63 protein-coding genes and 1 tRNA gene (2 of these 64 cut by a window edge) are annotated in these 57,671 nt (G+C 46.8%); 4 read left to right on the top strand and 60 right to left on the bottom strand.

What is annotated here, in order from left to right:
• The 33 genes from HUG20_RS07985 to HUG20_RS07825 form a co-directional block, all read right to left on the bottom strand.
• Positions 1-522: the 5' end (the start) of a FecCD family ABC transporter permease gene (locus tag HUG20_RS07985; protein WP_425504114.1), read on the bottom strand. Its footprint begins 561 nt before the window's first position; the window shows 522 of its 1,083 coding nt (coding positions 1-522); its start codon is at positions 520-522; its stop codon lies off the left edge, out of view.
• Positions 523-541: 19 nt separating this feature from the next.
• The gene (locus HUG20_RS07980; RefSeq protein WP_246476682.1) at positions 542-1,501 is read right to left on the bottom strand and encodes an ABC transporter substrate-binding protein; all 960 of its coding nucleotides are present in this window, start codon (positions 1,499-1,501) and stop codon (positions 542-544) included.
• A gap of 21 nt (positions 1,502-1,522) precedes the next feature.
• A complete protein-coding gene (locus HUG20_RS07975) occupies positions 1,523-3,295 on the bottom strand; it encodes an ATP-binding protein (RefSeq protein ID WP_200089903.1) in 1,773 nt (590 codons plus the stop codon).
• Positions 3,292-4,014, bottom strand: coding sequence for a response regulator transcription factor (locus HUG20_RS07970; RefSeq protein ID WP_200089901.1), 723 nt, complete (start codon positions 4,012-4,014; stop codon positions 3,292-3,294). Before HUG20_RS07970 ends, HUG20_RS07975 begins: the two co-directional genes overlap by 4 nt.
• 67 nt (positions 4,015-4,081) lie before the next feature.
• The gene (gene ccsB, locus HUG20_RS07965) at positions 4,082-5,275 is read right to left on the bottom strand and encodes a c-type cytochrome biogenesis protein CcsB (RefSeq protein WP_200089899.1); all 1,194 of its coding nucleotides are present in this window, start codon (positions 5,273-5,275) and stop codon (positions 4,082-4,084) included.
• A 48-nt stretch (positions 5,276-5,323) separates the two neighbouring features.
• The gene (gene resB, locus HUG20_RS07960) at positions 5,324-6,964 is read right to left on the bottom strand and encodes a cytochrome c biogenesis protein ResB (protein WP_200089897.1); all 1,641 of its coding nucleotides are present in this window, start codon (positions 6,962-6,964) and stop codon (positions 5,324-5,326) included.
• A gap of 98 nt (positions 6,965-7,062) precedes the next feature.
• The gene (locus HUG20_RS07955; RefSeq protein ID WP_200089892.1) at positions 7,063-7,782 is read right to left on the bottom strand and encodes a pseudouridine synthase; all 720 of its coding nucleotides are present in this window, start codon (positions 7,780-7,782) and stop codon (positions 7,063-7,065) included.
• Between the two features lie 674 nt (positions 7,783-8,456).
• The gene (locus tag HUG20_RS07950; protein ID WP_200089891.1) at positions 8,457-8,993 is read right to left on the bottom strand and encodes a spore maturation protein; all 537 of its coding nucleotides are present in this window, start codon (positions 8,991-8,993) and stop codon (positions 8,457-8,459) included.
• Positions 8,994-9,590, bottom strand: coding sequence for a nucleoside recognition domain-containing protein (locus tag HUG20_RS07945; protein ID WP_200089890.1), 597 nt, complete (start codon positions 9,588-9,590; stop codon positions 8,994-8,996).
• Between the two features lie 6 nt (positions 9,591-9,596).
• On the bottom strand, positions 9,597-10,703 hold the full coding sequence (locus tag HUG20_RS07940; protein WP_246476576.1) for a D-alanyl-D-alanine carboxypeptidase family protein: 1,107 nt from the start codon (positions 10,701-10,703) through the stop codon (positions 9,597-9,599).
• Positions 10,704-10,956: 253 nt separating this feature from the next.
• Positions 10,957-11,307 (bottom strand): stage V sporulation protein AE, encoded by a 351-nt coding sequence (gene spoVAE, locus HUG20_RS07935; RefSeq protein WP_200089889.1) that lies wholly within the window; start codon positions 11,305-11,307, stop codon positions 10,957-10,959.
• Positions 11,304-12,317 carry a stage V sporulation protein AD gene (gene spoVAD, locus HUG20_RS07930; protein WP_200089887.1) on the bottom strand — a complete coding sequence of 338 codons (1,014 nt, stop codon included), beginning with the start codon at positions 12,315-12,317 and terminating at the stop codon, positions 11,304-11,306. The genes spoVAE and spoVAD overlap by 4 nt, the downstream gene beginning before the upstream one ends.
• Positions 12,317-12,790: a stage V sporulation protein AC gene (spoVAC, locus tag HUG20_RS07925; RefSeq protein ID WP_200089885.1), complete on the bottom strand. Its 474-nt coding sequence runs from the start codon at positions 12,788-12,790 to the stop codon at positions 12,317-12,319. Before spoVAC ends, spoVAD begins: the two co-directional genes overlap by 1 nt.
• Before the next feature lie 15 nt (positions 12,791-12,805).
• On the bottom strand, positions 12,806-13,324 hold the full coding sequence (locus HUG20_RS07920; RefSeq protein WP_200089884.1) for a YhcN/YlaJ family sporulation lipoprotein: 519 nt from the start codon (positions 13,322-13,324) through the stop codon (positions 12,806-12,808).
• A 337-nt stretch (positions 13,325-13,661) separates the two neighbouring features.
• The gene (locus tag HUG20_RS07915; protein ID WP_425504113.1) at positions 13,662-14,522 is read right to left on the bottom strand and encodes a superoxide dismutase; all 861 of its coding nucleotides are present in this window, start codon (positions 14,520-14,522) and stop codon (positions 13,662-13,664) included.
• Positions 14,523-14,597: 75 nt separating this feature from the next.
• On the bottom strand, positions 14,598-15,179 hold the full coding sequence (gene scpB / locus HUG20_RS07910) for an SMC-Scp complex subunit ScpB (protein WP_200089882.1): 582 nt from the start codon (positions 15,177-15,179) through the stop codon (positions 14,598-14,600).
• Positions 15,172-15,942: a segregation/condensation protein A gene (locus tag HUG20_RS07905; RefSeq protein WP_200089879.1), complete on the bottom strand. Its 771-nt coding sequence runs from the start codon at positions 15,940-15,942 to the stop codon at positions 15,172-15,174. Before HUG20_RS07905 ends, scpB begins: the two co-directional genes overlap by 8 nt.
• Before the next feature lie 269 nt (positions 15,943-16,211).
• The gene (locus tag HUG20_RS07900) at positions 16,212-16,559 is read right to left on the bottom strand and encodes a GNAT family N-acetyltransferase (RefSeq protein ID WP_200089878.1); all 348 of its coding nucleotides are present in this window, start codon (positions 16,557-16,559) and stop codon (positions 16,212-16,214) included.
• Between the two features lie 178 nt (positions 16,560-16,737).
• Positions 16,738-18,042 (bottom strand): diaminopimelate decarboxylase, encoded by a 1,305-nt coding sequence (gene lysA / locus HUG20_RS07895; RefSeq protein WP_425504112.1) that lies wholly within the window; start codon positions 18,040-18,042, stop codon positions 16,738-16,740.
• Positions 18,043-18,134: 92 nt separating this feature from the next.
• The gene (locus tag HUG20_RS07890) at positions 18,135-19,607 is read right to left on the bottom strand and encodes a spore germination protein (RefSeq protein WP_200089874.1); all 1,473 of its coding nucleotides are present in this window, start codon (positions 19,605-19,607) and stop codon (positions 18,135-18,137) included.
• A gap of 5 nt (positions 19,608-19,612) precedes the next feature.
• The gene (gene spoVAEA / locus HUG20_RS07885; protein WP_200089873.1) at positions 19,613-20,167 is read right to left on the bottom strand and encodes a stage V sporulation protein SpoVABEA; all 555 of its coding nucleotides are present in this window, start codon (positions 20,165-20,167) and stop codon (positions 19,613-19,615) included.
• 84 nt (positions 20,168-20,251) lie between these two features.
• On the bottom strand, positions 20,252-21,001 hold the full coding sequence (gene sigF, locus HUG20_RS07880; protein WP_200089871.1) for an RNA polymerase sporulation sigma factor SigF: 750 nt from the start codon (positions 20,999-21,001) through the stop codon (positions 20,252-20,254).
• Between the two features lie 11 nt (positions 21,002-21,012).
• Entirely contained in the window at positions 21,013-21,453 is a 441-nt protein-coding gene (gene spoIIAB / locus HUG20_RS07875; protein ID WP_200089869.1) for an anti-sigma F factor, read from the bottom strand.
• A complete protein-coding gene (gene spoIIAA / locus HUG20_RS07870; protein ID WP_200089868.1) occupies positions 21,454-21,807 on the bottom strand; it encodes an anti-sigma F factor antagonist in 354 nt (117 codons plus the stop codon).
• 106 nt (positions 21,808-21,913) lie between these two features.
• On the bottom strand, positions 21,914-23,107 hold the full coding sequence (locus HUG20_RS07865) for a D-alanyl-D-alanine carboxypeptidase family protein (RefSeq protein WP_200089866.1): 1,194 nt from the start codon (positions 23,105-23,107) through the stop codon (positions 21,914-21,916).
• A gap of 392 nt (positions 23,108-23,499) precedes the next feature.
• Positions 23,500-24,318 carry a purine-nucleoside phosphorylase gene (locus tag HUG20_RS07860; protein ID WP_200090431.1) on the bottom strand — a complete coding sequence of 273 codons (819 nt, stop codon included), beginning with the start codon at positions 24,316-24,318 and terminating at the stop codon, positions 23,500-23,502.
• A gap of 11 nt (positions 24,319-24,329) precedes the next feature.
• Positions 24,330-25,157 carry a purine-nucleoside phosphorylase gene (locus tag HUG20_RS07855; protein WP_200089860.1) on the bottom strand — a complete coding sequence of 276 codons (828 nt, stop codon included), beginning with the start codon at positions 25,155-25,157 and terminating at the stop codon, positions 24,330-24,332.
• A complete protein-coding gene (deoB, locus tag HUG20_RS07850; RefSeq protein ID WP_200089858.1) occupies positions 25,129-26,355 on the bottom strand; it encodes a phosphopentomutase in 1,227 nt (408 codons plus the stop codon). The genes HUG20_RS07855 and deoB overlap by 29 nt, the downstream gene beginning before the upstream one ends.
• 127 nt (positions 26,356-26,482) lie before the next feature.
• Positions 26,483-27,376: a site-specific tyrosine recombinase XerD gene (xerD, locus tag HUG20_RS07845; RefSeq protein ID WP_200090430.1), complete on the bottom strand. Its 894-nt coding sequence runs from the start codon at positions 27,374-27,376 to the stop codon at positions 26,483-26,485.
• 15 nt (positions 27,377-27,391) lie between these two features.
• Positions 27,392-27,619 carry a DUF4227 family protein gene (locus HUG20_RS07840; protein WP_200089856.1) on the bottom strand — a complete coding sequence of 76 codons (228 nt, stop codon included), beginning with the start codon at positions 27,617-27,619 and terminating at the stop codon, positions 27,392-27,394.
• 123 nt (positions 27,620-27,742) lie between these two features.
• Positions 27,743-28,225, bottom strand: coding sequence for a ferric iron uptake transcriptional regulator (gene fur, locus HUG20_RS07835; RefSeq protein ID WP_200089854.1), 483 nt, complete (start codon positions 28,223-28,225; stop codon positions 27,743-27,745).
• 105 nt (positions 28,226-28,330) lie between these two features.
• Positions 28,331-28,984, bottom strand: a complete 654-nt coding sequence (gene spoIIM / locus HUG20_RS07830; protein ID WP_200089852.1) for a stage II sporulation protein M — start codon at positions 28,982-28,984, stop codon at positions 28,331-28,333.
• Between the two features lie 113 nt (positions 28,985-29,097).
• Positions 29,098-29,628 (bottom strand): NUDIX hydrolase, encoded by a 531-nt coding sequence (locus tag HUG20_RS07825; RefSeq protein ID WP_200089848.1) that lies wholly within the window; start codon positions 29,626-29,628, stop codon positions 29,098-29,100.
• 80 nt (positions 29,629-29,708) lie between these two features.
• On the opposite strand from HUG20_RS07825, the gene mciZ reads away from it, so the two are divergent.
• Positions 29,709-29,831: a Z-ring formation inhibitor MciZ gene (gene mciZ / locus HUG20_RS07820; RefSeq protein ID WP_200089847.1), complete on the top strand. Its 123-nt coding sequence runs from the start codon at positions 29,709-29,711 to the stop codon at positions 29,829-29,831.
• A gap of 21 nt (positions 29,832-29,852) precedes the next feature.
• On the opposite strand, the gene HUG20_RS07815 is transcribed toward mciZ, so the two are convergent.
• Positions 29,853-30,374 (bottom strand): TlpA family protein disulfide reductase, encoded by a 522-nt coding sequence (locus HUG20_RS07815; protein ID WP_200089846.1) that lies wholly within the window; start codon positions 30,372-30,374, stop codon positions 29,853-29,855.
• A 48-nt stretch (positions 30,375-30,422) separates the two neighbouring features.
• Here HUG20_RS07815 and uppP point away from each other — a divergent pair, with 48 nt between their 5' ends.
• A complete protein-coding gene (uppP, locus tag HUG20_RS07810) occupies positions 30,423-31,244 on the top strand; it encodes an undecaprenyl-diphosphatase UppP (protein ID WP_200089835.1) in 822 nt (273 codons plus the stop codon).
• 91 nt (positions 31,245-31,335) lie between these two features.
• Here the strand turns inward: uppP and HUG20_RS07805 are convergent, their stop codons facing one another.
• The 3 genes from HUG20_RS07805 to HUG20_RS07795 are packed head-to-tail and all read right to left on the bottom strand — an operon-like array spanning position 31,336 to position 33,105.
• Complete coding sequence (locus HUG20_RS07805) at positions 31,336-32,184, bottom strand: fructosamine kinase family protein (protein ID WP_200089827.1); 849 nt, start codon at positions 32,182-32,184, stop codon at positions 31,336-31,338.
• A complete protein-coding gene (locus HUG20_RS07800) occupies positions 32,175-32,639 on the bottom strand; it encodes a low molecular weight protein-tyrosine-phosphatase (RefSeq protein ID WP_200089825.1) in 465 nt (154 codons plus the stop codon). Before HUG20_RS07800 ends, HUG20_RS07805 begins: the two co-directional genes overlap by 10 nt.
• A gap of 13 nt (positions 32,640-32,652) precedes the next feature.
• Positions 32,653-33,105: a YaaR family protein gene (locus tag HUG20_RS07795; protein WP_200089823.1), complete on the bottom strand. Its 453-nt coding sequence runs from the start codon at positions 33,103-33,105 to the stop codon at positions 32,653-32,655.
• 322 nt (positions 33,106-33,427) lie between these two features.
• On the opposite strand from HUG20_RS07795, the gene prli42 reads away from it, so the two are divergent.
• On the top strand, positions 33,428-33,520 hold the full coding sequence (gene prli42, locus HUG20_RS19965; RefSeq protein WP_200089821.1) for a stressosome-associated protein Prli42: 93 nt from the start codon (positions 33,428-33,430) through the stop codon (positions 33,518-33,520).
• 114 nt (positions 33,521-33,634) lie between these two features.
• Here the strand turns inward: prli42 and HUG20_RS07785 are convergent, their stop codons facing one another.
• The 10 genes from HUG20_RS07785 to HUG20_RS07740 all read right to left on the bottom strand — a co-directional run bounded on the left by HUG20_RS07785 (position 33,635) and on the right by HUG20_RS07740 (position 44,187).
• Entirely contained in the window at positions 33,635-34,150 is a 516-nt protein-coding gene (locus HUG20_RS07785) for a L,D-transpeptidase (RefSeq protein WP_200089814.1), read from the bottom strand.
• A gap of 126 nt (positions 34,151-34,276) precedes the next feature.
• Positions 34,277-34,351, bottom strand: a tRNA-Arg gene (locus HUG20_RS07780).
• Between the two features lie 90 nt (positions 34,352-34,441).
• On the bottom strand, positions 34,442-34,801 hold the full coding sequence (locus HUG20_RS07775; RefSeq protein ID WP_200089812.1) for a hypothetical protein: 360 nt from the start codon (positions 34,799-34,801) through the stop codon (positions 34,442-34,444).
• A 281-nt stretch (positions 34,802-35,082) separates the two neighbouring features.
• Complete coding sequence (locus tag HUG20_RS07770) at positions 35,083-35,547, bottom strand: BrxA/BrxB family bacilliredoxin (RefSeq protein WP_200089811.1); 465 nt, start codon at positions 35,545-35,547, stop codon at positions 35,083-35,085.
• A gap of 286 nt (positions 35,548-35,833) precedes the next feature.
• Complete coding sequence (locus tag HUG20_RS07765; protein ID WP_200089807.1) at positions 35,834-37,063, bottom strand: dihydrolipoamide acetyltransferase family protein; 1,230 nt, start codon at positions 37,061-37,063, stop codon at positions 35,834-35,836.
• Positions 37,064-37,076: 13 nt separating this feature from the next.
• Positions 37,077-38,060 carry an alpha-ketoacid dehydrogenase subunit beta gene (locus HUG20_RS07760; protein WP_200089805.1) on the bottom strand — a complete coding sequence of 328 codons (984 nt, stop codon included), beginning with the start codon at positions 38,058-38,060 and terminating at the stop codon, positions 37,077-37,079.
• Between the two features lie 16 nt (positions 38,061-38,076).
• Complete coding sequence (locus HUG20_RS07755) at positions 38,077-39,069, bottom strand: thiamine pyrophosphate-dependent dehydrogenase E1 component subunit alpha (protein ID WP_200089803.1); 993 nt, start codon at positions 39,067-39,069, stop codon at positions 38,077-38,079.
• A 12-nt stretch (positions 39,070-39,081) separates the two neighbouring features.
• Positions 39,082-40,506, bottom strand: a complete 1,425-nt coding sequence (gene lpdA / locus HUG20_RS07750) for a dihydrolipoyl dehydrogenase (protein ID WP_200089801.1) — start codon at positions 40,504-40,506, stop codon at positions 39,082-39,084.
• A 44-nt stretch (positions 40,507-40,550) separates the two neighbouring features.
• Positions 40,551-41,624 carry a Glu/Leu/Phe/Val dehydrogenase gene (locus HUG20_RS07745; protein WP_200090429.1) on the bottom strand — a complete coding sequence of 358 codons (1,074 nt, stop codon included), beginning with the start codon at positions 41,622-41,624 and terminating at the stop codon, positions 40,551-40,553.
• Between the two features lie 499 nt (positions 41,625-42,123).
• On the bottom strand, positions 42,124-44,187 hold the full coding sequence (locus HUG20_RS07740) for a sigma-54 interaction domain-containing protein (RefSeq protein WP_200089799.1): 2,064 nt from the start codon (positions 44,185-44,187) through the stop codon (positions 42,124-42,126).
• Between the two features lie 146 nt (positions 44,188-44,333).
• Between HUG20_RS07740 and HUG20_RS07735 the strand changes: the two genes are divergently transcribed.
• Complete coding sequence (locus tag HUG20_RS07735; RefSeq protein WP_200089791.1) at positions 44,334-44,561, top strand: DUF2627 domain-containing protein; 228 nt, start codon at positions 44,334-44,336, stop codon at positions 44,559-44,561.
• An 850-nt stretch (positions 44,562-45,411) separates the two neighbouring features.
• On the opposite strand, the gene spo0A is transcribed toward HUG20_RS07735, so the two are convergent.
• The 13 genes from spo0A to HUG20_RS07670 form a co-directional block, all read right to left on the bottom strand.
• The gene (gene spo0A / locus HUG20_RS07730) at positions 45,412-46,206 is read right to left on the bottom strand and encodes a sporulation transcription factor Spo0A (protein WP_200089788.1); all 795 of its coding nucleotides are present in this window, start codon (positions 46,204-46,206) and stop codon (positions 45,412-45,414) included.
• A gap of 195 nt (positions 46,207-46,401) precedes the next feature.
• Positions 46,402-47,637 (bottom strand): SpoIVB peptidase, encoded by a 1,236-nt coding sequence (spoIVB, locus tag HUG20_RS07725; protein WP_246476575.1) that lies wholly within the window; start codon positions 47,635-47,637, stop codon positions 46,402-46,404.
• Positions 47,638-47,790: 153 nt separating this feature from the next.
• Positions 47,791-49,503 carry a DNA repair protein RecN gene (gene recN / locus HUG20_RS07720; RefSeq protein ID WP_200089786.1) on the bottom strand — a complete coding sequence of 571 codons (1,713 nt, stop codon included), beginning with the start codon at positions 49,501-49,503 and terminating at the stop codon, positions 47,791-47,793.
• A 55-nt stretch (positions 49,504-49,558) separates the two neighbouring features.
• Positions 49,559-50,008 carry a transcriptional regulator AhrC/ArgR gene (gene ahrC, locus HUG20_RS07715; protein WP_200089784.1) on the bottom strand — a complete coding sequence of 150 codons (450 nt, stop codon included), beginning with the start codon at positions 50,006-50,008 and terminating at the stop codon, positions 49,559-49,561.
• 59 nt (positions 50,009-50,067) lie between these two features.
• Positions 50,068-50,865: a TlyA family RNA methyltransferase gene (locus tag HUG20_RS07710; RefSeq protein WP_200089782.1), complete on the bottom strand. Its 798-nt coding sequence runs from the start codon at positions 50,863-50,865 to the stop codon at positions 50,068-50,070.
• Positions 50,862-52,751: a 1-deoxy-D-xylulose-5-phosphate synthase gene (gene dxs, locus HUG20_RS07705; protein ID WP_200089780.1), complete on the bottom strand. Its 1,890-nt coding sequence runs from the start codon at positions 52,749-52,751 to the stop codon at positions 50,862-50,864. The genes HUG20_RS07710 and dxs overlap by 4 nt, the downstream gene beginning before the upstream one ends.
• A gap of 434 nt (positions 52,752-53,185) precedes the next feature.
• Entirely contained in the window at positions 53,186-54,079 is an 894-nt protein-coding gene (locus HUG20_RS07700) for a polyprenyl synthetase family protein (protein ID WP_425504111.1), read from the bottom strand.
• A 153-nt stretch (positions 54,080-54,232) separates the two neighbouring features.
• Positions 54,233-54,490, bottom strand: a complete 258-nt coding sequence (gene xseB / locus HUG20_RS07695) for an exodeoxyribonuclease VII small subunit (protein WP_281392534.1) — start codon at positions 54,488-54,490, stop codon at positions 54,233-54,235.
• Positions 54,480-55,859, bottom strand: a complete 1,380-nt coding sequence (xseA, locus tag HUG20_RS07690; RefSeq protein ID WP_246476573.1) for an exodeoxyribonuclease VII large subunit — start codon at positions 55,857-55,859, stop codon at positions 54,480-54,482. Before xseA ends, xseB begins: the two co-directional genes overlap by 11 nt.
• The gene (gene folD, locus HUG20_RS07685; protein WP_200089774.1) at positions 55,849-56,706 is read right to left on the bottom strand and encodes a bifunctional methylenetetrahydrofolate dehydrogenase/methenyltetrahydrofolate cyclohydrolase FolD; all 858 of its coding nucleotides are present in this window, start codon (positions 56,704-56,706) and stop codon (positions 55,849-55,851) included. Before folD ends, xseA begins: the two co-directional genes overlap by 11 nt.
• Positions 56,687-57,115 carry a transcription antitermination factor NusB gene (gene nusB / locus HUG20_RS07680; protein WP_200089772.1) on the bottom strand — a complete coding sequence of 143 codons (429 nt, stop codon included), beginning with the start codon at positions 57,113-57,115 and terminating at the stop codon, positions 56,687-56,689. Before nusB ends, folD begins: the two co-directional genes overlap by 20 nt.
• A 31-nt stretch (positions 57,116-57,146) precedes the next feature.
• Entirely contained in the window at positions 57,147-57,560 is a 414-nt protein-coding gene (locus tag HUG20_RS07675) for an Asp23/Gls24 family envelope stress response protein (protein WP_200089770.1), read from the bottom strand.
• A gap of 14 nt (positions 57,561-57,574) precedes the next feature.
• On the bottom strand, positions 57,575-57,671 hold the final stretch of the coding sequence (locus HUG20_RS07670) for a hypothetical protein (protein ID WP_246476572.1). It continues 332 nt past the right edge of the window; 97 of the gene's 429 nt are visible here — the last part of the coding sequence; its start codon lies off the right edge, out of view; its stop codon occupies positions 57,575-57,577.

Below are 57,671 nucleotides of genomic sequence, written 5' to 3'. Positions count from 1 at the left end.
GGCAAGCGCGATCAATAACGACAAAAATGCGCCAAAGAAGGCGCTAATAATAATGCCGATTAAAATAATTGTCTCCGCCGATAATGAACGGCGCATGGTCCTCGCAAAAGCCAACAAAATCAAAAGCGTCACGAGCGCGCTGCCGATGCTCACCACAGGTAAGGTGAAATTCCCTAGAAACGGAATCGTCAGTTGAAAAAAAATGACGAGGACTGCTCCGAGAGCAGCCCCTGAAGAGACGCCGAGTGTGTACGGGTCGGCAAGGGGATTGCGCAAAAACCCTTGAAATGCCGCACCTGCAACAGACAAAGCTGCTCCAACGAGAAAGGCGAGGAGCGTTCGCGGTAGCCGAATATCCATCACAATTTGCGATTCGATTGCATCAACGGCTGCCGATTCCGTTCCGAACAAAGAAGCACCCAAAATCATGAGCACTTCCTGCGGGGCGATGGACTGACTTCCGGCCGATATGCCGAGAACAATCATAACTGCCGGGAAGAGAATTGCCACGGCATACAGCATGCGTGGGGCTTGCTTGCGATCAGTTTGTCCACTCGTCTTCATAAATGTGCTCGGCAAGTGTGCGAAGTCCTTCTGTGAGCCTCGGACCGGGCCTGGATAAGAGATCCTCGTCCAATCTATGGACAGCCTCGTCCTGAATCGCAGTCACTTCTTGCCAGCCCTCTCTTTCCATAATCGTTTCTTCGTCTCCATAAGTCGTAATGATTACATCCGGATCCAACGCAACTGCGTCTTCCTCCGTATACGCAACCCATCCCTCGCTATCCTCTGCGGCATTTTTGGCGCCAACGGTTGTCAACATGTCATCCATAAACGTATCGCTCCCCGTCGTATAAAGATCCGGGTCTTCGGATACTTCGATCCATACCCGCTTTTGCTCCTCTTCCGGGATTTCGTTTGTGACCTGTTGGATGTCTTCGATTTCACTTTCAATACCTTGGATAATGTCTTCGGCTTCCGCTTCACGATTAACGACAGTGCCCACATCTTCAATAACGCCATAAGCCTCCTGTAACGAGTGGGGATCGGCGACCGTCAACACATCGATTCCTGCGTTCTCCAACTGTTCTAGCCCTTCGTCCGCAGCATCACCGCTTGATGCATGATCCAAGACAAGATCAGGCTCAAGGGCAAGGACACGTTCCACGTCGAATTCCATTCCCGATCCAACGGATTCAATAGATGCTGCCTCCTCGGGATAATCATCGAAATCCGTTACACCCACGAGCGCATCGCCCTCATCCAATGCAAAAACGATTTCGGTATTGCTTGGCATCAAGCTGACGATGCGTTCCGGTTCCCTCGTTATTTGCGCAACGTTTCCATCGGCATCTTCAACCTCTATCGGGTAATGACTGCTGCCCGTGTCTTCCGAGTCCTCCGATATCTGTTCGTTTTCCGTTTCTTGGGACCCACAAGCCGTTAGGATCAGCAACAATAACAACATAAACGAACGGTAGGCGTACATGCTTCTTATCATTGGCACAAAAGACCTCTCCCTTTATCGGTACAATAAGACCGTAAACGTTGAACCTTTATCGATCTTGCTTTGCACAGATAACTTGCCACCGTGGTTGTCAATGATATTTTTGACAATGGCAAGCCCCAGTCCGGTTCCGCCGTTGTTTTTGTCTCTTGTCCGCGCTTTGTCCCCTTTATAGAAACGCTCGAACACAAACGGTATATCTTTTTCCGGAATGCCTGCGCCTGTATCCGTCACTTCAATCTGTATACTTTCTTCCCAGGTGATGACATTTAACATCACGCTGCCTTCATGGCTCGTATGCCGAATCGCATTGTGGAGCAAGTTGGTCATCACCTGCTCAATACGATCCGCATCTGCATCTACCCACGGATCCGTTCCATGCGTCTCATAATAGAGTTTGACATTCGCGTCTTCCGCCATCGGTTTGAATTTGCGAAACACTTTCCCGGAAAGGGCAAACAAGTCGACCCGATCCATTAGCATCGTCAATTGCCCGGATTCCATTCGTGCCATATCCAACAATTCATTGACCAACCTACCCATACGAAGGGATTCGTCGTAGATGATTTGAGACATCTCTTTTTCTTCTTCGCGACTTTGGGCAACATCATCGATCATTGCCTCACTATACCCCTGTAACATTGCGATGGGTGTGCGCAGCTCATGGGATACATTGGCGATAAAGTCTTTTCGTAATTTATCGTTTTGCCGCTCTTCCGTCATATCACGAATGACAGCCACGACCCCACGGACGAACTTGTCGTGATACAACGGGCTCATCAAAACCCCAAACGTTCTTCCCTGCACATATACTTCCGTTGTTTGTTCCTCTTCGGTACTCACAACCGTCCGGAACAATGCCTCTATTTCTTCGGGGATCCGTTCCCCGATCGTTTCGCCATCTTGTTCATAGCGATAGCTTTGTAAAAATTGATCAGCCGGCGGATTGCTCACCAATAAGTTGCCATGGCGGTTCAACGTAATAACACCGTCGACCATGCTGCTTAATATTCTGGACAGTTGTTCTTTTTCCCGGTTCAGTGCTTCGTAATTGTTGTTTAGCTGTCGGCGCATACGGTTAAAGGCGATGGCCAAAAGGCCGATTTCATCTCTTGTCATCATCGGGACAGGAGTATCGAAGTTCCCTTTTGCAACTTCGAGGGCGGACTGCCGCATTTTGCGCAATGGAGCGGTTACTCTTGATGACAGAAAAAAAGCAAAAAATGTTGTCAATGTAAAGCCTATGCCGCCCGCCAAAAAAATCAGCCTTCTTGTTTCTTGCGTCGTTTCTTCCATTACACCGAGCGATTGGTATAACATCAGGGAATAGTCTTCTCCATCTGTCATTTGAAAAGGAGCCGCCACGACGATAAAATCCGTTTCTTCTTCATCCGCGTCTTCATAAATCAGTTGGGTTGTGACAGCCTCTCCCTCATCCAATGCCGAGGCTATTTCCTCGATTTCAGCCAGTTGCACAGGGGGGATCACCACCTCATCCTCGGCTCCCTGAAACGAATTCCAATAGGGCATTTCATTACGGAAAATAATCGCTTGCGTTCCGGAAGTCTCGGTCAGTTGTTGCACGGTGTTCATGTCATCGAGCGTCTCCTCGTCTTCTTCCATGAGTGTGATGATGAAAGAAGTATGGCTCCTTAATTCATCTTCGATTTGATTCAGATGCATGTTCTCGAAAAACTGATCCAATAATACCATTAAAATGATCAGCACAGCCGTTACCAAGAGTAAAATGGTAAACCAAAGCTTCCCAACCACACTTCTCCAAATCATTTTGCGTTCGTGCTATTCTCAAATTTATAGCCAATTCCCCACACGGTGGTGATCATTTCGCCCGCTTCCGTCGAAATATTATTCAATTTTTCACGCAAACGCTTCACATGGGTATCGACCGTGCGAAGATCCCCAAAAAACTCGTATTCCCATACGTCTTTTAACAGCTGTTCACGGGAAAAAACTTTATCGGGGCTGCCGGCAAGATAATGCAACAACTCATACTCTTTCGGAGTCAGCAGTACTTCTTCATCGTCTACGGTCACACGATGGGCATCATGATCAATGGTGATATGATCGAAAGCCAAAATGTTTTTTGCTTGCGTGTCGGTGTGTAAATAGGCGGTTGTCGACGCGCGGCGCAGCAATGCCTTTACGCGCAAAATAACTTCTCTCGGACTAAAAGGTTTTACAATGTACTCATCGGTGCCTTCTTCAAATCCTTGCACGCGTTCGGCTTCCTCGCCTTTTGCCGTTAAAATGGCAACCGGCGTCGCCTTTATTTTCCGAAGTTCTTGAAGCACTTCAATCCCGTCCATCCCGGGCATCATTAAATCAAGCAAAATAAGGTCATAATCTGTTTCTTTTGCCATTTCAAGGGCAAGTTCTCCGTTTTCCGCTTCCTCGACTTGATAGTTTTCACGCTCCAGATACATGCGCAGCAAACGGCGAATGCGAGCTTCATCATCGACGACAAGGATTCTTTCGGTTTTTTCCATTGGCCAGTGCCCCTTTCCGTTATGTTACATGCAGAGAGGCCATCCATCGAAGGCCCCTCCGTTCTCTTTAAGCATACGAATGTAGACCCGCAATGACAAGATTTACGAAAATCAGGTTAAATATGATAATCGCAAACCCAATAACCGCCAGCCACGCGGAAGGTTCTCCGTGCCAATTCCGGTTCAATCGCAAATGGAGATAGGCGGCATAGAAAAGAAACGTAACGAGTGCCCATACTTCCTTCGGATCCCAGCCCCAAAACCTTGTCCAGGCAATTTGGGCATAGATCATCGCAAACACGAGTCCTCCGAGCGCAAAAACGGGAAATCCGATCGCGATGGCACGGTAACTGATTTCATCAGCCGTTTGCGGTTTGACACTCTTAAATAGCGGCTGCAATAACGCCCCGACACGTCTGCGGGTTAGCACACGTACGAGCGCGTACAAAATCAGGCCGGCCCCAAATGTCCATACGACCGTGTTAAGATCATCGCTTACGATCCAATCCGGCATTTCGAGCCACGGTTGCATCCGATCTTCGGTGAGCAGCTCCCCTTCATTCGGTCCAAAAATAGGAGGAAGTTCATAAAGCTTTTCCGCCGGTTCGCCATTCTCATCAATGTAAGCAAAATTTGCTTCGTAATCCATTGCCCCAAAGACGTTGGTGACGATGATGAACGCCAATACGCTCATTAGCGTATACATAATAAATTCCATTCCGAACGTTCGTTTCGTCATCCCTTTTCGCTTCAAATCAATGGTTCGGAGGAGATAAATCAACCCCGCCCCGAAGCTTACCGCGAGAATCCCTTGGCCCAATGCCGTCGTGATGACGTGAATCTCCAACCAATGGGATTGCAAAGAAGGCTGCAATGGCTGCACTTCCGTTGCAAATACAGATGCATAGGCGATCAAAAGCATCACGATTGGCATCGTAATCAAGCCGAGCACATTTACTCTGTAAATGCCGTATAGAATCACAAATGCAAGGCTGAGGGTAATGGCAAAAAACGCCGTATACTCAAACATATTGCTGACCGGAGCATGTCCGGCAACTGCCCAACGGGTGAAGAAATATCCCAAGGCAGCCGCGACGCCTAAGATCGACGAAATATAGCCGAATTTCCCCCAGTTGTTGCCGGTCATCCGTCCTTCTTTATCTCGCCATTTTCTTCCCGTAACAGACACAGTATAGAAAATGGTAGCAGCAAGATATAGGAAGAATGCTGCACCGAGCAGATTCATGCTCAATTGCTCCATCTTTATTTACCTCCTAAGTAACGATCCCGTATCATACTCGGATTAGAATTAAATGTTTTCGTCTTTTTCATGTGTGGGCTGTTCCTCGTCTTCATCCGTTTGATCTTTCGGTGTCGTCACTTCCGTCTCTTCCGTCACGGCATGTATATCTTTCTTCAATGCTTCCCAATTTTTATTCGTGTGGCCGGCAAGCCATACTTCACCATCTTTGCGCTGCAACCAAATGCGCCGGTGCGGCCAATAAGATCCTTGCACAAGCCCGATCATGAAAATCGAGCCACCGACAATGAGAAACGGCAATGTCTCATCTTTTCGCACCGTTAAACCGGTTACGTGATTGGTGTCCATACCGGCAAATTCGAATACGTAGCGATTCTCTTCTTGGTTTGGACTCACATTGTAATTGGCTTGCACCCCAACAAACGTATGCTCCATATCGCCCGTATCCGGATTCGCCATTTCGAAAATAAACCCGGGGTTGTCCGGCACGTCATTTTCCGTTGTCGGAACCCCATCTTCATTGATAAAGAAGTTTGGAAAATAGCTATGAATACGGACGTTTTCATTATTTTCAAGCTCGTAACCATCGTCCGGTTCATTTAAATCGACCGTAAACGAACCAACGGTTTCACCCGTCTGTGTATCTTCCACATCAAAGGTCATTTCCATTAATTCATCTAATTTATAATCTACTTGATAGAGGGAATAATCGTCAAAATGAAAGGCATCATTAACTTCGATGGGCTGCTGGTCTATTTCTTCCAGTTCCTGGTCTACCCCTACTGTTCCGCCTTCTTGCGGGGCATACACGACAGCGTCGGTACGGAACGTATCTTCTAACGGCGCGCCCTCGTCTTCCTCACCGTCCTCTTGCTCATGGTACTCGACTGTAAATGCTTCGTTTTCTACGTAGTATTCGCCGGATGTGCCGGGAATTACTTCGGTTTGCCCTTCCCGCACCCAAAGATCTTCATCGATATACATGTCCGGAAAAAAACGTAAAGAGGCACCGATCAAGAAGACAATCAGCCCGATGTGATTCACATAAGGCCCCCAACGTGCCCAACGGTTTTTTTCTGCAAGGAGGTTTCCGTTTTCGGTTCGTATATTATACCGCTTATTTTTTAATATTTTTTGGGCTTCGGCCATTGTGTCATCTACATTGTCGACATGGCTCGTCCCGAATATTCGTTGGCGCCTCATGAATCCTTTATGACGAGTCACCCGCTGGGATTTCAACGCTTTATAAAGCGGGAAGAAGCGGTCGATGCTCGCGATAATAATCGAGGTCCCGAGCGCGGCGACCAGTAACATATACCACCAGGATCCATACAAGTTATGCAATCCCAAACTGTAATACAGTTGCCCAATCGCTCCATGTTCCTCTGCATAAAATTGCGCAGGGTCTTCACCGGGCGGGATAAACATTTCTTGGGGAAAAATCGTCCCGACCGACGATGCAATCAACGTAATGACGATAATCGCGATTCCGACTTTCACCGATGAAAAAAAGTTCCATATTTTGTCAATGATCGTCTTGTTATACGTTTGCGAACGCCGGGCGGCCCCTTCGTAACGCATATTGAGCAAACGATCGGAATCTACATCGGCAAGCGGTTTTCCGCATGATCCACATACTTCTGTGCCGTAAGGGTTTATATGTCCGCAACTACACTTTATTTCTTGCAAAAAATCACCCCGATACCACCCACTTATGGTATTCTCTAAAATCATTATAACGATCATCGGGTGTGTTGACTGCCGTCGAAACTTATTTTTTATGACTCTTATGTGACAGCCATTTCCCGCAATCTCGCGACTTCTACCGGCTTTAAGGCGCGAAAATCTCCGGGATTTAGACCGTCCAGCGCCAAAAAGGCATACCTTTCCCTTTTCAGTTTTAAAACAGGGTGGCCAACGGTTTCCAACATCCGTTTGATTTGATGGTTTCTCCCTTCGGAGATAACAAGCTCGATAATGGACGTATCGTTCTTTTTATTGCCGGATTTAAAAGAGACTTTCGCAGGGGCTGTTTTTCCGTCTTCCAGTTCAATGCCGCGGGAAAGTCTCTGCAATGTGTCTTTTGATGGTTTGCCCTTTACCTTTGCAATGTATGTTTTTTTGATATTGCCCCGGGGGTGCATCATTACATTCGCAAAATCCCCATCGTTTGTTAACAATAGCAAGCCGGATGTATCATAATCCAACCTTCCAATCGGATAAATTCGCGCTTCGGGTTCGTCAATATAATCAGTAACCACGGCCCGATTTTTATCATCCTGTACAGCCGATATCACCTTTTTCGGTTTATACAACAGGTAAAAAACGGGCACTTCCCGTTGAATCGGGATGCCGTCCACTTCAATCGTTGCTTTCTCGGGTACTTTCGTTCCCAATTCCGTTACGGTTTTTCCATTCACGCTGACGCGCCCGGCGACGATGTAATCCTCTGCTTTGCGACGAGACGTTACACCTGCGTGCGCGATCACTTTCTGCAATCGCTCCATCTACTTTCACCTCAGCCCCCATCATACCCTTCCCTTTAGCTTTTCTCAAGCGCTTGCTTTTTAACCGCAGGAGCGCGTGATTCTTGAGCAAAAAGAAAAGCCTATACAGCCGAAATGGCGATATAGGCTAGAGGTCTGGCTCAAGGATTCTTTCCAAAACTCCTATTCACATATCTCCCGTTCCTTTGAAGACTACTCGAGGTTAAAAACTGCATGTTGAGTCCTCAGGGGCCATGGCAGATCATCGTTTGGCTGGATTTTTTGTGCAGGAAAATACTATTAAAACGTTGCTCTGGTGTTGAGTCGTTGAATTACTCGGTCACCCAGCATCGGGCACCCCCCGTGTCAATCGACCGCAAGCATCCGCCCATCGTTCTGTTTTCAGCGGTCACCCAGATTTGGGATCGATAGAAGCCACCCATCGTTCTGTTTTCGGCGGTCACCTTGATTTTAGATCGATACCAGCCTGTGCAAAGAAGGGCAACCCAAATCAAACCCGTACCTCAGTGGCCTTTGCAGGTGTGACCTTTTATTTCAGCTAGTGCAATGTTTCAAAAGTTCCTATGGTGTAGCCCCCGATTTTATAAAATCCGATTGACTGTATAAAAGCTAGATATATATGCTAACATTTATCGCCCCCGGCGGCGTGAGCAGGACTGGACGTTTATCATCGATCACATGGAACCAAAAACGAGTGTAACGAAAAAAATCGCCGCAGCAAGCCCGCATATATCCGCGAGCAGTCCGACTTTCAGAGAATCACCGATCTTTTTAATGCCTACGGCGCCAAAATAGACTGTGAGTACGTAAAAGGTTGTATCCGTACTCCCTTGCATCGTGGATGCCAACCGGCCGATAAATGAATCCGGCCCGTGCACAGCCAATAAATCACTCATTACGCCAAGCGCGCCTGTGCCGGAAAGGGGGCGCATCACAGCCAACGGCACGATTTCCGTCGGCACGCCGATCAATGCGAGGACCGGGCGAATGCCTTCGAGTAGAAAATCCAGCGCACCGGATGCGCGAAAAACAGAGATGGCGACCAGCATGGCAACGAGATAAGGGATGATGGAAATCGCCATTTGAAAACCATCTTTTGCTCCTTCAACAAACGTTTCGTATGCCGGTACTTGCTTGATGATGGCACTTACAAGAATGACAAACAACAACAGGGGAATGATATACATGGATATGGTCGTAAATATAGCCATTTATTTTGCCCTCGCCCGTTGCACTCGACGCCAGTGAAAAAAGCGGTCGATTGCTATTGCACTAATGACGGCGACTGCCGTTGCCGCGATCGTCGTGCCGATAATTTCACCGGGGTTTTCAGAATCATACGTCATCCGAATCGCAATGACCGTTGTCGGAATTAATGTCAAACTGGCGGTATTAATCGCAAGAAACGTAATCATGGAGCGGCTGGCTTCATCTTTTCCCCCGTTTAATTCTTTTAACTGTTCCATCGCTTTTATTCCCATCGGTGTCGCGGCATTTCCAAGCCCGAACATGTTCGCGGTCATGTTGGACAAAATATACCCCATGGCAGGATGATCTTTTGGCACTTCCGGAAATAGCCGCCGGACGAGGGGAGACATGACTTTGGAAAGTAGCGTAAGGAGCCCTCCTTCTTGTGCAATTCTCATCATCCCCAACCAAAAAACGAGAATGCTGATCAGACCGAAACAGAGAACAACCGCTTCTTCCGCGCCTTCAAATATCGCTTCATTTACTTCCTCCATATTGCCGGTAAACATTGCAAAAACCAGGCCTGTAACAAGCATCGTCATCCAGATCCAATTAATCATTCTCGATCACTCCATCATCTGTTGGAAACGGTTTTTTAATCGCTCCCAAAAAGAAAGCTCCTCCGTTGTATCTTCAACTTCTTCCCGAAAAATCGGTTGTTCGGAAATGACCTCGTTATCCAATTGAAACTGAAGGTATCCGGCGAAAGGCAAATGTTCATCGGTTGTCCATGCGATTTTTGGCAAAACACGAGCGGATTCATCTTCGCTTAATGGATATGTGACAGATCGATGTACTTCATAATCTTCGTAACGTTCATCTTGTCCCCTTTCAAGTTCACCTGCATCAATCAATCGATGCATTTCATAAGTGTCAAATCCATATTCAAACATGCGCACATGGTCATCCCAATCCGAGGGTGCATTCAATGTAACGGCAATTAATTCCATGTCATCTTTTTTTGCAGACGTCACAAGCGTTCGTTTCGCACGATCCGTATAGCCGGTCTTGCCTCCGGTGGCGTACTCATATCGCTCGGTCAATAAGCGATTTTTATTCTTCCAGACTCGTTCCCAATCTTCGTTTTCATTGGGGGCACGATGCACTTTTGTTCCTGAAATAGTATTAAATTCATCAAATTCCATCGCTCCCTGCATAATCATTGCCATGTCATAAGCGCTGGAATAATGGTTCTCATGATCATCCAGTCCGTGTGGATTGGCAAAGATAGTATTTTCCAGTCCTAATTCATTCGCTTTTTCATTCATTAAGAAAACAAAACCATCCACACTTCCGCCTACGTGTTCGGCAATCGCAATCGCACTGTCATTGCCTGACCGAAGCATCAGCCCATACAACAAATCTTCCAATTTCACTTCTTCGCCTGCTTGCAGATAGAGCGATGAACCTTCCGTGCCCGCCGCTTGCTCTGAAATCTCCACGGAATCATCCAAGTCTCCTTGTTCAATGGCAACGATCGCAGTCATAATTTTAGTGATACTGGCGATGCGCTTCTCGCTATAAGCATCCTTTTCCCATAACACTCGTCCGCTTTCAGCTTCGATTACGATTGCTGATTCGGCCGACACGGCAAAGGATTCTTCGGCACTCGCTTGCAGAGGCGTTATAAAAACGAGAAGGCATGCCATCACCATGATCAGCCAGGGTCTCATTTCTCACCTCCTCATCCCATACTGGATGTCTCTGACATCCTGGCATCCGACATCTGATATCCGGAAAGGGTTTTCGATGACTCCCGGAAAAACGCCCGGAACGAGCTAGTGTTGGCATTGTCACAGGATGTGACGGTTTTAGCCGCCTTCCTTATTCAGAGGAAAAATCCCTCTGATGGAAGTTTCACTTTATGAAAATGTATGCGTAAACAGACAAGCTTATGTATGTGAAAAAAGGGGGCAAGAACCCCCATCAACTTTTTGGTTTAAAAATTAACGCTGCAATAAAAGAGAAAATAATCGCAGCAGAGATTCCGCCACTGGTTATTTGAAAAATCCCTGTCAAAACGCCGATAAGACCGGAGTTGTCGGCTTCCGTCATTGCCCCGTGCACAAGCTGGTTGCCAAAACTGGTGATTGGAACGGTCGCTCCCGCACCTGCAAAATCGATTAAACGTTCATAGATGCCAAGTCCGTCCAATATTGCCCCGCTTACAACGAGTGTAGCCAACGTATGGGCGGGGGTTAGCTTTAAACCATCCATCAGCAATTGACCGATCACACATATAAGACCTCCGACAACAAACGCCCAAAAGAAAATCATGCGGATCCCCCCTTCGCTTCCAAGGTTACTGCATGGGCAATCCCAGGAATCGACTCCTTTTGTTGGCTTGTAACAGGGGAAAGAAGCGCTCCCGTTGCTACAGCTAACACACGTTTCAATCGGCCATTTGTAATGTCATCCAAAATTTTTCCAAATATAACCGCTGCAGAACAACCGGTTCCGCTTGCGCCTGCCATCGCCTCCGGAGCATTATCATAAATAAGCAAACCGCAATCTTGAAATTTCGCTTCCGGCATCGGGTGTTCTTTCTGTCTAAACCATTCTAAAGCGAGTGATCGTCCTACATTACCCAAATCCCCGGTAATAATCAGATCATAGTCATTTTCATCCACTTGGAAATCCTCAAAGTGAGCAAGAATGGTATCAACGGCCGCAGGAGCCATCGCACCGCCCATATTAAACGGGTCCTTTAATCCGTGATCGACAACTTTTCCAATCGTCGATTTTGTCACGACAATATTCGAGCCATTTGGACCAAGCAATGCAGCTCCCCCCGCGGTTACGGTACGCTGCGCAGTTGGAGGGCGTTGTGCGCCATATTCGATCGGATAACGAAATTGCTTTTCAATCGCAGCGTAATGGCTAGCCGTTCCCGCCAGTACAAGAGGCGCTCCCAATTCCACCGCTTGTGCCGCAAGCGACAACGCTTCCATCGATGTTGAACAAGCGCCGAACAACCCATAATAAGGGATGTTTAATGTCCGCATTGCAAAGCTTGTGCCTGTATCTTGATTAATAAGGTCTCCGCCATAAATAAATGCAACATCTTGCATCGTTTTGCCGGCTTTATGCACGGCTTGTTGGCAAGCTTCTTCCATGAGCACCACTTGGGCTTTTTCAAACGTATTTTCTCCCATGCGATGGTCATCATATATATAATCAAATGTATCTTTCAACGGGCTTTGTGCTTCGAACGGCCCGGCGACAACCCCGGAAGAAAGAATGCTGGGATATGTCGGGAACGACCAACTTTGTTTGCCGGTGAACATTACATAACCCCCCACTGTTGTGTGACGATGGCATAGATAATTCCAATGATAAATGCGGCAACCGTACCGAAGACGATGACGGAACCTGCCAATTTAAACATGTTGCCCCCGACACCGAGCACATATCCCTCGCTTCGGTATTCAATCGCAGTTGATGCCATGGCATTCGCAAACCCGGTGACAGGTACGATTGTGCCACCACCGGAAAACTGGGAAAACTTATCATAGACGCCAAAGCCGGTCAACACCACTGCGATGAAGATCAATGTAGCCACCGTTGGACTACCGACGGTTGCTTCGTTGAAATTAAAAAATGCCATATAAAACGTTTGAATGCATTGGCCTATGAGACAAATCAACCCGCCGACGAGAAAAGCTTTTACACATCTCATCGCCAGTGGACGAGGGGGCTCCATACGTTTCGCTACTTGTTTATATGTTTCGGTTTCCATGTTTGATTTTGAATTTGCCATAAACACTCGTTCCTTTCATACGTCTGTTTTCATAAATTCTTGAATGCTTTCCAAACGTCGATCGAGCTCTTCCCCGCTTACCGTACCGTTTTGAATGTCTTCGGTGAGCCGTTTCAATTCCATGTTTGCTTTTTGATCCGTTGATAAGTGAATAACGGTATCCCCGGGCAACGTGTCTTTTAAATGCTCACGCCCTTCTTCCCGAAAGGCTTCCAAATTCCAACGGGTGCTGTGCGTCACTTCCGGTACAATGTAGAGGTGGTTGTCCAACGAAACGGCTTGGACATTCGTCACTTGTTCCATCTCCTCTGTCGATGCCTTCGCTTGTTGGGCTAAAGACTGTTCTTCTTGAGCATCTGCATTTTCATACATCGATGTTTCCTGTGGCGGGTTGACAGACTCACGTGAATGATGAGCAATAATATCAGATTCCCTTTTCGGTGGCTCTTCACCGGCGGCTGAGCCGCAAGCGGATAACAAAACCATCGTGAGAAACAAACAGAATACAAGCATTTGATAATAACGATTAGACATGGTCGTTCTTCCTTTCCAAAACATATCGTAGGGACACTTCTGGCAATGTACGAAGGGATGACGCTGCAATGGCGTAGACATCAAAACGGACGCGTCAAGCCCCCGCAGCGCCGGTTTTGCGCAAGGAGGCCTGACCGTTTGTCCGCGGAAAGCGAAACCATAGAAGCGGTATCCCGGCTTCAGCTGATAGCTCCAAGTTGTTCAACAATCCCTATCGTACTGTTAGTATGAGATTACGGCAGCTCTACATGCATCTCATTCATTAGAAAAACTTGCCTGTACGCATCTTTTTGCAAATAAAAAAACTGCCTCCGATTCGGAAACAGTTTTTTCGCGATTAAATTGGACTCCATTTCACTTGCCTTGCCACGTCCAATCTTCGTTGTACGGTCGGCCAATTAACGACTTCCCACCAATTTTCTATATAGGCTTCTTTATCCGTTTTATACTGTAAATAATAGGCATGTTCCCAAACATCCAATACGAGTAACGGAATGACGCCCCATTGGGTTAAATAATGGTGAAGTTCTGCGTTTAAAATTTCCAGCCGATGGGCACGGGGCGACCAAACGAGAATCACCCAGCCCGGCGTGTTCAATTCTTCAGCAGCAGCTGTAAAATGGGCGCGGAAGCGTTGATAGCTCCCAAAATCCCTTTCAATCATCGACAGTAAATCCCCTTTAGGTTTTCCGCCGCCGTTTGGATCCATAATCGTCCAAAAAAGGCTATGCAAATAATGACCGGCACCATGAAAAGCCGCTTCCCGTTCCCAATGAGAAATAAGTTCGTAATTATTACTCCTGCGCGCTTCTTCCATTTTTTCTTCCGCTTCATTTAACCCTTCTACATACGTTCGATGATGGACGTCATGATGAAGGTACATGATTTCGGCATCAATATACGGTTCCAATGCATCGTAAGCGTATGGAAGCGGCGGCAGCTCATGGCCCCCAGGCTTGACGGGATCTGCCTTGCTTGATCGCTCGTTCTCGCTTAATGCCTTCTCGAGCTCCTCTACCGATTGGGTCAATTGATCGCCTTCACTAACAGACAAATGGTCCATTTCCCCACGGATGGCCGAAATTCTCTCTTTCATTCCGTTGGCATCAAATACACGATGCTCCTCATCTCCCAGGAAAGCTTCCAGTTCATCGAGCCACTGCTTCACTTCACCTTTATATGCTTCCCATTCCGTAATCGCGTCCTCACTCCCTTATAAACAGTAGAATTGATCCCTGACTATGTATATGGAGCAAAGGATTGTCCTCATGACTCATGCATAAAAATCATCGTCTCCGCTCTCCCGATAACCGGATGAGAACAGATCCAGTTGTTCTCCTTCTGCTTCTTCACTGATAGAAGGTAGATCTTCAAGAGAGGATAAATGGAAAACATCTAAAAAACGATCGGTTGTTTCGTAAAGAATCGCTCGGCCGGCTCCTTTTACACGGCCTGCTTCTTCAATCAACCCTTTTCCGGTCAAAGTCGCGATTGCCCGATCCGCATTTACCCCTCTGATATCTTCAACGGTTGCACGTGTGATCGGCTGTTGATAAGCAACAATGGCCAATGTCTCAAGGGCGGCTTGCGAAAGTTTGCCCCTTTGAGGCGGAGCGGCATAGGCTTGTACATAATCGGAAAACTCAGGCCTTGTCGTCATTTGGAAACGGGATCCGAACTGCAAAATCACGAGCGGCCGTGCCTCTGCTTCGAACCGGGACACCAATTTCTGTAATTCATGAATGACCATTGCCCGGTCGATGCCAAGCACATCAGATGCGTGTGCCACTTCCAAACCTTCGTCTCCACTCACATATAACAATGTCTCAAGAATGAGTGCGACGTCTCTATCCATGTTTCATATCCTCCCGTGCTTGTATGTAAATAGCCGCAAAATTCTCCCCCTGATTACATACCACGGCTCTCTCCTTCATCAATTGCAAAAGTGCCATGAAAGAGATGACTTGTTCGTGTACTTCCCCTTTTGTATACATTTGTAAAAAAGGAATTGGTTGCGCACTTTGTGAAACGTTTGTGCGGATCGCCTGCATTTTATCTTCAATCGTCCATTTTTCGGTTTCCACCGTTGTCGTCCGCGGCCGATTCACACGAAGGCGCCATGTTAATTTCTGGTACGCCTGCAACATTTCCGATAGAGAAGATTCGATTTTCGCCGATTCATTTCTATGTTCCGTGGAGGGTGTTATTTTGCTTGGTGCTTTACTGAAAAAATGATCTCGCTCAGCCTGCCGTTCCATCAATTCGGTTGCTGCCCGCTTATAGGCACGGTAGACTTCCAACTGTGCGACGAGCGCTTCGCGGGGATCCTCCTCCGGCCACGCTTCCCACTCTTCCAAATCCTCATCCGCCCAAACATCTTGTTTTGGCAATAACATTTGGCTTTTAATGGCCAGAAGCGTGGAAGCCATCACAAGGTATTCGCTTGCAATATCCAATTCCAACTCGTGCATCTGGTGGATATACGTCATGTACTGTTCTGTTATTTGTGCTACCGGAATATCATAAATATCAACCTCAGCTTGTTTGATGAGGTGTAAAAGCAAATCCAATGGACCTTCAAAACTATCCAATTTCACACTGTACCGTTCTTCCGCCAAGACGAGGACCCCCCAATTCGTCCCAATAATCCCTATTATAACATGTTTGCTTCATTTCTTGACCGTGTATTTCTCCGCTTCTTAAACCCTAATCTGGTTTTGAGGCGAAGGCATGTGACGACCAATAGCATGAGTGATCTTGCCCGTAGGTTTTTATAAATTGTCGGGAAATCAAGCTTTGTTTCATCGGTGATCATCAAAGGCATCCAGAAAAAGCGATGAAAAAAGACGCCGGATAAGGAAAATTACAATCCGGCGCCTGCAAAGCTTTATTTGCTTTTTCGTTTTTCAAGAAACTCCCGGGTAACATCAGAAGCGACAAACGTTTTCCCCAATCTTTCTTCCATCGTGGAAAGAATTGTCTCGCCCACCCCTTCATGTCGATAAGAAGGGTTTACGCAAATGTGCCGGAGCATAACCTCCCCATTCGCGCATGCTTGAAAGCCAATGACCCCGACAATATCCTCTTCTTTTTTCCACAGATACAGTTTCATTGATTCATCGTTTTCATATTCATCCATCGTTTCTTGCAACGTTTTTACTTCTTTAAGCTCAGGCGTATAGGATAGCAAACCCATCGCAATCTTTCGATAAGAGGGTTTGTATTTAATGATCATCTGCCTTAGCTCCTCTCATTCCTGGATATTCTCGCGATGAGGAACTCGCTTCCATGGAAAAAGCGTTATAATCATAGGATAGCCAAAAAAAGCCACTTAGAAACATGTGTCTCTATGTTTCGTTAACGGTTTCTAAGTGTACATGGATTTTGGCAAATGTTCAAGGCTTATTTTTATTTCACATATTAAGAGGGCGGTCGTTGCGAACGAGATCTGCATAGTTTTCCGGTTCAACGACAAGTTGATGTTCGTCATTTTCTACAAAAACAACCGGCGGGCGAGGCAAACGATTATAGTTGCTAGCCATCGCGTAACCGTAAGCACCGGTTGAAAATACAGCCAATAAATCCCCGCTTTTTGCCGCTGGCAACGGAAGATCGTAGATCAGCATATCCCCGCTTTCACAAGCTTTGCCGGCAATCGCGTACGTCTTCTCATCCCGTTGTGTGACGCGATTGGCCAATTCAGCCTCATAGCGGGCGCCATATAGTGCCGGGCGAATATTATCCGTCATTCCTCCATCAACACTCACATAATGGCGCACATGCTCAATTTCTTTTTGGGATCCGATCGTGTACAACGTTGTTCCCGCCTCGCCAACGATTGAACGTCCCGGTTCAATCCATACTTCCGGGATGGGAAGATGGCACCTTCCGCTTTCTTCGCGTATCGAATGCACAATTGTTTCCACGAACGCTTTCGGTTCCAACGGTTCATCATACCGGGTATAGCTGATTCCAAACCCTCCGCCGGCATTGATAACCCCAGGAATAAACCCATGCAAGGTACGCCAATGCTCGATATGGCGGTAGAGGGTTGCGATTGCCTTCGTCAACACCGAGGTTTCAAAAAGCTGTGAGCCGATATGGAAATGCAAGCCTTGCAATTGAATGGAAGAGACTGCAAGAGACTGTGCTACAGCTGCTTCTGCTTGTCCGTTAAAAAGGTCAAAGCCAAACTTGGAATCTTCTCCGCCCGTGGATATATAACTATGCGTGGTTCCCTCAATCCCCGGAGTGATCCTCAGTAAAATGTTTGCTTGTGTTTGCAAGTTGCCGCATTCTTCTTCCAACAATTCCAGTTCATGAAAGTTATCGACAACGAAGCAACCAATGCCTGCCCGTAAAGCCTCCCTGATTTCTCGTCTGCTTTTGTTGTTTCCGTTAAAATGAACTTTTTCCATTGGAAAATCTGCTTGTATAGCCGTGTAAAGTTCACCGCCGGACACGACATCAAGGCTTAACCCTTCTTCGTATGCCAGTTGGATCATCGCGATACAACTAAAAGCTTTGCTTGCATAAGCTACTTGATAATCGATCCCTACTTGTTCAAATGCGCGTTTAAACGCGCGTGCTTTACTGCGAATGGTAGCAACATCGTAGGCGAACATCGGTGTTTGATATTGCTCTGCCAAGTGCACCGCATCTATATTTCCGATCATTAAATGACCTTGTTCATTTCTTTTTTTCGTCATTACGGACATGGACATGTTTCACTCCCCCACTTCACGCCCAATATTGTATCATTGATCAGTCGTAAACAGAAGGATTTAGCAATGATTTCCCTAACCCTCCATCACGGCTTTGATTGACGTATGACATTCTTAGGATCTACAATCCTTGGACGAAACCGCATGTTCGGAACGCCTGAACGCGCAATAATTTGCCATAGCGCCGGTGGGTCAAAGGGAAGAAAAGGCCATAAATAAGGTTTGTTCAGCGGTTTCATTTGCACCATGAGAATAAAAACGACAGTGATGGAAATGACATATCCATACGACGTGAAAATCCCCACTGCAATAATAAAGAGAAGCCGAACCATTTTCAAGGCAACACCGAGCTCATGACTTGGAGAAGCAAATATTCCTACCGCGCCTAGAGCAACATAAAGAATCACTTCTGCGGTGAGGAGGCCAACATCAATAGCTACTTCCCCGACGAGCAAAGCGGCAACAAAACCGAGCGCAGTGCCTAGCGGAGCAGATGTATGTACAGCGGCCAGCCGAATCAGCTCCACGCCCATTTCCCCAATTAGCATTTGCGCGAATATCGGCACGTTAGAATCATCCGAAGGTCCTATATATGAAATCACCTCAGGAAGCATATCAGGTTCCAAGACGAGTAAAAGCCAGAGAGGGACGATAAATATCGCTGCAAACATGCCGAGGAAACGAACCCAACGCAAAAATGTCCCGACCGCACTGGATTGCCGAAACTCTTCGGCATGTTGAAGATGATGAAACATCGTCGTCGGCAAAATCATGATCGTCGGTGACGTGTCAACAATCAGAAGCATATGACCTTCCGTCAAATGTTCGGCTGCAACGTCCGGCCGTTCCGTAAATCTTACTAGCGGGAACGGGTTCCATCCTTGATTAAGAATGTATTCTTCCACAGTCTTGTCAGCCATTGTAATGCTGTCCACGTTAATCTTTTCCAGTTCCTTTTTAACGATCGATACCATATCCGGATCCACAATCCCGTTAATATAAGAGACGACGATGTCCGTTTGCGAACGTACCCCCACTTGCATGATTTCGTTTCTTAAACGTTCATCACGCAAACGCCGGCGCGTTAACCCGGCATTTTCGATGATATTTTCCGTATAGCCATCACGGGCACCGCGGGTTACTCGTTCCGTATCGGGTTCTCCCGGTTCGCGCCCGGGATAGTTGCGAACGTCAACGACAAACGCTTCCCTTTCCCCTTCAACCAAAATAAAAATGAGCCCGGACAACAGATGGAAAATACATTTATCGACATCGTCTGTACCATCCACTTGGATGTGAGCGATATGATTTTCAATGGTATCCCTTGCATCCTTTGTCTCTATATCAAATTTGTCAAGGTCCATAAGTCCCCGCAAAACTTCGACGGCAATTAATTCATCGTTTAAACTATTCACGTAATACACTTGCACTTCTTTTTCAAGCACGGTAAATTTTCTTACGCCGACATCAAAGCTGGCATCGATATTCAAACGGCTATAAAACATTTTTTCGTTCTTTTTTAGATTGTTCGTTAACGTCTGCCCTGTTGTTTTTATCATCTTCCTCATCTCCCTCGTTCAATAATTACCTGTAAAGCAGTTGCCGTAACCGGCGCACCCCTTTTCGAGTCATCACGTCCGCCCATTTTTCCTAAATCGCCAATGCCGACAATGACAGGAATCGGCAATTGATCGAGACAATATACGGTATCCCCGTGAATGCGGTTTTCTTCGATATCGCGAAAACCTTCTTTGTCCACGCCCCGTTCACTAAGCTTCCCATAACGATCCACCGAAACATCCACTTTCGTCCAATCCCCCGAACGTTCCGTGGACGCCACCGCAAGAGCTCCGATCACGTTGATTTCTTTTTCGTTGGCCAGACGAATCATAAGCGTTTCTCCCCTTCCTTCATAAGGTTGACCGGCGTCATCAAACAAGAGGACAATGATCTCATCCGTAGTTTCGTTAATGCTTTTGAGCAATTGTTCATATGTACAGTTTGTCGGATTACCGCCGGAAAGCGTGAGGCATCCGATGCCAATTGTTTTTGTAGCCGTTGCTACTGCTTTCGCTGCCGCGGCATCTCCGTCCGTTACGTAGATGATTTGCTTTGTCACGTTGCCAGCTCCCAACAATGCGTTTGTTTATTCTTTGTCCAAGCGTTTTGCCCTATGCATCAAGAACTAAAAAAAGATGGTGGATCACTCCACCATCTCTTTGCGCATTTTTTCTAATATTTTCTTTTCCAATCTTGAAACTTGGACTTGAGAGATGCCGAGTCTATCGGCAACTTCTGATTGTGTTTGGTCCCGATAATATCGCAAAAACACGATCAAACGCTCTCGTTGTTCAAGGTGATGAACCACGTCCCGAAGTGCCAGTTCTTCAAACCATTTTGTTTCATCCGGGTTAGACAGCTGGTCCATGAGCGTGATTGGATCCCCTTCGTTTTCATAGACCGTCTCGTTTAAAGACGACAACGTGCGAGTCGCTTCGTTCGCAAATACGATATCCTCGGGATGAACACCCAGTGCCTCGGCCATTTCGTTTAGCGTCGGTGCTCTCCCGATTTTCTTTGTCAATGTTTCTTTTTCTTTCCGAATTTTATGGTTTAATTCTTTCAAAGACCGGCTGACTTTCACCGTACCGTCATCGCGGATAAAACGTTGGATTTCCCCAATAATCATCGGAACCGCATACGTAGAAAACTTCACCTCATAATTTAAGTCAAATTTATCAATCGACTTCATTAAGCCAATGCAACCAATCTGGAATAAATCCTCTCCCTCGTATCCTCGGTTTAAAAAACGTTGGACCACGGACCATACGAGCCGGGTATTGTTTTCCACCAATCGGTCTCTCGCTTGTTGGCTTCCGTTTTGGCTTTCGGCAATCCATGTGCGTATCGTCTCATCGGATGGTTGCTTTCCTTTCTTGATTTTTGTCTCCATAACACCGCCCCTTAATGAGAAAACACTTTATTTCTGGACAGTTGTTTTTTCGCGTAAACCGTTGTGCCTGTCCCGCCGGAAGACGTGATGTTCACTTCGTCCATGAAATTTTCCATGATGGTAAATCCCATCCCCGACCGTTCCAGTTCCGGCTTTGATGTATACAAAGGTTCACGTGCTTTTTCAATATCACCAATGCCTCCCCCGTCATCACGAACGATGATGGCGACCGTTTCCTCTTCCAAAACGACGGTAAGATGAACAGTGCCTGCCGGATTTTCTTCGTACCCGTGAAGGATGGCATTCGTTACGGCTTCGGAAACGACAGTTTTTATTTCTGTCAATTCATCCATCGTTGGATCAAGTTGAGCAATAAACGCGCCAACACTTACACGTGCAAATGATTCATTTTGGCTAAGTGCTGAAAATTGAATGTTCATTTCGTTTTTCATTTAAACGGCCTCCCCCAATGTCCGTAATGCATGGCTTTCCCCATCCGTTAGTCGCAAGACTTTATATAACCCCGACATTTCAAAAATGCGATGCACGGAAGGAGAAACCGAGCAAACGACGAGTTCTCCTCCCCTTGCTTGTATTTTTTTATACCTTCCCAAAAGAACCCCGATTCCGGAACTATCCATAAACGTTAAACCTTTCGCGTTAAAAATCGCGTGTTCAAGACTGGGGTCTTCCAAGGCCTCATCCACCTTTGCCCGCAAAGCGCTTGCCGAATGATGGTCCAATTCCCCGTACAAGCGCACGCATAAGATGCTGTTCTTCTGTTCGGTTTCAACGTTGAAACTCATCTCTAGTTCCTCCATTCTCCCAATTAGCTTTCTATACTCCTCATTCGCTTTCCGTCGTGTTTATCCTGCCATACTGACAAAATAAGTCATCTTTCCATGGACATTATCAAGAATCGTCACCAGGGATCACACCCTCAGGATCCGGTTCAACGCCGATGATCCTTAACGTTGAGCGTTTAAACAGCTGCCACCAAGAAGCGCTTTCTACCGTTTCTCCGGCGACAATCGCTGATTCAGCAAGCGTTTCCCCTTCGCGTTGCAACTGAAATTTACCAATGACTTCTCCTTCTTCGATAGGCGCTTGCAACGTCTCCAGCTCAATATTTTCCGTAACGTCCTCAGAAGAATCTTGTTTGCCGTGCAACAAACTAATATTACGATCGAGGCGCCCGACGACGGAGTCTTGTGTGCCTTTTTCAACGGGAACGGAGGTCACCGCTGCACCTTGATCAAACATCGGTTCAACCTGATAGTTTGCAAACCCATAATTAAGGAGTTCACTAACATCTGCATTTCTCGTTTTAGGCGTTTCAGCACCCATCACAACAGCTACAAGACGCATATCCTCTCGTTTTGCCGTTGCCGTTAACCCATATTTTGACTCATTCGTAAACCCGGTTTTCAGTCCGTCCATCCCATCAAAAAATTTCAGCAATCGATTCGTGTTCACGAGCCAAAATTCATCATCTGTCCCTTGGCGCAAATAATCATCGTAGACTCCGGTGAATGAAGTGATTTCTTCATGCTGAAGCAGTTCACGAGCCATAACGGCAAGGTCATGGGCGCTCGTTTCATGGCCATCGGCCGGGAGCCCGTTTGAATTATAAAACGTCGTGTCTTTCATTCCGAGCTCATCCGCTCTTTCGTTCATTCGTTCAACAAACGTTTCTTCCGAGCCTGAAATATGCTCGGCCATCGCAACAGATGCATCGTTGCCGGAAGCGATCGCGATTGCTTTCAGCATCTCGCGTACCGACATTTCTTCCCCGGTTTCCAGAAAGATTTGGGATCCTCCCATGGAAGCGGCTTTCTCACTCGTCGTAACCATTTCATCAAAACTCAACTCGCCGTTAGCAATATCTTCCATTATTAAAAGCATCGTCATAATTTTCGTCATGGATGCGGGAGGCAAAGTTTCATGTTCATTCTTTTTATACAACACTTCGCCCGTATCGGCTTCAATTAAAATTGCGGCACCCGTTTCCTCCGCCAGCTCTGTTGATTCTTCTTCCCCAGAAGCCAGTTGAGGCATGAATAAAAGAATCGATGATAGCACAATTGCCATAGCTTTTTTGCACATCAGTTGTTTCCTCCGTTTTTTCTTCTAGCATCCCCCTCCTTCCATTTTTTTATACACTAGCGCGAAGGCTTTTCGTAAGAGAAAAGAAATCGTGAATAATTTCAGAAATTTTTCAATAACGATTGGGTCAGCACTACGGAAAAACACTTCGCTTTCCGTGGGCACCAAGTTCAGCCTCCTCGAAAAAAGAAGATCGCTGGCAACCGAAAAGACTTGGTTCTTCTAGTTTCGGGCTTCATGGAGCCCGAAACAGATCGCTTCACTGCTGGAATCCCAGTTTCATGCGCATCAATCAATGATAGCTTGTATCTATTTCATCGATTACCGGAAAATATCCCACAACAAAAAAGAAAGCCCAAAACCGTCTTCGTTTTGAGCTAACTCAGGGTCCGCTAATTCATATCCTTTAATATGCGCCTCACATACTTAACGAATGTCGGTTTCGTTTTTGCTGCCGTTTCCATGACTTCTTCATGGCTGACACCGCCGTGATCATCAGCTACAGCCATATCCGTGACACAGGAAATGCCGAGCACTTCAATTTCGGCATGGCGGGCTACGATGACCTCGGGAACGGTGGACATCCCCACGACATCTCCTCCCAGTTTCCGAAGCATCGCCAGTTCGGCCGTTGTCATAAAACTGGGACCGGAAATGCCTGCATATACTCCTTCGTGCACCGTAAACGATTCTTCTTCCGCGATTTCTTTCGCCAAAGCCATCAATGATGGGGAGTATGCCTGGCTCATATCCGGAAATCGGGTGCCCAGTTCCTCATCATTCGGACCGATAAGTGGGTTCGTTCCGGTCATATTAAGATGATCGGTAATCAGCATAAAATCCCCGGGGCGGTAGTTGCGATTCATACCGCCACATGCATTGGTTACAATTAGCGTATGTACACCGAGCGCTTGCATCACACGTACCGGGAAGGTTACTTCTTGCGCACTGTATCCTTCATAGTAATGAAAGCGCCCCTGCATGGCGACGACGTTCTTCCCTTCGAGTTCGCCGAGGATGAGTCGGCCGGTATGCCCTTCAACCGTCGAAGTAGGAAAGCCGGGGATATCTTCATAATCGATCCGCACCGCACTCTCCACCTCATCAGCAAGGTCGCCTAAACCTGAACCGAGAATCAAGCCAATATCGGCATTTCCGCCACTTAACTGTTGTTTAATCGCGTCCGTTGCTTCCTCAATTTGTCTCCGCATCGTCGTCAAGATTATTTTCCTCCGTTTCCGATTCGTAAAATGACACGTGTGATAAGTTCCGTGAAGTCGATTTTGACGCGTTCCGTCGTCTCAATTACTTCTTCATGGCTTAACGGTTGATCCAGAATTCCGGCAGCGGCATTAGCAATGCAAGAGATACCAAGCACTTGTACGCCTGCGTGTCTTGCAGCAATCACTTCCGGTACGGTGGACATTCCGACGGCATCGGCACCGAGCGTTCGAAACATCCGCACTTCCGCAGGGGTTTCATATGTTGGGCCGGTCGTTGCCGCGTAAACGCCATGTTGCAATTGCAAATCCATCGCTTTTGCTTCCACGTGTGCCACTTCCATCAATCCTTCGTCGTAGGCGGTCGACATATCCGGAAAGCGAGGACCAATCTTCTCATCGTTCGGACCGATCAGCGGATGATCGCCCATTTGATTGATGTGATCCTTGATTACCATCAAATCGCCGGGCGAATAAGAAGTGTTCACCCCTCCGGCAGCGTTGCTCACGATCAGTGTCTTCACACCAAGCGCGCTGATCACGCGGGTCGGCAAAACAACTTTTTGCATCGGATAGCCTTCATAATAATGGAAACGGCCTTTCATGGCGATGACCGGAACACCTTTCAAATGGCCGATCACAAATTCTCCGGCGTGCCCGCTAACCGTCGATGTCGGAAAACCGGGGATGTCTTCATACCGAATAACGGTTTTGTCTTCAATATCATCGGCAAGCCCACCTAGCCCGGAACCAAGTGTAACGGCTATTTGGGGATTCACCGCCGTTTTCTGTTTGATCAAATCAACGGCGTTTTTCACTGTTTCGTTCATTATCGCTATCGCTCCTCTCCGTCAAGCGCTGCAAGAAACTTGAACCATGCTCAGGCATGTTCACCTGAAAATTATCCGCAATGGTCGCTCCCACATCCGCAAATGTATCCCTCGTTCCAAGCGGTTTTCCCGGTTGATTGGCTTTCGTGTACACAAGCAACGGCACTTGCTCCCGGGTATGGTCGGTTCCGGGATAGGTGGGATCGTTCCCGTGGTCAGCCGTAATCATAAGTAAATCCTTTTCACCGAGCGTTTCCAATACTTCCGGCAAACGGGCGTCGAATGCTTCAATCGCGTCTTTATAGCCAACAGGGTCGCGACGATGTCCAAATTGGGAGTCAAAATCAACCAGATTAAGGAAAGACAATCCTTCGAACGGGCGCCCAATCGATTGCATAAGTTTGTCCATGCCATCCATGTTCGAATCCGTCCGAACCGATTGGGTCACTCCTTCGCCATCAAAGATATCATCAATTTTTCCGATCGCCTCCGAAGTAAAACCGGCGTCAGCCAATGCATTCATGACCGTGGGCGCAAATGGTTTTAACGCGTAGTCATGGCGATTGGTTGTCCGTTGAAACATTCCGGGGGCGCCTATAAACGGGCGAGCAATGACCCTGCCCAGCATGTAGGGATCCTCATAGGTCAGTTCCCTTGCTCTTTCACAAATGCGGTACAATTCTTCCAATGGCACGACTTCTTCATGGGCCGCGATTTGCAGGACCGAGTCCGCGGAAGTGTAGACAATGATCGCGCCTTTTTCGATCTGTTCTTCCCCGAGTTCTTTAATAATAGCCGTGCCGGAAGCAACTTTATTCCCAATAACCGGACGCCCGGTCGCGTCTGCGAGTTTTGTGATTAAATCATTCGGGAACCCGTTCGGAAACGTGCGAAAAGGAGCCCCGACATACAGCCCCATCATTTCCCAATGGCCGGTCATTGTGTCTTTGCTCCTGGACCTTTCATTCATTTTTCCATAAAAAGCAAGGGGCTCTTCGGTTTTGTGAATGCCCGGTGCCTGCTTTACATGACCAATACCCAGTTGGTTCAAGTTGGGAATGTGAAGGCCATTGTTGTAACGGGCGATTGCCCCGAGCGTATCCGCCCCTTCATCGCCAAATTCCTTAGCGTCCACGCCTTCTCCGATTCCGACGGAATCCATCACGATGACAAAAATACGAGAAAATGCATGGTTCATGTTGATTCACCTTTCTGTTATTCCAAAGATCAGATGCCGGATGCCGGAATTCGGATAAAAAGTTTAGACTCTTCACCAAAATCCTCTGGCTATGATTTCTATACGCTAGATTCTGACTTCCGTAATTTTATGCCCGCGGGTGATAGGTTTGATAAATGTGTTTAAGATGATGCCTGGAAATATGCGTGTAAATTTGCGTCGTCGTTATGTCGGCATGCCCGAGGAGTTCCTGAACGACGCGAAGATCCGCTCCGTTTTCCACGAGGTGCGTCGCAAACGAGTGCCTTAATGTATGAGGAGTAACGGCTTTTTTAATCCCCGCGCTTTCCGTATGCTTTTTTAACACTTTCCAAAAACCTTGTCGGCTCAGCTGTTTGCCTAACCGATTAACAAAAAGAATATCATGGGATTGTTTTTTCATAAACGCTGGACGAGCTTTAGCCCGATAAACTTTCAACGCGTCAATCGCTTTCGAACCAAGGGGGATGATGCGTTCCTTGTTTCCTTTTCCGATACAACGGACGAAACCCATTTCCAGATGGGTATCATCGAGCGTCAGCGCACACATTTCCGATACACGCAAACCCGTGCCGTACATCAGTTCAAACATCGCCGTATCTCTTAGGCTGTAGGAATCGTTTCCTTGGGTGGCCACTGCAAGCAATGCCTCAACTTCGGCAATTGATAATACAACAGGAAGCTTTCGTCCGGATTTAGGTGTTTCAATCAGATCGGCAGGGTCGTGGCCACTGATTTTTTCCCGAAGCAAAAACTGATGAAACATGCGTATCGCCGATGTCATCCGAGCGAGTGAAGCAAGTGATCTGCTTTCCGCTTTTAAGGAATATAAATAATCCAAAATATGATGGCGCTCTACGTCATTCCACTGTTCGATTTTTTCACTCGTAGCCAGATGGTTCGTGTACGCATACAAATCCCGTTGATAGGATTCTAATGTATTGTTCGAAAAACCTCTTTCCACGAGCCCGTAGTGCAAAAAATCATCAATATGTACCGTCAGCGTTTTCACCGGCGATTACTCCCCGCGGATCCACAGATACATAAGCCGTTCCCGAAAAGAAAAGTCCTCTCCCGAATCTTGGTCAAACACTTTAATCGCATTTCCCTCCGGTTCTTCAAATCTTTCATCTCCTTGATATTCATCGACTACAAATAGAATACCATAGTAAAACATCGCCGTGCATCCTGCAAAAACAATCAGTATTTTGAAACCATTCCAAATGGCTCTCACCCCTAGTTGCACACATATCCCTCCCGATATTAAAAATCACTACCAGGATATGCCCACAAGTCCGTTCGTTATACATGCTCGTTTTCAATCATTTAACGAATGAAAAAATCCCTTCCAGCAAAACACTGAAAGAGATTAATACACAGCTTTTAAGGAAGAGGATTCCGCACCTTTTCCCTGCGCTGCCTGGCAACCGGAACAGATGCCATGGAAAGTCAGGCGGTGATCTTTTATTTTAAAAATCCATTCTTCTTCCACGATCCGCTCAACATCCCCGAGCAGATCCTCCTCAATTTCCGAAACGGAACCACATTGAATACAGACGAGGTGGTGATGAGAATGGTTCGCTCCTTCTTTTCGCAAGTCATAACGAGAGACGCCGTCACCGAAATTAATTTTATCAACGATTTCCAGCTCATTTAGCAGCTCCAACGTGCGATATACCGTTGCAAGGCCGATCTCCGGTGCTTTTTCTTTTACCAATAAGTATACATCTTCCGCGCTTAAATGATCTTTTTCATTCTCAAGTAACACTTCTACGGTAGCTTCCCGCTGCGGTGTCAATTTGTAGCTTTTGGTATGCAACTCGTTTTTAATTTGGTCCATACGCGCTTTCATCCGTTTCATCCTCCCTTTTGAGGCGTATCCTTATTATAGAATTGTCTCTGGATGGTGTCAATCAATAATCATTATCATTCGTAAATAATAATGATTATAATGAAGCTATCTGCTCATATGCCACTCGGCGACCAACTCCAGCAACATTGGGGACACGAACGCTTCGATAAGGGAAGCGATGAAAGCAACACCAAGCAAGAGAAGCATCAATAAACAAATACGGATGAAAACGGGGAAAATCGGTTCCGGGTGAGCGACTTTTACGAACTGTTGGCGAATCAAGCGCAGTGAAAAGGAAACGGATAAAACGCAAACGATAATCATGACCGGCACGATAAGCAAATTTTGCGGAAGAACGGACACCAGGGATAATGAAAATCCGGAAACGCCCAATTGATACACAAGAAAACCGACAGTAAATCCGATCGTGAGTCCTTTCAGAAAAAGCAACAATAAAATCAACGGTGAACCAATAACGGATAGCCCGAGAATAAACATAAGTCCCAAATACTTGGCGTAAAAGCTAAAGTTTTGCCACAACAAAGCACTTCCGCTTGAAAACTGTCCTTGGCTGACTTGTCCGAAAAATTGCTGCAGATAGACGAACAAATCTTGTTTTTGCGAAAAGCTCAGGCTGTTGACGACAATCGCACCAAAAATAATGCCGGTAAATAAGAGCACCGATGAGAAAATATATAAAGAACGATGTTCTTGAACGTGTAAACTGATTTGACGCTCGATGAACGGCTTAACTTCCACGACAATTCCTCCCTCACGCTTGTCCCGTTAATCCAACCTATGAGAGAAGAACGTTCGATATGTTTGGAGCTAGATTTTTTCCCGCGCTTAATGATAGAGACGGCCAAGTTTTTCTAACGAAGCAGCAGTGCCTGGATCGCGAAAGCTGTTTTCGCATCGCGCAATCTCCCTTCCCGTAAAGCGGCACCAGCATCGTTTAACGTCCATTCTTCCACACTCAAAAATTCATCCGCTTCCGTTCGCGGCATACCCGCTTGTAAACCAACCGCCAGATAGACACTGACCAGTTCATCAGCGAAGCCCGGAGATGTGTAGAATTGAGCGATCTCATGCATATGGGCGGCTTTATATCCCGTCTCTTCTTGCAATTCCCGCTCGGCAGTTGTTTTTGGTTCTTCGCCTTTTTCCCTTTTGCCGGCAGGGATTTCCAACAACATTTCTTCCGTTGCTTTCCGAAACTGGCGGACAAGTGGTATCTTCTCCTCGTCGGTGATGCCGATAACGGCTACCGCTCCGGGATGCTTTACCAATTCGCGCATACTTGTCTTACCATTGGGAAGCTTCACTTCATGCAGCTCCACATCAATGATTTTTCCTTCATAGATGGTTTCTTTATTTAGGGTTGGTTCGTCGTGCACGGACATTGATTTACCTCCTATGTATAAATATGGGGTTGTAAACATAGAACAATATCACACGAAGTGAATAGGGAGTGAGTGCTTCCATGAAAATATACAAATCACCCGATAAAGTCGTTATTCAAGGGAAAGCATGGCAAGTGCTGCATCTGTTAAAGGCCTATCGCAAGCAATACGAACGTGTGCGCGATTGGACGCGTGAACAGTAAATGAAGGGGACGATTCACTTGTCATACAAATGGTTGCAGCCTTTCTTCAAGCATCTCTTCGGTAATCTCTCCGATGACGATATCGACAATAATCCCATCTTCATTTATAAAATACGTGGTGGGCATGCCATCCGTCGGCGGGTAATCATCCGCAAATTCCCCCTCTTCATCAAAGGCGATTGGCATCGTAACAGGGTTTTCATCTAAAAATTCCACGGCATCCTCCGGCCTTCGCTCTGTCGTCGTCATATTGACGGCGACAACATTCACCCCGTCGTTTTCGTAAGTTTCATGCACTTGATCAAGGACGGGGAACTCACGTATGCAAGGCTCACACCACGAAGCCCATAGATTCAAAACAACAAAATCGCCATCAAAGTCAGACAAGCTTATGCTTTCGCCATCTACGTCGGGTAATTCAAACGCGGGGGCTTGTTCCCCCTGGTTGACACCGACCGGAGGAGAGGATATATTTTCATAGACGATCGCACCTATGATAATGACGGCAATGAAAACTACTAAAGCGCTGATCCATTTTTTCATCAATATTTCCACCCTATCCGTTGCATTTTGAAAGGAGCCTTTCTCTTTATGAGTATTATTGAAGCAATCATCTTTGGCATTGTCCAGGGACTCACTGAATTTTTGCCGATTTCCAGCACCGCCCATATTATAATTTTGCAATGGCTGTTCGGGACGGATTTTGAAGGACTCACATTTGAAATTATTTTACACGTTGCCTCCGTGCTCGCGTTATTGCTTTTTTTCCGCCATGATGTGATCGCCATCATCCGCGGATTTTTTCGATTTCTATTGCAAAAAGACAAAAATGAACGCGCTTCTTTTTTCTTTGGTTTATATCTGCTTATGGCCACCGCAATCACCGGTGTACTTGGGATTATGCTGGAAGATTATGCGGAAGCATTTTTAAAAACACCGCTTGTCATCGGTGGAGCCTTACTTTTAACCGGCATTTTTTTATTAATCATTGAAAACATCCATTATCGATATACCCGTTCGGTAAACGAGATGAATCTGATGGATGCTGTCATTATCGGCCTTGCGCAAACACTTGCTGTTATCCCGGGGGTTTCGCGATCGGGATCCACGCTAATCACGGCCCTTGCGGTGGGGATTGAACGAAAAACAGCCGTGCGTTTTTCCTTCCTGTTGGCCATTCCTGTTATCGCCGGTTCCTCTCTCCTCGCGATCGGAGATATCTTTCAGGGAGGTTTTGCCGAAGGTCATGCAGTTGCGCTCATCCTCTCATTTATCGTTACATTTGTTTTCTCGCTTATTGGCATCAAATGGTTGATTCAGTGGTTGGAAAAAAGTAAACTGTATTATTTTGCCATCTACTGCTTCGCGATCGGCTTCGTCGTCATCTTCTTCCTTGATCCGGCTACCGTTTGATACCTTTACTTTATCGGATCGACAATGCCATTTTCAAGCTATTTGTCCACACGAATCACGCCGGCAACTGTTCTCCGCCGGCGTGCTCGTATTAACCAACATACCTTTTCAATATGCGGTCCACACTGCTCCCATACATTTCTCCAAACATATTTAAATGGACCAAAAGAAAATACAATTGGTAAATCGGCATGATTTCCTCTTCTTGTGCCTCCCGTTTGATTTTTTCATGGTAACTGTCCATCGTTCTTGCCGAATAGCCACCAAAGAGCGCCATCATTGCACGATCAAACGCCGGGTCTCCGTAAGAAATGGCAGGATCAATGACGTATGGGGCTCCACCCGGACCGGCGAGCCAATTCCCCGCCCATAAATCCCCATGCAAAAGGGCTGGATACGCCGGCTCGGACAGCCACTGATGAAGATTTTCCACAAGTTGGTGGGCTTTTTTCTTCCGTCCTTTCGGCAAGTGTCCCCGTTTATTTGCTTCGTTCAATTGCGGAAGCAATCGATAATCTTTGTAAAAATCAATCCATCGTTCCATCCAGGCATTGTACTGCGGCAATGTGCCTATAAAATTGTCTTCATCAAAACCGAACGATTTCCCTTTTTCGCTATGCAAATCAGCGATGAGTTCCCCGAGTTTTGCTTCTGTTCGCAGCGCAAGGTTTCCTTCGACCCATGCCAACAGCAAGTAATGATTACCAAAGCGCACAACCTCCGGTACATTCACCCCTGCGATATTTCCGAGAATGGAAAGCTGTCTTGCCTCTTTTTGAAAAAAACGTGAGGGAGGATTTTCATGGCATTTTAAAAAATAGCGACTGTTTTTCGAACGGATTTGAAACGCTTGATTCATATCGCCGCCACTCACCGCCATGATGAAGGCACCTTCATCGATTCCGGCTTCTTTCAATACATTCGCGGGAATCACAGCCATTCGTTTTCTACCTCTTCGAGAAGAGATGCGCAAGCTTCATCGACCATATCATACACTTCTTGAAAATTGCCGGTGAAATACGGATCAGGCACATCGCTCTCCTCCCTCTCGGAGTAATCAAGAAGACGGACGATTTCTACCTTTTGCGTTTGTTTCCGCAATGTTTGTAAAAACCCGAGATTTTCAGCATCCAATGCCACCACAATGTCAAAATTGTCCAGGTCTTCTTTCACGACTTGGCGTGCGATCAATCCGCTTGCATCAATCTCATTTTCAGCCAGAATGTCCATCGTCCCCTCGTGGGGAGGCTGCCCAACGTGCCAATGCCCCGTACCCGCCGATTCAATGTGAAGCTGTTCGCTTAAACCATGATCGGTTACTTTTTTGCGAAAAATTGCTTCCGCCATTGGCGAACGACAAATATTTCCTAAACAGACAAATAAAACACGAATCATTTCCCACACCTCTTTACATATATAAATTCAATAATAATCCGCGAATTTCATCGACTCGCGCCAAAATGTCCAAATGGCCGGCTTCATTTTCAATCATTTCCTCGGTTAGCCTCATCAGTTTTTCATCGACTTCCGTAACGATTCTGAAAGCATTTGTTCCCGGGCGATTGAACCCGCGCCTGTCTTCGATTTGCAATCCATTGCGGACGATCTCGTCCATAAAGTTTCTGATTCGTTTTTTATATTCTCGCAACTCTTTGGCAGTCCGAAATTCCGCTAACATTTTCCCTTGGTCTTCAACGGTAGCCATCGCCGCGTGCAACCGATCAGCGTAGACAGATTGGCGCTGGTGGTTCATTATCTCTTGAAACGACGGAGACCGAGGCCTTTGATTCGAAGGCGCGGCTGTAGATTTTCTCATCATGTGTGAAGAAGTATTCGTTTTCCCGAGACGTTCAATGTCCAATGGGCGTCCCCCTTTAGAAAAGGCTTATCGCCAAGGATGGCGAAAGTCAACGTCTTTCTTATTCTATCATCCGAACAATTTATACTTTCTGATAGTGTAAATTGACAGGCTGAGGCGCTTCTTTTTACTCATTATGAAACAGCATAGGGCCAGGTTATTGACACAATATATGTATGATCACCTTAATTTTATCATAATTGTATGGGAAAGGGCTTGGTTTTTGCCATATTTAAGCTAAAGTTCTCCCCGTTAAGCACTTGAGGAAATCGTTGAAAACTCGTAAAATAGCAATAACAGAATATGTACGTTGGAGGGATAAGCAATGCCTCGCAGTTTGCAAAAAACAATTGTTTTCGTAATGATTTTTGTGTTGGTGGTAGGCACATTCTTAGCCGGATTCGGCGCCATGATTTAAAACGAGAAAGGGATTCCTTTCTCGGCTGATAAAATAAGTATAGTTCAACCTTCCTACCTGCATAAGTGCAACTAAGGCTTTTCGCCATAAAAGTTTGTCGAAAAGCCAAATTTTCTACTTGTTTAACACTCCGTTTGCTCGTGCAATATCTTCTATTTCTTGTTCGGGTTCTGTGCCGATCCATATTTTTGTTCCAATCGGCACTTGATCATAAAGATCGTTCACTTCCTCATTATGCATACGAATGCACCCTAAAGAAACATTTTCGCCGATCGTACTGCTATCGTTCGTCCCGTGCACGCCATACGTCCGTCCGTCGGTGTTGCCCGCGTCAAAGCCGATCCAACGGCTTCCAAGAGGGTTATCAGGATCTCCGCCTTCGATATCTTGCGCTCGATAGTAAGGTTTCTCTGCCTTCACAATCACCGTAAAGATGCCTTCAGGCGTGTCTTTTGCATCTTTTCCCGTTGCTACGTCGTACACGTTGTCCAATTCGCCATCCTCTACCCATCCCAATTCATTCGTAGACTTGTTAACGATAATAAATGGTTCCCCAGGAAAGGGTTCCACATCCATCGGCCACAAAGGAGCAAAAAGAAAAATAGCCGCAGCCAAACATTTGAACAACATACCGTACCTCCCTACGTTGCATACACCATTCTTGCTTCTTTATTATTCTCTTTTTTTTTACAGAGTATGTGCCCCTTTTGCCGAAAATAAAAAAGATCTCCAGTTCGGAGATCTTTCGTTATGTATTGGCGCGCCTACCAGGATTCGAACCTGGAATACGAGAACCGGAATCTCGCGTGATATCCATTTCACCATAGGCGCCCTAAACAGACAATTTTTATTATAGGAGGAGAAGGACGCCCTGTCAAATGCTAGAGTTGGAGGTGAGTGATTGGAGATTGGGGGCGAGAATTATTGTTGTTCCGATTCTTCTTCCAACATGGCGTGGAAGCGGTCGTTGATTTGTTCATCATTGTAACCAAGGGACTGCAACCGTTTCGTGAAGTTTTGCGCCCATAATTTTGCACGTTCACGCATGCGTTTATATTTTTTTGCCTCTTTCCCTTTACGGTTTTCCTTGAAACGATTTTCAGCGTTCGAAGCGATGCTTTCAACTACGAGCAACCCTTGCCAGATTTGTTCTTCTTCAAGATCATTTCCGTGTTCCTGAAGGTAGTCAATGACTTTCTTGTAGTAATCCTGAAATTCCTGGAATTCAATTTCGCCTTCCATATTTAAATAAGCCTGTACTTGTTGATATAAATCATTCATCCGTTTGACACCTCTTATGTACGTGGTTAGAAAACTTGGCTTTTCGCCAAGCTCTTATGGCGAAAAGCCTTAGTTGCACTTATGCAGGTAAGAACGTTGATGGCTCTTCACCAAAATCTATCGTTGATAAAAGTGAACACTTAGGATAGTGACTAGCCAGCGGAGGAAAAACACAGAGACTCCTGTGGGAAAGCGCAGAGAGAAGACCCCGCAGAAAAAAGCGATTTCTTTTTTTTCGAGAAGGCTGACCTGCTAAAAGCGAGAAGCCGCTATCGGCGGCTTCACGAGCAATGATCATCAAAAGCAGCTTCCAATTTTTGCACGACTTCGATCGGTTCATGCCCTTCAATTTCATGGCGCTCAATCATCGTTTGAATCTCCCCGTCTTTCATGAGTGCAAACGATGGAGAAGACGGTCCATAGCCTTCAAAATATTCACGTGCATGGTCGGTTGCTTCTCGGTCTTGTCCGGCGAAGACGGTCACAAAGCGATCGGGTTTGGTCTCATAATTTTGCATATAGGCAGCTGCCGGACGTGCAATTCCACCTGCGCACCCGCATACGGAATTGACCATCACCAATGTGGTCCCTTCATCTTTAAATGTTTTATCTACTTCATCAGGCGTGCCTAAATGTTCATAGCCTGCCTCTGTCATCTCATCGCGTGCCGCTTGTACGACATCATTCATAAAATATTCAAACTGCACGAGAAATTCTCCTTTCCTAATGGGGATATGTTCACCCATTATTGTACCGATTGTAAACGGAAAACTCAAATCCCATGCTTATATACTGGAAGTGAGAGGGGAGAGAACCTATTGGATGCGATTGACCAAGACCCGGTCATCAATGAGGCACTTCATGAGGACCGGAAACGCTGCGTTTCTTCGCTTTCGGGTTCCATGGGGCGTTCATGACGACCCTACGGGCTACGCATTCTCAGTTTCAGGCTCCATGACCCGTTCATGGTCTCCATTTGCTAGTTTTTTCCTTTTGCGGTGCCATGGAGCCCACCCCCTACCCCTTTCGCTTTTAAATCCCTTCTCCGCTAAACTGTTCCAGCTGTTCTTTCACATAGGCGAGGAACCTTCCGCAAATCAATCCGTCCAGCACGCGATGGTCGAGAGAAAGACAAAGGTTGACCATATGGCGCACGGCAATCATATCGTCTTCTTTCACAACCGGGCGTTTGACGATGGATTCCACAGAAAGAATCGCTGCTTGCGGATGGTTAATGATAGGCATCGACTGCACGGAGCCGAAGGCGCCCGTATTGTTTAACGTAAACGTCCCTCCACGCATATCAGCGCTCGTTAGCTTCCCGCTTCTCGTCTTCTCGGCAAGGGTGTGCAAGGATCGCGCCATGCCCCGAATATTCTTTTCATCGGCATTTGCGATTACGGGAACGTAAAGCGCTTCCTCGGTGGCGATAGCCATCGAAAGATTGATCTCCTTTTTACGAATAATATGATCACCTTGCCAGGTCGCGTTAAGTTCCGGATATTTTCGAAGCCCCGCAGTCACCGCTTGCATGAAGAAAGGCATAAACGTTAACGGGAACCCTTCCTGTTTGCGAAACGCTTCTTTTTCTTTCTCGCGAAAGCGAACGATATTGGTGACATCCACTTCGACCATCGTCCATGCATGGGGGATTTCCTGTTTACTTTGACTCATGTTTGCAGCAATTGCTTTGCGCACGCCGGTCACAGGAACAATTTCATCGGAAGGAGCTCCCCCTTCCGATGAAGCCTTTTGTGTTTCTGGCTCTGAAGCTGACGCTTTCGGCACCGTTTTTTCCTCTGTTCCTGATTCCACTACTTTTTCCACATCTTTTCGGGTAATGCGTCCGCCTCTGCCCGATCCTTCGATCGCATCTAAATCAATGCTATGTTTTTGTGCCAGGGAAAAGACGGCCGGGGAATACCGCTTTTTTGGGGACTGTCCTTCTGACTGTTCTTCTTGTTGGGCCGCTCGTTGCTCCCTTTGCGGTTCATACTCCGGAAGCTTCTCCTCTTTCGCGGCATCCTCCGTCTCGATATAGGCCACCACGTCTCCGACTTGCACCGTCTGGTTTTCCTTTGCAACAATGTCGCTTATCATACCCGTGTAGGAAGAGGGAACTTCCGCATTGACTTTGTCTGTGTCCACTTCCGCGATCGGTTCATATTTATTCACTTTGTCCCCGGGATTCACGAGCCACTGGGTGATCGTCCCTTCCGTTACACTCTCTCCCAGTTGAGGCATAGCGATCTCTTTTTTCATTGGAAAGCACCTCCTAAAATCCTGCCAATTCGCGAATGGCATGCTCTACTTTTTCCGCGTTCATCATGAAATACTTTTCCAACGGGGGCGCGTAAGGCATCGCCGGGACATCGGGGGACGCAAGACGCCGGACGGGCGCGTCAAGGTCAAACAAACAATCTTCGGCGATCGTCGCCACAGCTTCATTCAACACACTGCCTTCTTTGTTGTCTTCACTGACGAGCAAAATTTTCCCTGTCCGCCGGGCAGCGCTGACTACGGCTTCACGGTCCATCGGATAAATCGTGCGCAAATCAAGCACGTGGGTGGATATCCCTTCCGCTTCCAATTTTTCCGCCGCTTCCAGAGCAAATTGGACGCAAAGGCCATACGTTATGACGGTCACATCCTCGCCTTCCCGCTTCACATCTGCCGTCCCTATCGGTACCGTATAATCATCATCAGGAACTTCTCCCTTAACCAGTCGATAGGCTTTTTTATGCTCGAAAAACAACACGGGATCAGGATCTCGAATCGCTGCTTTTAGAAGCCCTTTAACATCATATGGTGTCGAGGGGATCACCACTTTCAACCCAGGCGTACTGGCAAAAAGCGCTTCCACGGACTGGGAGTGATAAAGCGCTCCATGGATCCCTCCACCGTAGGGTGCGCGAACCGTCATGGGCACGCTCCAGTCATTATTCGAACGGTAGCGGATTTTCGCTGCTTCCGAAATAATCTGATTAAAAGCCGGGAGCATAAAATCGGCAAATTGCATCTCTGCCACCGGGCGCAGTCCGTACATAGCAGCTCCGATGCCTACACCTGCGATTGCTGACTCTGCCAAGGGGGTATCAAGCACCCGGTTTTCGCCAAATTGTTCATAAAGCCCTTCTGTTGCGCGAAATACACCGCCCTTGGCAGCTACATCTTCACCGAGAACGAAAACCCCGTCATCTTTTTCCATTTCCTCTTTTAATGCTGCTGTAATTGCACTGATATAATTACTCGTCGCCATTGTACGCCCTCCTCTCTTACTCGTAATACACGTGGTCCAACGTTGTTTCTGCTTCCGCGTATGCTGCCGATTCAGCCGCTTCTGTTGCCTCATCGACCGTTTTTTGTATTCGTTCATGGATGTCTTTTTCTTCTGCATCCGCCAACAAGCCGTGTTCTTTTAAATAGTCGGCAAAGGTTATAATGCCATCTTTTTTCTTGGCATCGTCCACTTCATCCCGCTCGCGGTATGAACGGTCGTCATCGTCACTTGAATGCGGGGTTAGACGGTAGGACATGGTTTCAATCAATGCCGGTCCGCCCCCTTCGCGCGCGCGGTCGGCAGCCTTTTTGACCGCTTCATAGACAACGAGAGGATCATTGCCGTCCACGGTTTCTCCGTGCATTCCATACGCGTGCGCCCGATCAGAAACACGTTCACAAGCGATTTGGCGGTCCACGGGGACTGAAATCGCGTATTGATTGTTTTCACAGAAAAAGATAACCGGCAAACGGTGAACACCTGCAAAATTCGCAGCTTCGTGAAAATCTCCTTGATTCGAGGACCCTTCGCCAAAAGAAGTCAGACAAACAAAGGGATCATTTTTAATTCTACCGGCAAGAGCAATGCCTACTGCATGGGGCACTTGGGTAGTAACAGGCGATGACCCCGTGACGATTCGATGTTTTTTGCTGCCAAAGTGGTTCGGCATTTGTCGTCCCCCGGAATTGGGATCTTCTGCTTTGGCAAAGCCGGCCAACATTAAATCTTTCACCGTCATGCCAAAGTGCAGGACCATCCCTACATCCCGGTAATAGGGCAGAAGGTAATCTTTTTCTGCATCCAGCGCCATTGCCGCCCCCACCTGTGCTGCTTCTTGCCCTTGGCAGGACACGACGAACGGAATTTTTCCGGCTCGGTTTAATAACCACATCCGTTCATCGATTTTGCGAGCGGTGAGCATCATTTTATACATATTCAACAATTGGTCATGATTTAATCCCAGCGTCTCGTGTTTAGATTCACTCATCGTTGCCCTCCTCTATATATGAATGGCACGTCGATCTGCATGAAGTGCCGCTTCCTTAAACACTTCAGATATACTCGGGTGCGGATGCACCGCCTCTGCCACTTCCCAATCGGCTGCGTCCAACAGCATGGCAAGTGCTCCTTCCGAAATCAGCTCCGTTGCATTCGTTCCTATCATGTGAACTCCGAGCAAGTCGTTGTTTTCCGCGTTGGAAATAAATTTGCAAAAACCTTCCGCATCCCCGTTAATAAGTGCTTTTCCAATCGCGCGGAGCGGAAACGTGCCGATTTTCACTTGAAAGCCTTGGGCCTTTGCTTGTGTCTCGCTTAAACCAATGGATGCAACTTCCGGATGACTGTACGTGCATCTTGGCATTTGCCGTTCGTTTAATCCTGCGGGATTTTGCTCATTCATATGTTCCACTGCAATGATTCCCTGATGAGAAGCCACATGGGCGAGCTCATACCCGTGTGTCACATCACCGATGGCGTACATGTGCGCTTCTTTCGTCTGCCCCCAGTCATTGGTGATGATCTTGCCGTCTTCAGTTTCAATTTCCGTATTTTGAAGTCCGACATCGGAAATGTTTGCTTCCCGGCCGATGGAGACAAGCAGACATTCTGCAGCAAAGGTATGTTGTTCTCCATCCATCTGCGCCTGCACACCTACATATTCATGTTCAACGTGCATATCTTCTGTTTGTACTTCCGCATTTAAACAAACGCGGACACCTCTCTTTTCCAACTGTTTTTTCATTTCAGCGGAAACATCTTCATCTTCACCCGGAAGCAAGTGATCTTGCGCTTCCAATACAGTGATTTCTACCCCGAAATCAATGAGCATGGAAGCCCATTCCGTCCCGATCACCCCGCCCCCGATGATCGTCATCGACGCAGGTAATCGTTCCATGAATAATGCATCGTCTGACGTCATTACGTTTTCATGGGAAAAATCTATCCCTTTGAGACGTCTGGGTTGTGACCCGGTCGCAATAAGCACGTGATTGGGAATGAGCACTTCGTTTTCCGTGCCATCCTTGTATTCGATTGATATACTGCCGGCACTCGGTGAAAAAATGGAAGGTCCCAAGATACGCGCATAGCCTTCGAAAACTTTAATCTTTTCATTTTGAAGCAATTGTTGAACGCCGGTATGCAGCTGATCCACGATCGCCTGTTTCCGAGTCTGCACTTTTGAAAAATCAAGTTTCGCACCTTCCGTCTCAACACCAAACGCTGCCGATTCTTTTACTTCTCTATACACTTGTGCACTTCGCAACAGGGTTTTGCTCGGGATGCATCCTTTGTGAAGGCAAGTCCCGCCGAGAGCTTCTTTTTCAACGATTGCAACCCGGTTTCCGAGTTGGGCGGCACGGATGGCAGCAACGTAGCCTCCGGTTCCCGCACCGATCACGACAAGGTCATATTCATCGGCCATTGTATACCTCCTCATCTATTTTTTAACGCCTGCATACGATGATATCAGGACAAAATATCTTTTGGATCTTTGACATACGTTTTCCTTGCTTTGCGAACATTTTCGATCCGTTCTACGGCAAGTTGATTGGCTGCATGGTGCGTAGGCACCCCGTCCCGTTTTGCAATCTCAAACACCTTTGCCATTTGTTCATATAGACTTTCAACACTTCTCATGGCACGCTCCTCGTTGTATCCTTGTAATTCATCAGCCACGTGAATGACACCTCCCGCGTTAATCACATAATCCGGAGCGTAAAGAATGCCTTTTTCATGAAGGGCGTCACCATGACGTGCATGATGCAACTGATTGTTTGCAGATCCTGCGATGATCGATGCGCGGATGCGATCCATCGTTTCATCATTAATAACCGCCCCAAGGGCACATGGAGCAAAAATATCGCACTCCACATCATAAATCTCTTCCGTGCCGACAGCGCGAGCCTCAAATTCTTTAACTGCACGTTGCACGGTTGGCTCGTGAATATCGGTTACTACGAGATTCGCTCCATCTGCATGCAAATGTTTGCACAGATGATAAGCGACACTGCCGACACCTTGAATAGCCACGGTTCTGCCCGATAGTGAATCCGTGCCGAACACTTCCTTTGCACTCGCCTTCATTCCCACATACACGCCATATCCGGTCAGCGGGGAAGGATTTCCGCCTCCACCCGGTGTGGCAGGCGAACGTCCGGTTACATAATCGGTCTCCAAATGAATCGTATCCATATCCGGCTCTGCCATCCCCACATCCTCGGCTGTAATGTAACGACCGCTCAAGCCTTGAATATAGCGACCGAATGCCCGCAGTTTCGATTCGTTTTTCTCATGACGGCTATCTCCGATGATAACCGCTTTTCCTCCTCCCAAATTAAGGCCGGCTGCTGCGTTTTTATACGTCATGCCTTTTGCCAGCCGCAATACATCGACGAGCGCTTCTTCCTCGTTTTTATACGGCCACATCCTCGTCCCTCCCAATGCAGGTCCGAGGGTCGTATCATGTATAGCAATAATCGCTTTTAACCCTGAAGATTCTTCTTGGCAAAAAACGACTTGTTCAAAGTTTTCTTCCGACATATGTTCAAATAATTTCACGGCGGAGACCTCCTTAAAGGATGATGGCTTATTAGAAAACGTAGCTTTTCAGCAAATTTTTATGGCGAAAACTTGGGTCAACACTAAAATCAATGGTTGATATTCGTGATTAAATATGGTAACACCACTAGCGAGCGAAGGAAACACACGTAGACTCCTGTGGGAAAGCGCAGGGCGAGTAGGCTGAGCTCGGGGCCCACGGAAAGCGTAGTGTTTTTCCGTAGCGGTCACTACCAATCATAATTGCCCCTAGTTTGTCAGCCATAGATTTTGGTGAAGAGCCGAAAACTTTAGTTTCACTTTATGCAGGATAAGAAGCTCGCTTATCTGCTAAATAAAGAATGCAAAGGTGATGCCAAAAAATGTTTCCCATGGCGCGGCTCCCACAGAAAGAAGCCTGCAATTTCTTTCATGCCATGATAGTTATTGCATGCCATTTTTTTCACTATCGGAATAGATTTCACCATTCTTGGCGATTGAGTTACGTTTTTCCAATAATCCCCTGTTTCTCCAGTTTATAATACAGGTTTCGTACGGAAATTCCCAGTGCGCGAGCCGTGGCGGTCTTATTTCCACGGTGCTCGGCCAAAGCAGCTTTCAGTTCTTGTTGTTCATAAGCGGCCATGCGCTCGGCTAAACCTCCGTTCTGTTTTCCATGTGCATGGACCGGGGGTTTGTAGGATTCCTCGTTCGACAGAGGGGGCAAGTGTTTAGCCGCCAATTCCTGATCGAGATAGTTCATATGGATAACCGCCCGTCCGAGAATGTTTTCCAGTTCACGCACATTTCCCGGCCACTCATAAGCGAGCAATTGTTGCATCACCTGATCCGTTATCGTTAATACAGACCGGCCATACGCTTGATTGATTTTATGTAACAAATAATGGCTTAACTCATGAATATCTCCCCGTCTCTCTTGTAAAGAAGGAATAAAAATCGGCATTTTGTTCAATCGATAAAATAAATCTTCGCGAAAATTTCTCTTCCGGATGGCTTCTTCAATATGAATGTTTGTAGCAGCAATGATGCGGACATTCACCGCTATGGCTTTCGTCCCTCCCACACGTACGATTTCCTTCTCTTGGAGGACACGCAAAAGTTTCACTTGTGTTTCGTTCGGCACTTCCCCAATCTCATCGAGAAAAATGCTGCCATCGTGGGCTTCTTCAAATAGCCCGCGTTTTCCTCCCCGTTTCGCACCCGTAAACGCGCCCTCTTCATATCCAAATAATTCGCTTTCCAGCAATGCCGGGGATAAGGCCGAACAATTCACGCGAATAAAAGGTTGATAGCGACGTCCGCTTTCATTGTGAATGGCATGGGCGAATAGTTCCTTTCCTGTCCCGGATTGGCCGCGAAGCAGTACATCGACCGGTGTTTGTGCACTTTTAAACGCTTGTTCCTTGGCGAAGGCAAGCGCGGGGGAAGATCCAATAATATCATCAAACGTATATTTTGCTTCCAATCTCCGAATCCGTTGTTTTGCCTTTTCCAATTCATTGGTTAACGCACGAATTTCAGAGACATCATGAAGGACACCGACGCTTCCTTTCAGTTCCCCATTTACGAGAAGCGGTGCCACGTTCACGATCACGTCTTTCTTATGAGGTCCCACCTTCATTTGTGTCCCTCGAATCGGCATTCGCGTATGCAAGGCACGCATATGCATGCTTTCTCCTTCAAAAATGTCTGCAGTCGCCGGTTTGCCAATCACATCTCGTTCGTTTAGCCCTGTCAGACGAGAGTACGCAGGATTAACCATCAAACCTTGGGCCTCTTCGTTTACAACCGAAATGGCCTCATCAGAGGAATGAATGATTGCCTGCAACAACTGTTGCACGCTTTCCAAATCCGTAACTTTCGTGGCCATGTCTACCATATCCGTAACATCCTGAAAAACAGCCAATGCGCCGGCAAAGTTGTCATTGATCCACAGCGGGATCCGTGATGTGACGATTTGGCGTCCATTTGCAAACGTCTGTTTTTGATTGGATTCCATTGCACGTGTTTTTAAGATTCGCGGAAGTTTACTTTCCGGCATGACCGAGCGAATCAAATGTCCGATCGCTTTTTCACGATCAATCCCGGTCATGCGTGCAGCTGCTTGATTAAAAAGAAGGATCTTCCCGTTATCATCAACCGCGATCATTCCATCATGGGTGGACTGAAAAACCGTATGATGCAACCGTTCCTGATGACTGAGCGTAGCAATCAATTCATCTTTTCCAACGAGCAGCTGATAGAGCAAATGACAAACATGGGCAGGCACGACAGCCGTTTCTACACCTACGTGCCTTTGCAAGTCGGTTAGTGCAAAATCATCCCCCGTCGCTTCGAAAACAATGTTCGGTGCCGGTAACAACTCTTCATATAATGTAAACGCATTGCGGCTCGTTTTCAAACCGCGAGCTTGAGCGATACGCATTCCCTCTGCTTCCGGATCAAGATCGGCCACACCGACTACTTCCATATAATCGAGACCGTCCATCATCCCGAGTAGTGCTGTGCCCCCTTTTCCACCTCCGACGATCATTGCCCGCTTCAACTTCCCCACCCCAATCGAAAAGGATTTCTCCTTTTACTATCCTTGATTTTTTCGTGATATGCAAGGAAAAAATGGGACATTGGCGGCAAACATGTTAAACTAGAGAAAGTTACAGCGATCCACACTGAGAAAAGAGAGGATAAACGATGCGGCTCGTTGCACTTATCATATTACTGATCCCTGTGTTTTTCGCCGGCTTGGGCATAAAGTGGATGCGAGATGTGCTATTCTCCATCCTTCATAATCCATTCCCTAACTACGCGCTCCAATTCACAAGCGGGCTTGTGCTTTTCATCGCCGGGTTAGCGTTTATCGGCGGCTTTATTTTTCATCGCGATCGTAAAAACAACAAAGTTTCCCCCCGTTTTCGTTAGAGAACTTAGCTTTTCGCCAAACTTTACTGGCAGAAACCTTCGCCCACCTTATGCAGGCAAGAAAGTTGATTGATACTTTCTTACATGCCAAGGCAAACGTTTTTAAAGTCAGCCGTAAACGCTTGATGTCGTCCGAACCAAACCAAAACTGCATAAGCCCCCCATTTTTCTCACAGTATGACACGCACGGTCAATGGGTTGATTTTGTTGAAAGAGCGTTTTGTGAGGAATCATTCCTTCTGTCGCCTATCGCCATCTGTTTGCCATTAGTATGTCCAAAACCCGGATGCTCAAAAAACGTATATGTGAATTTAAAATTGGGTCAACACTAAAATCAATGGTTGATATCCGTGATTAAATATGGTAATACCACTAGCGAGCGAAGGAAAAACACGTAGACTCCTGTGGGAAAGTGCAGGGCGAAGACCCCGCAGGAAAAAAGCGAACTTCTTTTTTTCCGAGGAGGCTGAGCTCGGGTCCCACGGAAAGCGTCGTGTTTTTCCGTAGCGGTCACTACCAATCATAATTGCCCCTAGTTTGTCAGCCATAGATTTTGGTGAAGAGCCTTAAAATTTGCATTTTATATTGTAACAGAATTGGGTGCGCCGACGGGAGACGCCTGCATTGGGCCATATGGGTTTCGGAGTGTCCGCTTTTTGCGGGCACTCTTTTTGCTTATTGAACTTGTCGGTACCCCGTCAAAATCAGATAAGGGTCCCTTTTCTGCACAAAAAACCTCCCACATATCGGATATATCCAATACATAGAAGGCGTTTTTCCGTATCAGTCGCGGATACCACTACAGAAATTCACTGTTGATTATTCGCTAAAAATACCGTCGTCACACTGCTTAGCTCACCTTATGTTCGATTCGCAATTTATCTGCCACCATTGCAATAAATTCTGAATTGGTTGGTTTTGCTTTTGACATGCTTACCGTATATCCAAAGTAATGGGAGATGGAGTCGATGTTTCCGCGACTCCAGGCAACTTCTATCGCATGCCGGATCGCTCTTTCTACACGGCTTGCCGTTGTATTGTATTTCTTGGCAATGTCCGGGTACAATTCTTTCGTGATCGAACCGAGCAATTCGATATTGTTATACACCATTGTTATCGCTTCCCTCATGTACATATAACCTTTAATATGCGCCGGGACACCAATTTCATGTATAATGCCGGTTATTCGCTGATCCAGATTAATGCTTGGTTGTTGTTTCATGTTGCCCAGCTCTTTGTTTTGTACGGATACGGTTACTTGCGGAGCCGGTTGTCCGCTCAAGTCCCTGATCGTCTCAATAAGCATGTCCATGTCAAACGGCTTTAGCACATAATAAGCAACACCTTGATCCACCGCTTTTTTCGTCACATCTTCCTGGCCAAACGCGGTTAACATTAAAACTTTGGGCGACTTTTCCGTATGATTGTTTTGTAATCGGTCCAAAACGGCGAGGCCGTCAAGATATGGCATGATGATATCAAGAATAAGTACGTCCGGTTTCGTTTCCTCGACAACCTGCAGGCAGTCTCTGCCATTATAAGCCACACCCGAAACCTCCATATCTTCTTGCAGGGATACATATTCTTCCACCATTTGCACTAGATCACGATTATCATCAGCAATACAAACTTTGATCGGTTCCAATTAATTATGCCTCCTTCAAAAAATAACTTGTTCAAAACCCTCATAGTTGATTATCCATAAATTGAAATTAAAATCAATCAAATAACTGAATTTACTTTATTATCTATAATAATCCGTCAAAATTCTTGGTAAAAAGAACCGTTATGACACCCTTTTGTCGAAAATTCTTTGCAGAAATAAAAAAAGGCAGCCGAATTAGCTTGCCTTTCTTTCTTCTTCCATATCGATTCCGGCTTCATCCAACATCCATTCGATATGGGAACCGTACCCTGCGGTGGCGTCGTTAACAAATACATGTGTAACGGCACCGATGATTTTATCATCTTGGATGATCGGACTGCCACTCATTCCCTGCACAATGCCCCCGGTCTTCTCAAGGAGACGATCATCGGTTACTTTTAAGACCATTCCCTTTGTCGCTGCGTGTTTTTGTGGCGATGAACGGATAACTTCAACATCAAACGCTTCAACTTCTTCGTTTTCCACGACGGTCAAAATCTTCGCCGGTCCTTCTTCCACTTCTTCCGCATATGCAATTGGCATCGGTTCCTGTTCTTCATTTTCCAAATCATGTCCTTCATTTAATTGCCCATAAATGCCGAACGTGTTGTTTTTCGTAATCGTCCCGAGCACATCTTGTTTATTGGCAACGGATGCTTGTTTCTCACCGGGAATACCGTTTTTCCCTCTTTCAATCGATTTCACGGATGAACGTGTGATCTCTCCTTCATGAATGGAAACCGGTCGTTTTGTGTCTACATCAGAAATCACATGGCCCAATGCTCCATATTGCCCCGTGTCCGGATCAAAAAAAGTCATCGTTCCCACACCGGCGGACGAGTCGCGAATGTACATCCCCAGTTGCTTCGATTCCTCGGAAGCCGTGACACTTGGTTCCACGTCTTTTACTATTCTTTCTCCATTGCGAATAAGTTCGATTTGAATGGCTTTCGAATCATCCGGGGAATTTAATATGGACGTAACTTCCGTCAAATCTTCAACCGGCTGTTTATCAATCGTGACGATAATGTCCCCTTTTTGGATTCCTGCCACTTCAGCAGGCGATTGTTGCCCTTGTTCCGTATGAAGCGCGTGGAAGCCGACAACCATGACGCCTTGTGCGCTTAAACGTACACCGACGGATTGTCCCCCCGGGATGACCTCGATTCTTGGCTCTTTGTTTTTCGTTATATTTTTGATCGGTGTGGAACCCGCCGTTACCTGAATGGCATCTTCTTTTTGATTTTCTACCGAAAACATGGAAGGCACTTTGTTTTCGAAGTTTTCTGTGGCAGAAGTTTCCTCACCGGGTGTCATTGTCAGTTGGTCAGGAAGCTGTATCCACGATTGTACCGGCTGCAAAAAACCTAAACTCATCACAGCGATGAGTAAGATTGCGCCTAACATTTTTCTTTTTCTGTCGGATTTCACCCACGCTCACACTCCTCACTCCCGCCCGCACATCGCGTTTGTACTTATAATGTTGCCTTGCGGGAGCCGGATTATAACTTGCAGCAAATAAAAATACCGACCTTAACTGGTCGGCATTGCGAATTCATGGCAGTATACAGTTGGTTTAACAGATCATGGTGTTGCAATGTTCAACAGTTCACGCGCATTTTCTCGCGTTGCTGTTGTTACCGCGCTTCCCGAAAGCATACGTGCCACCTCATTGACCCGTGCTGTATCGCCGAGTTCGGTAATCGTCGTGTGTACACGTCCTTTTTCTTCCTCTTTGGCGATATGCATGTGCGTGGATGCAAGTGCCGCAACTTGCGGCAAATGGGTAATGCAGAGCACTTGCGTTTCAGCGGTAGCAATCGCAGCGATTTTTTCGCCAATGGCTTGCGCGACCCGTCCGCTTACCCCTGTGTCCACTTCATCAAAAATCAACGCCGTACGCTGCGATGAATGTGATAATATTCGCTTTAGGGCGAGCATGATTCGGGAAATTTCTCCGCCTGACGCGATTTTTGCCAAAGCTTTCTCCGGTTCGCCGGCATTAGGCGACATGTAAAACTCGAGACGTTCTTGCCCATCCCTTGTAAATGTTTTTACCTGGCCATCGCATTGCACTTCCTCTCCTTGAACCGGAGCTTGAAAAAATACGGAAAACCGCGTTTTTTCCATAAACAAATCGGCCAGTTCGCGTTCGACTGCTTCCGAAAGCGTTTTTGCAGCTTCCTTCCTCCCTATTGTAAGGGCATTGGCTGCAGAAAAAAGATCGGTGGCTTTTTCGTTTAATTTCTCTTCATAGTGGCGGATGTGCTCATCCAAATTCACAAGTGCTTCTTGTTCCCGGGCGATTTCATCGGCAAATGTCAATATTTCTGTAATCGATCCCCCGTATTTACGCTTCAGTTGTTCGATTTCGGCCAATCGGCTTTCGATTTGCTCCAATCGAGCTGGGTCAAAATCGAGTTGGTCAATGTGGTCTCGGATGGAATAAGAGGCTTCTTCAATCATATAAAAACTGGAATTCACTTGTTCGCTCGTTTGCATTAACGCCGGGTCTATATCGCTAGCCTCTTTCAGGTGGCTAGCGGATTCTCTCACCCACTGCAATCCTTTCCCCTCATCGTGCAAATACGTATAGGCATATTGCAGAAGCTCGTAAAGTTTTTCTGCATGCGCCAACTTATAGCGTTCTTGTTCCAACTGCTCGTCTTCATCAGGATCAACTAATGCTGCCTGTTCAATTTCTTCCAGTTGGTATTGAATGAGGTCGAGCCGCTGGATATTTTCACGATCGCTGTTGCGTAAGCGTTGCAATTCATTTTTCATCGACAAATACGCATCATAGTGATCTTCATATTCGGATTTTAGCGCAAACAATGTCGAATTGGCATATGCATCGACCATTCCGCTATGCTTGTCCATTTGCAACAATTCCTGATGTTCATGCTGCCCATGAATATCCACCAATGTTTGACCAATCGACCGTAACGTCGTCAATGTAACAAGATGCCCATTAACCCTGCAGACGCTCTTCCCTTTCCGGGAAATCTCTCTGCGCAAAACGATCATTCCCTCTTCACACTCGATGCCGGCAGATGCCATTCGTTCATAAGCTAAATGGTCGTTCGACACGATAAACAGACCTTCAATTTCCGCCTTTTTACTGTCATGGCGCACAAAATCTACAGATCCGCGGCCGCCTGCCAACAAGCCGAGAGCGTCGATAATGATCGATTTTCCAGCACCTGTTTCCCCGGTAAGCACGGTTAGCCCCGACCCAAACGGGATCGTCAGCTTCTCGATGATCGCAAAATTACGAATCGTTAGTTCTTCAAGCAATCCTAACACCTTCTTTTAGAAAAACCTGGCTTATTGCCATTTTTTTCCTATAACCTCATAGCATCCCCAAAATCCGATCGGTAAGCACGGGAGACTCTTTTGCTTTTTTACATATGATGAGGATCGTATCATCCCCACAAATCGTCCCCATAATATCTTCCCAACTCAAATGATCAATCAATGCCCCAATTGCGTGCGCATTTCCGGGTAATGTTTTCAGCACAATTAAATGCTCGGAGTAATCAATGCTCACAAAACTGTCGAAAAGATGTTTCTTCAGCTTTTCCTCAGGGTTAAAGCGTCTGTCTGCCGGGAGACTGTATTTATAACGCCCGTCCGGTGTCAATACTTTTACGAGATGCAATTCCTTGATATCTCTGGAGACGGTTGCTTGGGTTACGTTAAACCCAGCTTCCTGTAATTGGAAAACAAGCTCTTCTTGTGTGTCTACTTCTTGTTCATTTATAATTTCACGGATTTTTACGTGACGTTGTCCCTTAGTCATTGAATCCACCCCATAGAAGTGTTCGTTGCCTTTATTATACCTGCAATTGTATAATTATGCTACTCAGAGGGAGGATTCACCGTTTTTGCAATGCATTCAACCGGAATGGCTTTTTTAGCATCCGTTTTACGCAAATAAAGCAAATACTCGACATTTCCACCGCTGCCTGTAATCGGGGATACATGCAAGCCGGCAGGTTGCAGGCGGGAGACGATGCTTACTTCCATCACGGATTCAATCACACGTGAATGAACCGAGCGATCGCGAACGACCCCCTTTTTCCCTACTTCCTCTCGCTCTGCTTCAAATTGAGGCTTTATCAAAACACATGCCTCTCCACGTTCAGGCAAAATTTCACTCACTTTTGGCAAAAGGTGCTTCAATGAAATGAAAGACACGTCACAAACAACAACAGCCGGAATTCCATGGACAAAATCCGACTGCTCTGCATACCTGAAATTCAGGCGTTCCAACACATGCACACGAGGGTCGGAACGCAACCTAAAATCCAATTGATTGTAGCCGACATCGACGGCATACACGCTTTTTGCCCCGTGTTGAAGGGCGCAATCGGTAAATCCTCCCGTAGAGGCACCGACATCGAGCACGATTTTTCCTTCCACCTTGATCGGGAAGACTTGTAATGCCTTTTCAAGCTTGCGTCCGCCACGGCTCACGTATGGATGGATATCTCCTTTCAGATAAAGCGGTAGCTCAGGGTCCAGCTTCATCCCCGGTTTTTCTATTCGTTCTTTGTCCGTGTATACGAGGCCGGCCATAATCGACCGCCTCGCTTTTTCACGTGAAGAGAGTAACCCTTTCTCAACGAGTAAAACATCCGCTCGTTCTTTTTTCATGCGCGTTGTTTTTTCCTCGGAACCATTTCATAAATCGAGTTTGCGGCCTCATTTGCCGTAAGCCCCAATTCTTCATACCAGTTGTTCGGGTTTCCGTGTTCGATATAACGATCGGGAAGGCCTATTCGTTTTACCTGCAATCCAATATGCTTTTGATCGTTTAAATATTCGAGAACGGCGCTTCCGAACCCTCCTTTTAAAACGGCTTCTTCCATCGTTAAAATCGGAATGTTTTCCTGGGCGATTTGATCCAGCTGTTTTTCATCCAATGGCTTCGCAGAATTGGCATTCACGACACGAGCAGAAATCCCGCGTTTTTTCAACTGTACAGCCGCTTCTTTTGCAATCGGCAACATTGTGCTGAACGCAAGGATTACAGCATCGTTTCCTTCTTGTTCCACCGGCCATTCCCCGACGGGCAAGGTTTTTAACTCCTCGTCCATCTCAACGCCGAGTCCATTCCCCCGCGGAAAACGAACGGCCATCGGTCCATCATCGTTGGCGACAGCGGTATGAATCATATGCTGCAACTCATTCTCATCTTTCGGAATGACGATCTTCATATTCGGCAAATGTCTAAGATAAGCAATATCGAAGACACCCTGATGCGTCTCCCCGTCTCCGCCGACGAGTCCGGAACGGTCAATGCCGAAAACAACGTTCAGATTTTGACGGCAAACGTCATGAACGAGTTGGTCATATCCCCGTTGTAAAAATGTCGAATAAACACCGAACACAGGCTTCATTCCCTGAGTGGAAAGACCGGCAGACATCGTTGTCGCGTGTTGTTCCGCGATCCCCACATCAAACATGCGCTCCGGAAATTTCTTTGCGAATTGATCGAGCTTTGTACCACCCGGCATCGCCGCTGTCAAAGCGACAAGCCGTTCGTCTTTTTCCGCGATCTTCGCAAGTGTATCGCTAAACACAGCACTATATGCGGGCGGACCCGATTTCTTTATCATATCTCCGGACTCTATTTTGTATGGTCCGGGACCGTGCCAGGCACCACTCGCGTCTTCTTCGGCAGGTTTGTACCCTTTCCCTTTTTTCGTAACCACATGCAAGATCACAGGCCCCTTCGTACGTTTTGCATAGGTTAAGTTGCTATGGAGCTCGTCAAAGTCGTGGCCATCGATCGGTCCGAGGTACGTAAAACCCATTTCTTCGAAAAAAATACCGGAGACGAGCAAATATTTAACACTGCTCTTCAACCGATCGGCAGTTGCGCTTAATGCGCCGCCGAAAGCCGGGATTTTTTTGACAAAGTACTCGAGATCCTCTTTCGTTCTGCGATAACCACCTGTCGTGCGCAAACGACCGAGCATGTTATGCATTGCACCAACATTTGGCGCAATGGACATTTCATTATCATTCAAAATTACGGTCATATCCGTTTGTTCATGGCCAATATGGTTCATGGCTTCCAATGCCATGCCCCCGGTTAGAGCTCCATCTCCAATAACGGGAAGGACATTGAAATCTTCGCCTTTCAGATCCCGGGCCGTAGCCATTCCCATCGCTGCAGAAAGGGAAGTTGAACTATGGCCCGCTTCCCAAACATCGTGTTCACTTTCGTCTCGTTTCGCATATCCGCACAAACCTTGAAATTGCTTTAACGTATCAAAACGATTCGCTCGTCCCGTCAAGATTTTATGAACGTATGTCTGATGTCCCACATCCCAAATGATTTTATCCTTCGGACTATCATAAAGTTTATGGAGCATAAGCGTTAATTCCACAACACCCAGGTTTGGCCCCAAATGTCCGCCTGTAACGGATAGTTTGGAAATTAAGAACGAACGAATATCTTCGGCAAGCTCGTCCATTTGTTTGCGTGATAAACTTTTCAGGAACCCGGGATGCTGAATGGTTTCCAAATCCATGCGCAAGCCCTCGCTTTCGTTTAATTCTATCTACTGTTACTTACACGTTTTTTATATCTTAAAACAAACAACCGATCGTTTACAAATCATCCTGTCGGATTCTCTTTGTCCTCCTTTATCCAGGTGATAAGCCCCCGCAATTTCAGAGGTCGGATTTCGGAGACCAGAGGTCGGAAAGGACCTTTTCAGGCAGTGAGGAATGGTCTTCCGATTTCCGGCTTCCGATGTCTGACTTCCGGAAACGCGAGCGACTAACGCCCCGATTCGTTCAACTAACCATCAGCGAGAGGATGAAAAAGCCCCTCTGATGGAAGTTTCACTTTATACCATTTGAAATTTGTCCTGGAACAATGTATGCTTCTATTTTACTTCTAACAAAGCAAAAATGCTACCTGTACGGTAGCACTTTCTGAATTCGTGATATAATTATCATTTTAACGATCCCTATCCTCAATATAGGAAAGGACGGAAAAAAGATCGGGAGCGGGTACGGAAAGGGATCGTAACATATGCTCGGCCTTTTCCATATGGTTGCGTAATTTATGCTTTGCCTCGCTTAGGGAAAGTAAACTCGGGTAAGTGCTTTTGCCATTGTTTTCGTCACTCCCCACCGGTTTTCCAATCGCCGATTCGTTCCCCTCTACATCGAGGATGTCATCTTTAATTTGAAAAGCGATGCCTACTTCCTCTGCGAATGGCCTAAGCAGTGATATGTCTTCCGGTGGCGCTCCTCCGATCACTCCACCTGCTTCTGCGGCAAACTTCAACATGGCGGCGGTTTTATGCCGATGGATCCATTCAAGCTCTGCGAGCGTAACCCCTCGGTTCTCAGCTTCCAAATCAGCTATCTGACCTCCGACCATTCCGGTTGCGCCACTCGCTTCCGTCAAGCGCCGGGTTAAATACAAGGCATCACGGGGAGACAGTTCTTGTTCATTTATGTTTCCGAGCAAAGAAAAACTCTCTGTTAAAAGTGCATCCCCGGCGAGGATCGCCAACGCTTCCCCATATACTTTATGGTTGGTCGGCTTGCCCCGCCTCATATCGTCATTGTCCATGCTCGGCAAATCATCATGGATAAGCGAGTACGTGTGCACCATTTCAATGGCGGCTCCCAGTTTATACATTTCACCATTGACAGGCTTATAACTGCCGGCAACCGCAATCAGCAGGAGTGGGCGAATCCGTTTCCCCCCCGTGCTTAACGAGTAAAGCATCGCTTCCTTTAACCGGGGCGGCGCCTCTAAAGCTTCTACGTGTGCCTTTATCGTTTTCGCCAGAAGCGGAATGTGTGTTTCAATCAGCTGGTCGAGTCTTTCTTTTGTCAATCCAAAACCAGATTCAAATGCGCGGAAGCCCACTTTTTGACCCTTGGCCACAGAAAAAATGGGAGGGGACGCAAAAGTCTGTTTCTCTCCTTTCACAGCATATCCCGCAAACGTCTATGCAGACGCTCGGCTTCCTTTTTAATACTTAAAACGCTAATTGCTCGGATGATCTTCCAATTCCAACGGAAGGCTTTCTCCCGTATCGTTGACAATGCGGTCCATTTGCTTCTCGACGCTCTGCAATTGGTCATGGCAACGTTTGGATAGCTTCATTCCCGTTTGATACATCTCAATTGCTTTTTCCAACGGGACATCCCCTTCTTCGAGTTGCTGGATAATATATTCAAGTTTTTTCATGTCTGCTTCAAACGTCTGCTTTTTTTCCGTTTCTTCGTTTCTTTCATCTTCCACCGGTTGCATCCCCCTTATCAGTTACAAATGTTTCGGTTCCTTTTCCGGTAACTTCTGCTTCCACATAGCCATCTTGAAAATAAATGCGCAATTCATCTGCTAAATCAACGACATCAACGGTTTTTACCAACTGCTCATCCTGGTACGTTACGGTATATCCCCGTTTTAATGTTTCCATTGGATTAAGAAGGGCCAGTTTTTCCAATAAACGTTCATAGCGGTTTGCCTTATCCGTCAGCAACCGCTGAAAATTTCCTTCCAATTGCTTCGTATCCGTTTCAAGCAGCTGCCTTTTCTGATCGAGCAGATGCGTTGGCCTTAGCAAAGCAATACGCCGGCGCTGTTCATTCACCTGTTGCCTTTGCATTTGCATGCGCGTTTGCATAGCGCGATGCAATTGGTCGAGGTTTCGATCGAGTTCTTGTTCCTTTTGTTTGAGCAGTTGTTCCGGATAACGAAACGCATAAGAATTCTTCATATAGGCCAGTTTCTCTTTTTGGGCATTAACGATTTGTTGCATGATTTGTTGTAAGCGATTTTTTTGAGTGGCAACTTTCTCTTGCCATTCGATGAGCGATGGAACAGCGATCTCGGCTGCGGCTGTCGGTGTAGCCGCCCGTATATCTGCAACAAAATCCATTAATGTAACATCCGTTTCATGGCCGACCGCGGAGATGATCGGGGTTGTTAAGGCAGAAACTGTACGGACAACCTGTTCATCGTTGAATGCCCATAAATCCTCGATTGACCCTCCTCCTCTGCCGGCAATTAAAACATCATTGCCGTCTTCGTTCGCTTGCGTTAACGCTCGAACGATACCCGGAGCTGCTTCAGGGCCTTGAACGGCGACCGGATAGAGGGAAATGGAGGCTTGCGGATACCTACGCTTTACGGTTGTGTAAATGTCGCGGATAACGGCTCCGGTCTTTGAAGTGACCACCCCAATATGAGCCGGAAAATTGGGAAGCGGCTGTTTTCTGGAGGCGTGAAACAATCCTTCCGAATCCAGTTTTCTTTTCAATTGTTCATAGGCGAGATACAATTGCCCAATCCCATCCGGTTCCATCATTCGCACATACAACTGATATTGTCCATACGGCTCATAGACAGATACATTTCCGCGAACGAGCACCTTCATCCCGCTTTCGGGCCGAAAACGCAAGGCGCGATTGTTGCCGGCGAACATGACTGCCGACACTCGCGCCTTTTCATCTTTTATCGTGAAATACATATGGCCACGGCTGTGGTGCTTAAAATTCGAGATTTCCCCCCGTAAAAAAACGTCGTTCAAAAGCGGGCTTTTGTCAATTAATCCTTTGATTTGCCTCGTCAGTTGGGTCACGGAAAGATAACGCTGATCAGGATTCATCATCGAACATCGTTCCTCGGGCAGCTTCCACGGTATTATGTAAGAGCATGGTAATCGTCATCGGACCTACACCGCCGGGGACAGGAGTAATCCACCCTGCTTTTTCATTGACTTCTTCAAATTGCACATCACCGGTCAGCTTCCCTGTGCTCTCCACACGGTTCACGCCGACGTCAATAACGGCTGCACCTTCTTTAACATGGGTTTCGCCGATCATGCCTGCGCGTCCGGCAGCAGCGATGAGAATATCCGCTTGGCTTGTATGTGACGCCAAATCTTTTGTCTTCGAATGGCAATAGGTCACCGTGGCATCTTCATTCAATAAAAGTTGCCCAACCGGTCTGCCTACGAGCTGGCTCCTGCCAACGACGACCGCACGCTTGCCTCTTAGCTCAACGCCACTAATTTCCAACATCTTCATGATGCCCAGCGGCGTGCAGGGCGTAAATGCTTTTTTCCCTGTCATTAACCGTCCGACATTGACCGGATGAAAACCATCCACATCTTTGTTTACGGCAATTCTTTCGATGACGGCATTTTCGGATATATGTTCCGGCAACGGCAGCTGCACGAGAATGCCGTGGACACTGCTGTCTTCATTGAACGCATCGATTTCGGCCATCAATTCATCCTCGCGCAATGACGAGGGATGACGCTTTACAATGGAGTCAATACCTGCTGCTTTGCAGGCCTTTTCCTTCCCTCGCACGTAGCTGTGCGAAGCAGGATCATCCCCGACCAGGATAACTGCAAGCGATGGCACCATCTTTAATTCCCGGACTTCGTCAGCTAACTCGCCTCGCAATTGTTTGGATAACTCTTTGCCGCTAATGATCTTTGCTGTCATTCTCGCTCTTTGCCTCCAATTCACGCGCGTTGCGTAAGTTCGATAACACTCCGTTGACAAATTTGCCTGCTTCATCCCCTCCAAATGCCTTCGCTGTATTAATCGCTTCATTAAGTGCTACATTTACTGGAATATCATCCCGATATTGCATTTCATAGACTGCCAGACGCATGACGGCACGATCAACATTGCCCACTCTCTCCAAAGCCCAATGTTCCAGCTGCCTTGCAATTTGTTCATCGATCTCCCGGAGCGCATCGAGGACGCCGGGAATCACGTCAAAAAGATAATCATTTGCTTCTTCCTCATCTTCCATTGAGGCTTGGAGAGCCGCTTTCCATTCGATGCCGGTCATTTCTACTTGGTACAGTGCCTGCACTACCCGTATTCGTGCCCATCTTCGGTTCATAACTTGATACCTCGACTTGTCTTCGGATCCATTAATCGGCCGTTTGTTCCAATTGCCATTGTTGTTCTTCCGGTTGTTCGAAATAGATGCCCACGACGTGTACATTAATCTTGTCCATCGCGATGGAGGTCATTGTTTCCAACGCCTGTTGAATGTTTCGTTGCACTTGGTTGGCAACGTCGGGGACAGATATTCCGTAGTAGGCAACGATCGAAACATCAATGACGACACCCTCGTCTCCGAGCTCTACCTTTACACCTTTGCCATGGTTTTTTTTCCCAAAACGTTCGGCAACACCCGTCGCCAAATTCCCGCGTAAAGCTGCAATGCCCTCCACTTCGGATGTGGCAAGCCCGGCAATCACTTCAATCACTTCCGGGGATATTTCCACTTTGCCCAGATCATTTTCCTGTTCCTCGATATCAAGCATTTGATATTCGCTCATTTTGTCTTACCCCCTTAGGATTGTTCCGCATCTTCTTTGTTTTCCTCGGCCGCCGGCTCTTCTCCTTCCTGTTCAGCTTGTTCTTCTGCTTCCCGTTCAGCTGCAAGCCTT

The sequence above is a fragment of the Salicibibacter cibi genome, from assembly GCF_016495865.1.
GTDB lineage: Bacteria > Bacillota > Bacilli > Bacillales > Marinococcaceae > Salicibibacter > Salicibibacter cibi.
This window is presented reverse-complemented; position numbering and strand designations above follow the sequence as displayed.

Bases quoted from the DNA above. Each gene is read 5' to 3' on its own strand.
- HUG20_RS07980 (WP_246476682.1), bottom strand. From the start codon at position 1,501: ATGATAAGAAGCATGTACGCCTACCGTTCGTTTATGTTGTTATTGTTG.
- HUG20_RS07975 (WP_200089903.1), bottom strand. From the start codon at position 3,295: ATGATTTGGAGAAGTGTGGTTGGGAAGCTTTGGTTTACCATTTTACTC.
- HUG20_RS07970 (WP_200089901.1), bottom strand. From the start codon at position 4,014: ATGGAAAAAACCGAAAGAATCCTTGTCGTCGATGATGAAGCTCGCATT.
- ccsB (WP_200089899.1), bottom strand. From the start codon at position 5,275: ATGGAGCAATTGAGCATGAATCTGCTCGGTGCAGCATTCTTCCTATAT.
- HUG20_RS07955 (WP_200089892.1), bottom strand. From the start codon at position 7,782: ATGGAGCGATTGCAGAAAGTGATCGCGCACGCAGGTGTAACGTCTCGT.
- HUG20_RS07950 (WP_200089891.1), bottom strand. From the start codon at position 8,993: ATGGCTATATTTACGACCATATCCATGTATATCATTCCCCTGTTGTTG.
- HUG20_RS07945 (WP_200089890.1), bottom strand. From the start codon at position 9,590: ATGATTAATTGGATCTGGATGACGATGCTTGTTACAGGCCTGGTTTTT.
- HUG20_RS07940 (WP_246476576.1), bottom strand. From the start codon at position 10,703: ATGAGACCCTGGCTGATCATGGTGATGGCATGCCTTCTCGTTTTTATA.
- spoVAE (WP_200089889.1), bottom strand. From the start codon at position 11,307: ATGATTTTCTTTTGGGCGTTTGTTGTCGGAGGTCTTATATGTGTGATC.
- spoVAD (WP_200089887.1), bottom strand. From the start codon at position 12,317: ATGTTCACCGGCAAACAAAGTTGGTCGTTCCCGACATATCCCAGCATT.
- spoVAC (WP_200089885.1), bottom strand. From the start codon at position 12,790: ATGGCAAATTCAAAATCAAACATGGAAACCGAAACATATAAACAAGTA.
- HUG20_RS07920 (WP_200089884.1), bottom strand. From the start codon at position 13,324: ATGTCTAATCGTTATTATCAAATGCTTGTATTCTGTTTGTTTCTCACG.
- scpB (WP_200089882.1), bottom strand. From the start codon at position 15,179: ATGGATAGAGACGTCGCACTCATTCTTGAGACATTGTTATATGTGAGT.
- HUG20_RS07900 (WP_200089878.1), bottom strand. From the start codon at position 16,559: ATGATCATTAAATACAAACCCTCTTATCGAAAGATTGCGATGGGTTTG.
- lysA (WP_425504112.1), bottom strand. From the start codon at position 18,042: ATGTCCGTAATGACGAAAAAAAGAAATGAACAAGGTCATTTAATGATC.
- HUG20_RS07890 (WP_200089874.1), bottom strand. From the start codon at position 19,607: ATGATAAAAACAACAGGGCAGACGTTAACGAACAATCTAAAAAAGAAC.
- sigF (WP_200089871.1), bottom strand. From the start codon at position 21,001: ATGGAGACAAAAATCAAGAAAGGAAAGCAACCATCCGATGAGACGATA.
- spoIIAB (WP_200089869.1), bottom strand. From the start codon at position 21,453: ATGAAAAACGAAATGAACATTCAATTTTCAGCACTTAGCCAAAATGAA.
- spoIIAA (WP_200089868.1), bottom strand. From the start codon at position 21,807: ATGAGTTTCAACGTTGAAACCGAACAGAAGAACAGCATCTTATGCGTG.
- HUG20_RS07865 (WP_200089866.1), bottom strand. From the start codon at position 23,107: ATGTGCAAAAAAGCTATGGCAATTGTGCTATCATCGATTCTTTTATTC.
- HUG20_RS07860 (WP_200090431.1), bottom strand. From the start codon at position 24,318: ATGCGGAGACAAATTGAGGAAGCAACGGACGCGATTAAACAACAGTTA.
- HUG20_RS07855 (WP_200089860.1), bottom strand. From the start codon at position 25,157: ATGAACGAAACAGTGAAAAACGCCGTTGATTTGATCAAACAGAAAACG.
- deoB (WP_200089858.1), bottom strand. From the start codon at position 26,355: ATGAACCATGCATTTTCTCGTATTTTTGTCATCGTGATGGATTCCGTC.
- fur (WP_200089854.1), bottom strand. From the start codon at position 28,225: ATGAAAGCGCGTATGGACCAAATTAAAAACGAGTTGCATACCAAAAGC.
- HUG20_RS07825 (WP_200089848.1), bottom strand. From the start codon at position 29,628: ATGTCCGTGCACGACGAACCAACCCTAAATAAAGAAACCATCTATGAA.
- mciZ (WP_200089847.1), top strand. From the start codon at position 29,709: ATGAAAATATACAAATCACCCGATAAAGTCGTTATTCAAGGGAAAGCA.
- HUG20_RS07815 (WP_200089846.1), bottom strand. From the start codon at position 30,374: ATGAAAAAATGGATCAGCGCTTTAGTAGTTTTCATTGCCGTCATTATC.
- uppP (WP_200089835.1), top strand. From the start codon at position 30,423: ATGAGTATTATTGAAGCAATCATCTTTGGCATTGTCCAGGGACTCACT.
- HUG20_RS07805 (WP_200089827.1), bottom strand. From the start codon at position 32,184: ATGGCTGTGATTCCCGCGAATGTATTGAAAGAAGCCGGAATCGATGAA.
- HUG20_RS07800 (WP_200089825.1), bottom strand. From the start codon at position 32,639: ATGATTCGTGTTTTATTTGTCTGTTTAGGAAATATTTGTCGTTCGCCA.
- prli42 (WP_200089821.1), top strand. From the start codon at position 33,428: ATGCCTCGCAGTTTGCAAAAAACAATTGTTTTCGTAATGATTTTTGTG.
- HUG20_RS07785 (WP_200089814.1), bottom strand. From the start codon at position 34,150: ATGTTGTTCAAATGTTTGGCTGCGGCTATTTTTCTTTTTGCTCCTTTG.
- HUG20_RS07775 (WP_200089812.1), bottom strand. From the start codon at position 34,801: ATGAATGATTTATATCAACAAGTACAGGCTTATTTAAATATGGAAGGC.
- HUG20_RS07770 (WP_200089811.1), bottom strand. From the start codon at position 35,547: ATGGGTGAACATATCCCCATTAGGAAAGGAGAATTTCTCGTGCAGTTT.
- HUG20_RS07765 (WP_200089807.1), bottom strand. From the start codon at position 37,063: ATGAAAAAAGAGATCGCTATGCCTCAACTGGGAGAGAGTGTAACGGAA.
- HUG20_RS07760 (WP_200089805.1), bottom strand. From the start codon at position 38,060: ATGGCGACGAGTAATTATATCAGTGCAATTACAGCAGCATTAAAAGAG.
- HUG20_RS07755 (WP_200089803.1), bottom strand. From the start codon at position 39,069: ATGAGTGAATCTAAACACGAGACGCTGGGATTAAATCATGACCAATTG.
- lpdA (WP_200089801.1), bottom strand. From the start codon at position 40,506: ATGGCCGATGAATATGACCTTGTCGTGATCGGTGCGGGAACCGGAGGC.
- HUG20_RS07745 (WP_200090429.1), bottom strand. From the start codon at position 41,624: ATGTCGGAAGAAAACTTTGAACAAGTCGTTTTTTGCCAAGAAGAATCT.
- HUG20_RS07735 (WP_200089791.1), top strand. From the start codon at position 44,334: ATGCGGCTCGTTGCACTTATCATATTACTGATCCCTGTGTTTTTCGCC.
- ahrC (WP_200089784.1), bottom strand. From the start codon at position 50,008: ATGACTAAGGGACAACGTCACGTAAAAATCCGTGAAATTATAAATGAA.
- HUG20_RS07710 (WP_200089782.1), bottom strand. From the start codon at position 50,865: ATGAAAAAAGAACGAGCGGATGTTTTACTCGTTGAGAAAGGGTTACTC.
- dxs (WP_200089780.1), bottom strand. From the start codon at position 52,751: ATGGATTTGGAAACCATTCAGCATCCCGGGTTCCTGAAAAGTTTATCA.
- xseA (WP_246476573.1), bottom strand. From the start codon at position 55,859: ATGAATCCTGATCAGCGTTATCTTTCCGTGACCCAACTGACGAGGCAA.
- folD (WP_200089774.1), bottom strand. From the start codon at position 56,706: ATGACAGCAAAGATCATTAGCGGCAAAGAGTTATCCAAACAATTGCGA.
- nusB (WP_200089772.1), bottom strand. From the start codon at position 57,115: ATGAACCGAAGATGGGCACGAATACGGGTAGTGCAGGCACTGTACCAA.
- HUG20_RS07675 (WP_200089770.1), bottom strand. From the start codon at position 57,560: ATGAGCGAATATCAAATGCTTGATATCGAGGAACAGGAAAATGATCTG.